This window comes from Pedobacter sp. CFBP9032, from assembly GCF_034045265.1.
Classification (GTDB): domain Bacteria; phylum Bacteroidota; class Bacteroidia; order Sphingobacteriales; family Sphingobacteriaceae; genus Pedobacter.
In genome coordinates this window covers 1-57,671 of sequence record NZ_JAXCWE010000011.1, presented here as the reverse complement: position 1 = coordinate 57,671, position 57,671 = coordinate 1, and the positions used below count along the sequence as shown (strand labels likewise).

The following is a 57,671-nucleotide window of genomic DNA, read 5'->3' as shown; positions in this document are numbered from 1 at the left end:
TCGATCGGAAACCAGTTGAGTTCTACTGCCACAAGTACGGCTACAGAGTTGGTGTTTAATCAGTTTAACAACGTATTATCATCACTAAATTTGAACTTCGTTGATTTAAATGTTCGCTCATTAAACGAAGCCAATGCCTCTTTCAAATTATTTAATAATAGATTGATCGTTAACGCTGGTATAGTCGACAGGAACAGTGTAAATGATTTTAATGTAATTGACTTTTCTAACGATAATGTAGGTAGAGAGGTTGAGGCACTATTTTTAATTAGGAAGGATGGAAGCTTAACTGTAAAAGCAGCTAATAAACCACCAACACAACAAAGTATCTTTTTAAATAGTGGAATTAGTCAAACGGCAAATGTGACGTCTTTTGGTTTGGTATATACGCAACAGTTCGATACTTTTAAAGAGTTTATTCAGAAAATTTCTGGTTCTTACCGTAGAAACCTTAAACGGAAACAAAGCGAAACACCTGTTAAAACGAATAAATCAATTAGCAAGGAAGCGATTATTAATCAAAGTAAGGGTAATCAGAGGAAGTAAAATAGGGGGTTGACGTCATTATTCGTTTAGCATTGTTCGTCTATCGTTATTAACGTAAGGAGAAAATGCTTTGTTGGGCATTTTGAAGAGCTCTAGACATCGAATCGCAACGAGATACTACAATCAGATTTACTGAACATTTACTCCACAAAAAAGCCAGTAGCGAAACTACTGGCTGTATATTTTTTATCATTTTCAAAAGTCCAATTACCAATCCAACCGTTAACCACAAACTGAAAACTGTTAATTGAAAATTGTTAACTGAAAACTGCTAACTGAACTATCCTTTCATAATCGAATGGCCCATTTTATCACGTTTAGTTTTCAAATAACGCTCATTGTGTACATTACTTTCAATTTCAATTGGAATATTTTCAAACACCTCCAAACCATAGCCAATCAGGCCTGCTCTTTTAGTAGGGTTATTGCTCATTAAACGCATTTTAGTAATACCTTCAGATCTTAATATCTGAGCACCTACGCCATAATCACGTTCATCGCCCTTAAAACCAAGTTTAATATTGGCCTCAACGGTATCGAAACCAGCGTCTTGCAGGTTATAAGAACGAAGTTTATTGATCAGTCCGATACCTCTACCCTCCTGGTTCATATAAACCACAATTCCTTTACCTTCTTTCTGAATCATTTCCAAAGCTTTATGCAACTGAGGTCCGCAATCGCAACGGCATGATCCAAAAATATCACCTGTAACACAAGAGCTGTGTACACGGGCAAGAACCGGTTCATCATCGGCCCATTCGCCTTTTGAAATCGCCAAATGTGTAGCGTTATTATCCAACTGGGTATAGGCTGTCATTTTGAAATCACCCCATTGGGTTGGTAAATCAATGGTTACTTCTTTCTTAATTAAGCTATCAATATTTAACCGATAAGCGATTAAATCTTCAATAGAAATTATCTTCAGCTGGTGCTGTTCTGCAATTTTAAAAAGATCCGGAAGCCTGGCCATTTCACCATCTTCTTTCAATATTTCAACCAGAAGACCAGCGGGTTTCATACCTGCCAAACGGGCCAAGTCTACACCAGCCTCTGTATGACCAGCACGGCGGATTACACCACCATCTTTAGCGATAAGTGGAAAGATATGTCCTGGTCTACCCAATTCTTCAGGTGTAGTTTTAGGATCTACCAAAGCGAGCATGGTTTTAGACCTGTCGCTTGCCGAAATTCCTGTAGTACAGCCGTGGCCAACAAGATCTACAGAAACGGTAAAATTGGTCTCGTAAGCTGCTGTGTTTTTACCCACCATTAAGTCAAGGTTCAATTCTTTACAACGCTCTTCAGTAAGTGGTGCGCATATTAATCCTCTTCCATAGGTAGCCATAAAGTTAATTACCTCGGGCGTTGCATTCTCAGCTGCAGTTAGAAAATCTCCTTCATTCTCCCGGTTTTCATCATCAACTACGATAATTACTTTGCCAGCTTTAATATCAGCTATGGCTTCTTCTATGGTATTAAGTTTTGTTTGCATTTGTTCACGGCATATTTATCTAGCCAAATCATGTTATTATAATTGGCTAAGATAACATGTAACAGCTTTTGCCAACACAAAGGTACAACCTTAATAGACAAAAAAATCTACGAAATATCATTTATAAGTAAAGGATATTGGCTTCTATTTTTGCTTAATGCGGAACAATTTTAAGAAAAACTGTTTGTAATAATTAATATCAAATAAGGCAGAATCTACCGTAGCTTTATAGGTAAGAAATGCCGCCAGCGGCGATAGCACAATCACCGCAATCCACATGGCTACGATTGGATTTGTAGAACCTTCCCTTGCAGATTTTTCAGCTACAGTGGTAATAATGTGATAGATCAAAAAGAAAGATATTGCAATTACTACTGGCAAACCCATTCCACCTTTCCTAATGATTGCCCCAAGTGGCGCACCAATAAAAAACAACAGGATACAAGAGGCTGCTAAAGTAAACTTCCTTTGATACTCTATCCTGGTGAAAATATATTCGCCAACCAAATCGGTATGACGAGGGGCGGTATTCGAAAGATTCTGAATCATACCCGATACAATGTTTGATGCATTATCTAAACTTGCTTTTTTTGATCCATTCGGAATATCTTTTACAATATTATCGCTGATGACTTTTGGTGTAACTTTAAGTTTGGAATATCCTTTTGCTGAATTAAACTGTTTAAAATTCGATGATGCCATCCGGACGGCATACTGCCCTAAAGTATCTAACAGCTTGGATAGCGAGTCTCCTTTTTTACTAATCCCCCTTAAATTGAGCATTGGCGTACTGTTTCCAAAGGCATTAGGATCTGTCCGGTTCATATCGAAAGATTCCAGACTAAACCTGGGTTCCGTTTCTTTGAAGCGCGTTCTGTTTAAAATCTGACGCGGATTATAAGCGCCACTGGTACTCGCCTGTTCTTCATATTGCACGCCATCCTTCAGTTTAAGGAGCAGATATTTACCATCGGAAGTTTTATTCATCTCCCCTTCCCTGGCCATAATTACCTTCGGAATGCCATTTGTACCCCGGTGATCATAAATTAAAATACCACTTAGTTTCCCGTTTTCATCTTTCGAATCTACCCGAATAGAAAAATTTGGAATACTGTTATTAAATACGCCTGGTTTAATTAAAAATGACAGTTTTTTATTCCGGATATCATAAAGCAAAGAACTGAATTTCAGGTTTGCTTTTGGCAGCATGTAGTTAGAGAATAGAAAGGAACTGATGGTAAGCAAAATAATTACCACAAATAAAGGCCTCATGGCTTTCTGAAGAGATATACCAGCAGATTTAATGGCTACCAACTCGTAATTTTCGCCAAGGGTACCAAATGTCATGATAGAGGAAAGCAATACCGAAAGTGGTAATGCCATGGCTACGTTGGCGGCAGAGGCATAGTACATCAATTCTAAAATGGTGTACCATTCAAAACCCTTACCGATTAAATCATCGATCCACTTGAATAAGAAGAACATCAAAAGGATAAACATCACTACAAAAAAGGTAGCAAGGAATGGCTTAATGAATGCTTTTATTAAAAGAAGATGTATTTTTTTCACCCTGCAAAGGTAAGCAATAGGGTTTTAAACTAGGCACCTAAAACGCTAATCAAATAGTCAATTTGATTATCCCAGATTAATTTTTTCTCTGCCAGCAAGTCGTCTGTGGTAAAATCGGTAATAGAAAGTGCCACATCGTTGGTCAGCTCGTCTTGTACAATTTCCATCTCGAAATAACACTGCGGTTCGTCATCCAGCCACTTAAATTTAATCAATTTGTTCTCTTTAATCGAAACCAGCTTCGCTTTTAGCTGTTCATCATCCCAGGTAAATGTATAAACCTGGTCGCGAAAATTCACATCATCGGCAAACCATTGCGATAAGCCATTTGGCTCACTGATAAAGCTATACAATATTCGTGGTGACGATTTAACCTCGTACTCAAGTGTAAATTTTTTCTTTTCTGCCATGTTAATTCATTACCAGAATAAATCCGGAGCTATTTTTTTTTATTTATTTTTCTAAAGAAAGGTAATTTATTCTATATTTGCAACTCCAAAAAATAACCAGCTAAATATTTGATAATATACACAAATATTTCAACCCGGCGGGGTAGCTCAGATGGTTAGAGCGCAGGATTCATAACCCTGAGGTCGGCAGTTCGATCCTGCTCCCCGCTACTGATTAAAAGCTCATCGAAAGATGGGCTTTTTTTGTTTAAGGAGCGGTATTATGCACACGCGGCACGCGTGCGCCAGCGAGGGAACGAATTTCTGATAATTGGCCAAAAGAAATAGATAAATCAGGCTATAACAAAACAACAATTTATCATTTAAATCAATATCATCAGCTGGATAATATTAAATAAATCAGGCAATAATGAGAAAATATGTAGAAAATCAGTGATTTAAAGCATACTGAGGAGAGCTGCTATCTCTGAGCTAAGTCTGAGATGTGGGTTTTTAAAAACAGCCCATTAAAAAAACAAGTAAAGAAAAAATGGTAGCTTGGAATAAAAAACCCCTATCAATCTATTGTTTCGAAAAACTCATATTAAAACTTACTTATTGCTTTAGTAATGATATCAGTTAGCGAACCCTTGTCATCAATATACTTATTGCACAAAAACAGCCCACCTAAGCCCGTTGAAGGGTTAAATACAATGAATGAACTAATTCCAGGATCGTCACCATCATGTCCAATGGTGCCATTAGTATAAAGATTCCACAAAATACCTTTGTTTCTTTTCGTTAAATTTATTCCTACGGGTTTATCTAAATTAGAAAATTGGGGTGTAAACATCACGCGAAAAGAATCAGGTTTAAGAATGGCTGATTTACCTGACAAACCATTCATCATATCTATTAAAAATTTACTCAGGTCTATTGCATTAGTTTTCAGACCACCATCGGGGTAAGTAAGTAAGTCATACAAGGGAATTTTTACCTCACTATTAAAATAAAGCTGGGCTTGCTTATTCAAATTAAGCTCTGAAAGAAACCATGCTGAATGATTCATGTGCAAAGGTCTAAATATGTGGATTGAAGTAAACTTTTTGTAAGATACGCCCGACTTGATTTCAATTAAATATGCGATCAAAGTAGTTGCTATGTTACTGTATACAAACGTCCTTCCACCTTTATTATAAACAAAGTTATCGGGGCTGAAATAATTGCCTCCTTGAACTAAATAATTAAATAAGAATTTGCTAATTGACGAGTCTCTAAGCGATTGGCTATAACCAAATGCGTTCATTGGTTTCAAGAACGCTGTATCATATGGTCGTAATTCAAAATTGAAGCGATAAGTATTCATATAAATACTTTGCTTATCAATAATACCTGAAGTATGTGTGGCGAGCTCTCTTATTGTGATAGCATGAGTGGGTTCAAATGGATTAATAACCTTGAACGGAAGTATAGTATTGATATCTGTTTCCAAGGTAAAATAGCCAAGTTCAATCGCTTTCATAAGCGAAACTGCTAATATCATTTTACTAACGGAACCAATTTCTTGAGTCGTTTGTAAGGCATATGGTCTGTTTGCAGACATATCAGCATATCCGAAACATTGCTTGTATATCAGCCGATTTTTGCTGACCATTACAACAGCCATTCCTGGTAAACTATCTCTTATCATTACCTGTTTAAATTCTTTTGTAATTTGCTTTGCATTGTTTTGCGCATCTACCGGATTAACAAAAATGGCCAGGCATAGGAAAATATTAAAATAGGTTAAAATGGAATTGATATTCATTTTTTCTGATTAGATTGAGTTCAAAACTAATAAAATTTGATGCGGTCAAATTGTATAAAAGCGAACAAACTAGCTTTCTAGCGGAAGAATATATTGTTCAACATTAAACTTTAAAGGCATTAAGCATAGCCCAATATAACAATTTTAATTATTCCACTATTTTCAGGTCTGTAGCTATTGAACGGAATGCAGGTGATTATATCAGCCGCTATTCTCACCAAAAAATTAGCCTCCATTTGGCTTCCATTCTTCGAAAATATTTTGTGAATTAGATTTTTGTATCTACATTGCTGATGCAAATCGATAATCAACAAAATTTCTAACATTAACAGAGACGGTATAAGCAAATCATTTTTAACAATATTACTTAGGGGAGCGTTTTAGAAACGCATTTTCAATTGATCTCTGTATGGAGTTGATTGTCGGTTTGCAGCCCCTAAGTATACTTTTTAACAAGTGTTATGCAAACCGACAATTGTAAAAACCCAAACACGCAGCTCCCTGTTCAGGTTGAAGCTGTAAGTGAGTTCCGAAAACTGATCGAAATTTATTTCGAGATGAGAAGTTTATCGGATATTAACCAACTACTTACTGAACTGCTGAGCGCTGCCATCGGGCCAGATCCCCGTTCGGGCAAGCACAAACCTATTGCTATCGCCAATGCGCTTTATCATGTAAACAACATCATCAGTCTGCTCACCGCAACAAAACCTTTGGCTAATGAGGAATCTTTCCAACATCACAACAGAAACCTGGCGTACAAACTGCAGGCGGTTGGCCATTTTGATATTCCGCAGCTAGCGGAGTTATTATATTATGGTTTAAATGCCTACATTTTTCAGGAAGATGGTTATGAAGGCACCACCCTAAACTTTTCTGCCGAAATTACCAACGCCTATAAAATGATTGGTGATTGGCTGGCAGATTGCAATGCCTGGAACACAGCTTTTAAACAAAGGATTCAAATCAATTAATTTGAGTCGCTGTATCACCAACTGATAAGTTATGGCAACCGCTACACCCTTTCTTTTTTAAGGAAGGGTGCCTGTAAAGCGAGTGGTTAATTGGTTACGAGCCCCTATCCGCCTATCGGCACCTTTCCCCGGATGGGAAAGGACGGTTGGAAAAAGTATTCTTCGCAGCTAGCGATTTAAAAGATCAATAAGAATAAAACATAGGACCTGAATCAAGTTCAGGATGACGAGTGTGTTAACCCACCGCTCCTGCACACTTCCTTACGTAGAATAAACCTTATAAATCTAAGTCTGCATCCTGCTATTCCCCCCCTGCTTTCCGGCCTGGGAAATGATGGAAGGACAAAACGTTTAAAGCTTCGACTCTAAACTTTCAAACCACCACAACCCAAGGCAGCGCGTTCTCTCCCGATTCTTCATCGGGTGCTTGTGCTGCCGAAATAAGCTTTAACGAGTTTATCCGACATCAGATCCAAGCCTTGATTTTTTTGTTACTTTTTTGATCAAGCAAAAAAGTAAGAGCCCTTCGGCGGCTAGCCGAGGCAAGCCAGCGCAGCGGCAAAAAACAACCTATACGCCTATTTGCACCTTTCTCCCGGAAGGGGAAAGGACGCTGGAAAAAAGTATTCTTCGCAGCTAGCGACTTAAAAGATCAATAAGAATAAAACATAGGTCCTGAATCAAGTTCAGGATGACGAGTGTGTTAACCCACTGCTCCTGCACAATTCCTTACGTAGAATAAACCTTATAAATCTAAGTCTGCATACTGCTATTACCCCCTGCTTTCCGGCCTAGGAAATGATGGAAGGAGAAAACGTTAAAGCTTCTCCACAATCTTTCAACCCACCACAAGCTAAGGCAGCGCGTCCTCTCCCGATTCTTCATCGGGTGCTTGTGCTGCCGAAATAAAGCTTTAACGAATTTATCCGACATCAGGTCCAAGCCTTGATTTTTGTTTCTTTTCATCAAGGAAAAGAAAATAGCCCTTCGGCGGCCAGCCGAGGCAAGCTAACAAGGCAAGCCAGCGCAGCTTGCAACAACCAAACAAGTTAAAATACAGCTAACTTTTGCCAAAACTGATTAAATCACCACGAACCTTTATTCCTAATTTAGCACCATCAGCATAACTACTGAAACCACCAAAAACCAGATATAATAACGTTTAACATTTACACTAACCAGAAAAAAATTGCACATGCCAATCAGGCAGTACAGCTTTTCTATTTCAGCTTTAAAAGCCAAAGTAGATGCAAAAAGAATAAAGCCCATTCCCCATTAGGAAAGAAATATTAAACCAGAAAACCAGAATCGCTAAATGAAGAAATTAACAGTTGCATTGGTATTAACGGTTGCGGTGGCAACAACCCTTTCTGCACAGCAAAAAGACTACCCTATCCAGCCGGTTGCCTTTACAAAAGTGCATGTACACGATAATTTCTGGCAACCTAAAATGGAGGTAAATGCCAACGTAACCATCCCCTATGTAATTGCACAATGCAAAGCCAATGGCCGGATGGACAACTTTTTACGCGCCGGCAAAAAGCTAAGCGGCGATAAAATGAGTGAGTTCCCGTTCGATGATACAGACGTTTACAAGGCCATTGAGGGTGCATCTTACTCCATTCAAAATAAAGCGAACCCAAAACTAGAAGCGTATATTGATACACTCATCACCATTATTGGTGATGCACAAGAACCCGATGGTTATTTATTTACCTTCAGAACAGTAAACGCTAAACAACCACATGAATGGATCGGATCTAAACGCTGGGAGAAGGAAGAAATTCTGAGCCATGAACTTTATAATGCTGGTCACCTTTACGAGGCCGCGGTTGCCCATTATCAGGCAACAGGCAAAAAATCCTTACTAAATATTGCTATTAAAAATGCAGATCTTTTAGTGAAAACTTTCGGCCCTGGTAAAATAGAAGAATATCCTGGCCACCAGATTGTAGAGATTGGCCTTTCTAAAATGTATCGCGTTACAGCTAATAAAAAATATCTCGACCTCGCAAAGTTTTTTTTAGATGTCCGCGGACCAAAAGGTGATGCTTACAATCAGGCAGATAAGAAAGTAATCGACCAGCATACCGCAGTTGGCCATGCCGTGCGGGCAGCTTATATGTATACGGGAATGGCAGATATTGCTGCGCTCACGGGCGATACCAAATACCTTGCTGCGATTGATGATATCTGGGGAGATGTGGTGAATAAGAAACTTTACATCACAGGAGGCATTGGCGCTACTGGTGCTGGAGAGGCTTTCGGTGAAGCTTACCAACTCCCAAATATGTCTGCCTATGCAGAAACCTGTGCCGCAATTGGAAATGTATACTGGAATGAACGGATGTTTTTACTGCACGGCGATTCGAAATATATTGATGTACTGGAAAGAACTTTATATAATGGCTTATTATCTGGGGTTTCTTTAAGTGGCGATCGTTTTTTCTATCCTAACCCACTGGCCTCCATGTTTCAACATCAGCGCAGTGCCTGGATCAGTTGTGCTTGCTGCATCAGCAACATGGCCAGATTTTTACCTTCCCTACCCGGTTATGTGTACGCCAAGGATAAAAGCAACCTTTACGTAAATTTATTTATGGGTAATACCAGTAAAATTGCGCTCGATGTTACGAATGTAGAAATTACGCAAAGCACCGAATATCCATGGAAAGGTGAAGTAGCCATTGGCATCAATCCAGAGAAAACAGCTGATTTTACTTTAAAAATCCGGATTCCGGGCTGGGCAAATCAGGAAGCTTCTCCAGGCGATTTATATGCTTTTTTAGATAAGAAAACCCTTCCGGTTACGATTTCTATTAATGGAAAAGCCACTACATTCATCACTGATAAGGGTTATGCGGTACTAACCAGAAAATGGAAAAAAGGTGACCTGGTTTCGTTGAGCCTTCCGTTAGAAACGGATAAGGTAATTGCCAATAAAAGTGTAAAAGACGATTTATTCCGTTTTGTTTTGGAACGTGGGCCAATGGTGTATTGCCTGGAAGGGCCTGATAATAAAGATAGCCTGGTGCAAAACATTATGATTGATAAAAATGCCATCGCCACGGCACAATACGATGCTAACCTTTTAAATGGTGTTGGAGTAATCAATATTGCTGGCCAAAGCACTAAAAGACAGTTAAATAGCGATAGCCTTTTAGTGATGGATCAAAATGTGAAAGCCATTCCTTATTATGCATGGGCCAACCGCGGACCAAGTGAAATGACGGTTTGGATTCCTTATGAGCAATCTGCTGCCAGGCCAAAACCCGCAGCAACCATTGCCAGCAAAAGCACCGTATCGGCCTCGTTAAAAAATAAAAGAATGTTCTCTGCCATTAAAGACCAGTATGAACCGGCCGATTCTAAAGACACCAATTTCCCGTACCTGCACTGGTGGCCTGCAAAAGATACCAAAGAATTTATTCAATATGATTTCGATTCGGCACAAACGGTAAGTGAATCTAAAATTTATTGGTATGATGATAGTCCATGGGGTGGATGCCGGATTCCTGTTTCGTACAAATTGTTGTATAAAAAAGGGGATCAGTGGTTACCTGTCGAAGCAACTTCTCCATACGAAATTAGCAAAGACAAATTTAATATTCTGCAATTTAAACCGGTAAATACAACTGCCTTAAAAATGGAAATTCAACTCCCAAAAGAACATGCAACCGGCGTGCATGAATGGGCTGTAAAATAAAAAATCTAAGCTATATTTTCCATTTTAAAAAGCTTCCGTTTCTACACAATGTAAACGGAAGCTTTTTCATTTTAAGCATAAACCCAGCTAAAAAAGAAGACACCCAAAAAAATCAACTTATTAATAATCAAATCACTAATAAAAATCAGTCTAAATTTAACCGATATTATCATAAACTTCAGCTTTAGAATTTAAATCTTCCTCAACATAAAATCTCCAGTCAACTGATTTCGCGATTTTTTATTGTGGATAGGTTAAAAAACGATGCTAATCAGGTAAAATCTTCGTCATTAAAAAGTCATTACAACGGTAAATTTATAAACGTTAACCCAACATTTAAACTAACCGATAAGCTAATGAATTTGAACTTTACTTTGAGGCGAGGTAAGTTACTCGGCATCATGCTCTTTTTTTTGCTGCCCTTTGTTACCCTTGCACAAACCAGAATTACCGGTACGGTAACCGATGGTAAAAATGAGCCCATACCCGGGGCTTCTGTAAAACAAAAGGGCACCACAAACGGCACGTCGTCAGATAATAACGGGGCATTTTCGTTAACGCTTAAAGAAGGATCGCCAGTGCTTACCATCAGCATTGTGGGCTATAAAACCAGAGAAATTTCATCAACAGGGAAAACAAGTATCAAGATCCAGTTAGCAGAAGATGATAATGCTTTAGATGAGGTAGTGGCCATTGGTTACCAGAACATTCAACGGAAAAATACGGCGGGCGCAATCTCATCAGTTAAAGGAAAAGATTTTGAAAACACACCTTATTCCACTTTCGATGCCATGTTACAAGGTCGTGTTGCAGGTTTAACCATTTTGAGCACTTCTGGAGAACCGGGCGGAAAGAATATTGTGAGCATTCGTGGAGCGAGTAATGTGAACTTTAATCAAAGCAGTTCTCCTTTATATGTTATTGATGGAGTAATTTATGATGTAAATGACATTGGCTCTGCATATGGTAGCAGTCCGCTTCAGGCCATTAACCCCAACGATATTGAATCTGTAGACGTGCTGAAAGATGCATCAGCTTCGGCGGTATATGGAGCCCGAGCCGCTAACGGAGTAATTATTGTAAAAACGAAACGGGCTATTGCAGGTGCGCCGCCGCAAATCAGGGTTTCCAGTTATTTCGGAATCGCGAATAAGCCTGCGCTAAAGCCTATTCAAACAGGAGCAGCCGAGAGAAGGTTAAAGATGGATTTGCTTTATGGAGGCAATGCCACAAATGATGGTTTGAAGAACCTGAACATGATGCTTACAGATAGTTTAAACAGTGCTTTTAATAATAATACTGACTGGCAGGGATTGTTCCTTCAAACCGGAAACATCAGTAATGTTGATGCTAGTATTGCCGGTGCAACAGACAAGTATTCTTACCGATTTTCTTTTAACCGCTATTATGAAGAAGGGGTAATGAAGGGTTACGACATTACCAGAATCACCCCCAGCTTATTTTTTCAGGTCAATCCGACTAAAAAATTACTGGTTCAAACCAATTTATTTGTGGGCCTCACCAAGGCAAAACACGGATTGGGTGATCCCAATAGAACGAAATATCCGTTTACCACCTGGGGCTTCCCTTCGTCTTTCTGGAGTATTGGCACAGCTGAGCAGGAGTTATACACTGGAAGATACGATGAACTTCGGGATGATGATAAGAATACCAGTTTAAATGGAAACACCATGGCTCAATACACCATTTTGCCGGGTTTGAACCTAAAAAGTACCATCTCTTATAACATTACGAACAATACCCGCAGCTTTTTTATGCCGAGTGTTTTAAGCGGAAGTGGACAAAATGAGGCCACAGGCTACATTTATCAAACTAACCGTTGGGAATTGGAAAATACATTAAATTACTCCAAATCGCTGAAAAGTGGACATAACTTTAATATGGTTGTGCTTCAGGGAATGGAAAAAAATGTGCTGAATAATACGTACAGCTCAAGTGTAGGGAATGCAGATGCCGTTAAAACAGTAACGGGCATAGCCTCTGGCCCTAATTTATTTGTAAGCAATGAAATTCAGGAGCGTTCACGTTTATCTTGGATGGGCAGTTTTGTTTATGATTATAAGGGAAAATATTTACTACAAGCGGTGTACCGTACGGATGGATCATCCAGATATAGTGCAGATAGCAGATGGGGCTCTTTTCCCTCTATTTCTACGGGATGGAATGCGTCGGAAGAAAGTTTCTTCACACCACTAAAAAATGTAGTTTCTTACCTAAAATTCAGGGCCAGTTATGGGATTACGGGAAATGATCCCGGTGCTTATTATGCACAATATCAATCATTAATTGCCAATGGCAACTATCCAACATCGGTATTGGGTAACGGTCAGCAAGGATCGCAAACCACTTACAATGGCACGCAGGTGTTATATCCCGATTACTACGGCGCTGCTTCTGCTGCTTCCATCAGCTGGGAAAGAAGTCCGCAGTTTAATGCTGGTTTGGACCTCGGCTTATTAAAAGACAGGATTACTTTAACTGCTGATTATTATATCCGCGATTCAAAATCTAAGGTGTTTCAAATTGGTGTACCGTTAACCACAGGCTATTCGCAAACCTCCAATAACTATGTAGATCTACGTAATACCGGGATCGAATTTACTTTAACTACCCGAAATTTAGCACCCACATCAAAATTCCAGTGGACAACCAATTTCAACATTGCTTATAACGATAATTACATTACCAAACTACCCAATGGCGGAAGAGATTTCACCTTTGGTCCACCCTGGCTGCAACAAACGCTAAGTGTAGGCGAGCCGTTGTTCACCTTCAAGGTTTGGGATGTGAACAGGATTTATTCTACTGATGCCGATGTGCCCATAGATCCGAAAACGGGTAAAAGGATTACTCATTTTGGTGGTGCGCAATATGCTGCAGGCGACCCGGCAAGAATGGATCAAAATGGCGATTACAACATCGATTATAACGATTACGTATCCATGGGAAATCCAAATCCAAATATTACCGGCGGGATGTTAAATTCGTTTTCTTATAAAGGATTTTCGCTTGATGTACTGTTAACCTTTATCTCTGGCCGGAGCTTGAGGAATGGTTATTTATCTGATAAATTTCAGGATGCGGGTACTGATAATCCATACTTTTTCTGGGGTCCGCGTTCTGGCCCGGCATCAAATTTCAATGTGGCAGATTTCTGGTCTAAACCCGGTGATATTGCGAAATACCCAGGCCTGATAACCAATAGTGTTGATAAATGGCACATTGGCCAGAGCACTTACATTGAAGATGCAAGTTTCCTGCGTATTAAAAATATCAGATTAGGCTACATGCTGCCCCAAAAATTTACGAAAAAGATTGGATTAAACGTGGTTAGATTTTACGGTGTAATGGACAATGTTAAGGTGTGGTCGAGATCTACCGTACCTGATCCGGAAGCGGTAGATGTAGCGGGCTACTCTGGTGGGAATGATTATCCAATCCCTAAAAAGTACACCTTCGGCTTTGATTTAACTTTTTAATCCTGACTGCAATGAAAAAACTTACGATATATATATGCTGTGCAATCGGAATGAGCATGGCCACCTCGTGTAAAAAATTCTTAGAGGAGGAACCTATTAGCGTTTCTACCGACTTAACTTTCTGGAAAAAGGAAAGCGATGCCGATAAAGCTGTTGCCGGCGGCTATGCGCTATTGAGAAAAACATTAAATAAAGCTGAAGGTCTTGGTTTTTATGCTTATGGAGATTTGCCGACTGACGAATTTTCAGCTATAAATGCCTTCAGATTCGATAACATATTACGATTGGACTTATCTATTCCGGTTGGCAGTGCAGAAGTCAATGATAGAATGATGCAAATGAGAAGGTATGACACCTTCTATAGCGCCATTGATCAGGCGAATCGTTGCATTAAATTTATTCCTGCCATTGGCGATGATAAATTTACGTCGACTACCTCCAAAAATAATCTCCTGGGCGAAGCTTATTTTTTACGGGCCTTTAATTATTTCTACATGACCAGGATTTGGGGAGATGTACCATTGGTAGTAGAATCAGTTAATGTGCTCGATGCCGTAGACGTACCGCGCACCAAGGCAGCAGATGTTTTAGCACAATGCATTCGGGATGCGAATACTGCAATAGAACTATTAAGCTGGGATTATAGTAACGCAAACAATCGTGCAGTCAGGGCAAATAAAGGTGCGGCGCTGGCCCTATTGGCTCATATTTATGCCTGGCAGGGCGATTATCAGAATTGTAGTTTAACTGCAGATAAAATCCTGAGTCAAAACTTTTATCAATATGTAAACCGTGATAATTACCTGAATATTTTCAAAGGTAAATCAAGCGAGGGGATTTTTGAAATTGCGCAGAGCGATGAAAATGAAGGAAACTCATTCAACATTGCTTACTACACCTTAAAAAGCCCTTATTTAACAACCAATACGGGAACTGCACTATTTACGCTTAATGCTAATACCTTAACCACGCTGTTTGATACACCAACTGATAAGCGATTTACAACGGCATTTGCATTAACCAATTCTACCGATCCCATTTGCATTAAATATTCCAACATCAGTTATGTTAACGGGCAAAACGTGGTGAATGCCATATCACGAAACAACATTATCATTTTCAGGCTTGCGGATATTGCGCTGCTCAAAGCCGAAGCACTTGCCGCATTAAATCAGTTTGACCAGGCGAGATCTGCATTAAACGAAGTACGCGCCACCGCAGGCTTAGGCGCCTGGGCAGGTACAAATGCCAATCTGTTTGAAGGAATAATTGATGAGCGTGGAAGAGAACTTTTCTTGGAAGGGCACCGCTATTACGACCTGGTTAGGCTGGGTAAAAAAACAGGGATTTTGAAATTTGGCGCAGATAAAATGAATAAAAGTGATTTCGATGCAGGCAAATACTACTGGCCGCTGGATCCGGCATTAATGAACATTAATAAAAAATTGACTCAAACTCCTTTCTGGAGTTCAAAGATGTAAATGATGAAAAATAAACTCCTGTATTTTATAATAGCTTGCCTGGGGCTGGCCTATTTTACCAGTTGTAAAAAAAGTGAATATTTAACTGACGGTGGCCTGAGCGAGGCGAAAACACCACTCACCACCTACGATTACCTGAAACAACATAAATACCATTTATTTGATACGCTGATTATGGTAATCGATCATTACAACATGAAGGATGAAGTAAATGGTGCGGCCACCTTTTTTGCGCCAACCAATTATTCGATCAATAATTACATCAGATTTAAGCGAGATTCTGTTCGGAAGATTGACGAAAATAATACCTACACCTTAGCAGATATGTATAAAAACATCACTGCAGATTCATTACGGATGTACTTGTCAAAATCGAGAATAGAATTAACTGCTACGCCCCTACAGCCATTAATGGTGGCGAACGCAGCAAATACACAAACGGCTGTTCAAAGGGTTTTACAGCCAAAACCAGCCGAGTCATGGTCTTCGGCACCAATTTATTACCTCTTTTATATCAAAGTAAGGGGCGGGTTGGATCCTCCCAATGCCACTCCTGTACCCAACGATCCTGAAATAGATTTAAGGGCTCAATGCCAAACCACGGGGATTGAACCCTCTTCGGGTGGAATGCTCCATGTGCTAAACAACAACCATACATTCATCAGATTCTAACCAGGAGAAACATCATGAAAAAAAGATTTATCATTTCATCTCTATCTGCATTGGCTCTGGTGGGCATCTTTTTTAGCTGCAAAAAAGTGACTCCAGGCTTTATCAGTGATTACATGTACTACAGTCCTAATCCGCTGATCGCCACTCAGGGCAACGTGATTAACTCGAAAGCCCTCGAGCTGGATGGCACTACAGGCCCGGTGAAGGTTAAGCTATTGGCTGTCCGGAATTCAGATACCGGCCAGCCCGCACCAGACATGCTCAAAGAATTTACCATCAAGCAGTTTTTAGGGCAAATTACCACAGCTGATTCTACCGTGGCACTGGTGAATCAAAAAATTGTATTAAAACCCGCAGCCCCGTTGGAGGTAAGTGAGATAGGCGGTCGGATAACCCTTTCACAAGCTACAGCAAATGTAGCTACTGGTAATTATGTAATCGACGTTCAGGTAACCAATGTTAAAGGTACCCGCGACATCTTAAACGCCTGTAAAATTCAATTGCTTCCTAAAGCGAATTTCGCTTTAGATTCTGGTCCTTTTTTCACCACTTCTGATCCTGATGCAGAAACCGGTTTCAGTGGGCAAGCGCCGCTTCCTGTTACCGTCACTTACGATAGCAAAGGACCAAATAAAATCAGATTTGTTTTTTTAGATAAAAACGGAACGGCCTTCAATCCATCCGCTGGACAGGTAATAACCAGAGGTGACCGTGGTAATTTCTCACAAATGAATCCTTACTTCCCCTTGGTTAGAACCACCACTGCCATGGAATGGGATTTTATCGACCTGCCTAACGGTTTCCCCATCAAAGATGGCAATAACGGAACGGGTAATTACTATAGAATTCCGGCAAGGTTTACGGTTGAGAACAGAAACGTGAATCCGGTATTCTTCGGTTTTAAAGCATTATCTGCAGGCACTTACACGGTAACAATTCAAATCCCTGCCATCACCAAAAAGCCATAATAGTTAGTTTAGTTTGAACCCAGATCGGATTATACCGATGCTGGGTTTTTTATTGCCCGACCCACATCTTCAAATACGTTCTTATGATGACTTATTCCGCAGTAAAAAATTTATCTATACGCACAGGCAGTAGGGCAAACCCTTGCTTCAGGTTGGCTGGGCTAATGTTATAGTCAAATGTTTTGTCATGTTTGCCTGCAAGGCGCAGCAAAGTGAAAACACGAAAACAGTCCCGGTGCCTATTGATACGCAACGCTACTTCCCGGAAATATAACTACCCAACAAGGCCAATCCACCGTTCCTTTTTTCTGCTCTTAGACCAGCATCGTCAATTTTTTGGATTGGCACTAACCAAGCCTATCTACTGACTTAGATAAAAAATTGCGAACCGGCAGCGTTGTTTCTTTTGCTGTCAAAAGAAAGAAGCACGTCCGGCCAGGACACGATAAAATCCTTTTAAACCCGAAGCGTAAAAGACATTTTTTTTTGTAGCATTCATCTAGTCGCTGGTGTAACTATCTGCCATAAACTTTTCCCGCTGCGCAGCCTTGCCTCGGCTAGCCGCCGAAGGGCTCTCTTCTTTTTCTTGGCAAAAAGAAGCAAAACCCAAGGCTTGGATCTGATGTCGGATTAGCGCGTCCAAATTTAAATGGCGGTAGCGCAAGGGCTCGATTTGCTTTGTAATGAAGATTTGTTTTAGGAGCCGTTCGCGCTACCTTGGGCTGTGGGGAAATTTGAACGTTGGTGCGAAAATTTCAACGGCTTCTCCTTCCATCATTTCCTAGGCCGGATAGCAAAGTGGCAATAGCGAGTGGATAATTTTTTTGAAAAAAGAACCGAGAAATACGATCGCTATCACTAACCCAGCAAGGCCAAACCACCGTTTCTTCGTTCTGCTCTTAGACCGGCATGGTCAATTTTTTGGATTGGCACTAACCAAGCCTATCTACTGACTTGGATAAAAAAATTGCGAGCCGGCAGTTTTGTTTCTTTTGCTGTCAAAAGAAAAAATGCCTGTCCGGCCAGGACACGATAAAATCCTTTTAAACCCGAAGCGTAAAAGACATTTTTTTGTAGCATTCATCTATCGGCTTGTGTCATCACCTGCTGAAAACTTTTCCCGCTGCGCAGCCTTGCCTCGGCTAGCCGCCGAAGGGCTCTCTTCTTTTTCTTAACAAAAAGAAGCAAAAGTCAAGGCTTGGACCTGATGTCGGATAAACTCGTTAAAGCTTTATTTCGGCAGCACAAGCACCCGATGAAGGATCGGGAGAGGACGCGCTGCCTTGGGTTGTGGTAGGTTGAAAGATTGTGGTTGAAGCTTTAACGTTTTCTCCTTCCATCATTTCCTATGCCGGATAGCAGGGTGGCCATAGCATGAGGAGAAAATTGGATGCAGACTTAGATTTATAATAAGAATGGCGATCGCTATTGCTACCCAACAAGGCCAAACCACCGTTTCTTCGTTCTGCTCTTAGACCGGCATGGTCAATTTTTTGGGATGGCACAGACCCAAGCCCAGCTACTAACTTGGATAAAAAAATGCGAGCCGGCAGTTTTGTTTCTTTTGCTGTCAAAAGAAAAAAGGCCCGTCCGGCCAGGACAAGATAAAATCCTTTTAACCAGAAGTGTAAAAGACATTTTTTTGTAGCATTCATCTATCGGCTGGTGTCATCATCTGCCGTAAACTTTTTCCCGCTGCGCAGCCTTGCCTCGGCTAGCCGCCGAAGGGCTCTCTTCTTTTTCTTAACAAAAAGAAGCAAAAGTCAAGGCTTGGACCTGATGTCGGATAAACTCGTTAAAGCTTTATTTCGGCAGCACAAGCCCCCGATGAAGGATCGGGAGAGGACGCGCTGCCTTAGCTTGTGGTGGGTTAAAAGATTGTGGGGAAGCTTTAACGTTTTCTCCTTCCATCATTCCCTAGGCCGGATAGCATAGTGGCAATAGCGAGTGAATCATTTTTGTTGAAAAAGGAGGAAGAAATATAATTGCTATGGCCACCTGGAAAGGCCAAACCACCATTTCTTCGTTCTGCTCTTTGACCGGCATGGTCAATTTTTTGGGATGGCACAGACCCAGCCCAACTACTGACTTGGATAAAAAAATTGCGAGCCGGCAGTTTTGTTTCTTTTGCTGTCAAAAGAAAAAAGGCCCGTCCGGCCAGGACACGATAAAATCCTTTTAAACCCGAAGCGTAAAAGACATTTTTTTGTAGCATTCATCTATCGGCTGGTGTCATCACCTGCTAAAAACTTTCTCCCACTGCGCTGTCCTGGCTCGCCCAGCCGCAGAAGGGCTTGTTCCTTTTTCTTGATAAAAAGATGGCGGAAAGAAAATAAGCTAATCGGGCAAGGGGCGTGCAAACAATTCCCACTTTTTTATCTTCGCCTCCACCGAAAGCGGTGTTGCTTCTTTGCGAGGCAGGAAGCAATCTTAATTGGTTATAGTTACCTTAATTAATGTTTCACTGTCGGCCCTCCAAAAGAAATATTCTTTCCATAATAAACATCTGCGGGAATATGATGCCCGGCATAAACTTGCGAAAGAATATGGTATAAGGTTGGATCGTATGCCTTTAAGTCGTCAGGGGTTTGAACTTTAACCGTACCATCAATAAATGCATAATTCGACCAAAACCACCACTGACTCCCTTCTGCCCAATATTCAGCAACCGTATTAATCGCATACTGGCCTTTATACATTCCTTTTTGCTTCGCCGCCTGATACGCCACATCAATCTGTTTATAAAGCTCAGAATCAGCCTTCCTTAAGGCCGACATTACATTGTGACTCCACTCATGCACCATAATATTTTCACCATAATATTTGGTTCCCGGGAAGCCTAATAGGTTTTCTTCTGCACAAGAAGTTTGAATCCCACCCATCCCCCGGGCACGCTGATTCCAATAACCTTTATCGGTTAAACTCGCTATCCCGCCAGGTTTATTATAATTTTCCCTCTCCGTTGGCGTAAGGCGCCCGTCAGTAAGCTCTGGCTTTTTCCAGTTGCTGTATTCGGGCAGGTCGGTTTGCATTTCAGACCAAGCCATAATGGATAAACGTGCTTTCATGCTGATCATCGCACTGCGAATATCAGGTCTTTTTACCAGCATATAATTAATGATATCTCGTGCCACCAGCAATGCCGCATCAGAAACCTTGGCCGAAGAAACTACAGGAATCCCAAAGGCATCGGTATATTTTTCATAGAATTTTGGATAACCCAGTGAATCCGGCGGACGGGAAATTAAAAGCTGTTCTAGATTAGTAACCAAAGGTTTTATGACGCTTTTTTGCTCCTGCGCATTGGCGCTTAACGTAAAGAAAAGAGCCGTTATCATGAAAATTGCTTTCGAAAAGCATTGTTGTTTTTTAGGTAGTTGGCCAATCATATTTGCTAATTTAATTCAGGTTGAATGAGAGGGATAACATCGGTTTCCTGTCTTTCTTTAATCCTCGGAGAAACAAAAAGATAGACTATAATGAAGAGACAAAGCAAGCCGATGAAGAACCAGTAGTAATCGGCACCCTTAAACTGAGCGAAAAAACCACCCGTAGAAATGCTTCGGTTCACTAATGCGGTAAAGAGATTTCCCAATGCAGTAGTAAATAACCAAATGGCAATCATGGTACTTTTCATCGATTTACTGGCCTGCGTATAGGCATACTCCAACCCGGTGATGGAAACCAGAACTTCCGCGGCAGCAAGAATGGCATAAGCCAATACCTGCCATCCAATAGCAGGGGTTGCACCGCCGTCGATATTGGTTTGGATCAACGCGATAATAACAAAAGATATGGCGGTAAGTACTAATCCCGCTCCGATTCTACGGAGTGGTGTGGTTTTCAAGCCTCTTTTATCCAGAAAAGGATAGAGCCAGTAATTAAATATCGGAATAAATACAAGCAGGAAAAAAGGGTTTACTGTCTGAATTTGTTCTGGCAACAGGTTAATCCCAAGAATATGGCGATCCATTTTTGTGGCCTGTAATACCCATTCTGATAAATTTTGATCCCAAAGGGCCCAGAAAATTGGAATAAATGCAAACACTGCTAAAACATTGTAAACCGTTTTAACATCTTCCACTTTCTGGTGATCAAATTTTTCTTTCGCAACATCCAGTAGCGACTGCTTTTTCTTTTTCGATCTCCAGTTAAGGAGGGCATAAACAGAAATAAAAACGAAGTTATTTTTATTCACGCCCGATGGCGGAACATTAGTATAAGTTTTCCTCCCCCAAAAAAATATTAACGTAGCTAATGCCATTAAAATTCCCGGAATTCCAAAGGCCCATTTGGCACCATAACGATCATAAACCAATGGAATAAGAATGGTTGATAATACAGAACCTGCGTTTATGCTGAAGTAAAACCAACCATAAACTTTAGACATCAGGTGTTTGTTATCGGGGGTAAACTGATCGCCGAGATTTGCAGATACGCAGGATTTAATCCCTCCGGCACCGATGGCGATTAAAATTAACCCACATTTAAATTTTTCCAGGTCATGATCAAATAAAGCCAGACACAAATGGCCAATGCAATACACAATCGACACATAAATAATCACTTTGTATTTTCCAAAAAACCAATCTGCTACCAGGCCGCCAACAAATGGAAGCGCATAAGCAAGTGATACAAAAAAATGTGTGGTTTCGTTTGCCTTGGCCTCTGCAGTAATCTGCAAAAGAGGATTCATGGTTGGGTTAAAAAAGTGAAACACCAAAAAGGTGGCTAAAATAGAACGCATGCCATAAAAACTAAAGCGTTCAGCTCCTTCGTTGGCAATAATATATCCGATACTTTTGGGGTAGCTGCCTTTTTTAGACTCCGTTTTATCCATACGCTAATTTGGCGTAATTCCCGGCATCAATCTTTACTGATTTTCACCCTATGAGGCATTATCTTATCCTGTTTGAGATTGTGACCAAAATGAGCAGACATTTTTTACCGCTTTTGTTACTTTTGGTCAAAATTTATCATTTATTACAACAAAATAAAGCAAATGTTCCAAACAAATGTATACGTGGAAAGAAGAGCAGCATTGGCTCAGCAGTTAAAATCTGGACTACTTTTTTTCTTTGGCAACGACGAAAGTCCGATGAATTACGCAGACAATACTTACAGTTTCAGACAGGATAGTACATTTTTATATTATTTTGGGATTGCGCACCCGGGCTTAGTGGCCGTGATTGATCTTGATGAAAATCGTGAAATTATTTTTGGAAACGAAATGAGTATCGATGATATCGTTTGGATGGGTAGGCAGCAAACCATCCAGGAAAAAGCAAACTTAGTGGGCATTTCACAGCTTCAACCCTTTAACGAGGTATTTAGTTATGTTAAACAAGCCCTTTCCAAAAACAGAACGGTGCACTATCTACCGCCATACCGTGCAGATAATAAAATAAAGCTCGCTCAGCTTTTAAATATAGGCGTGAACGATTTAAAAGAATCGGCTTCTGTACCTTTTATAAAAGCAGTTGCAGCACAACGTGCCATCAAATCAAACTTGGAAATTGCGGAAATAGAGACAGCCGTTAACCATACCATTGATATGCATTTACTGGCCATGCGTAAAACCAGGCCGGGAATGAAAGAGGAAGAGGTTGCTGCTTTAATTCATGGCGAAGCTCTAAGAACAGGTGGAAATCTGGCTTATCCAATTATTTTAACCATCAACGGGCAGATTTTACATAACCATTTTCACGGAAATGTGATGCAGGAAGGTCAGCTGGTGCTGAACGATTCTGGAATGGAAACCGAACTTGGCTATTGTGGAGATTTAACGAGAACGTTTCCTGTCGGGAAAAAATTTGATAGCAGGCAACGGGAAGTTTATGCGATTGTTCAGTCTGCGCTTCAGCGTGCAGAAGCTGCCTCCACACCAAATGCAAGATATATAGATGTTCATTTTGAGGCATGTAGAGGTTTGGCTGAAGGGATGAAAGCGATGGGTTTGATGAAAGGAGATGTAGAGGAAGCGGTAGCTGCGGGAGCACATGCACTATTTTTTCAATGCGGTACCGGCCACATGATGGGGCTTGATGTGCATGATATGGAAGATCTGGGCGAAAAGTATGTGGGCTATGATGATAACTTAAAGAAAGAAACCGAACTTTTTGGTTTGAAATCTTTAAGACTGGGCAAGGCATTGGAACCTGGTTATGTTTTTACCATTGAGCCAGGAATTTATATGATTCCGGAACTGATAGATTTGTGGAAAGCTGAACGCAGATTTAAATCCTTTATCAATTATGATGCAGTAGAAAAATTCAAAGATTTCAGCGGAATTCGCTTAGAAAATAATTACGCCATGACCAACGAAGGTTTGCAACTATTAGGCAAACCACTCGCGATTGAAATGGATGAAGTGGAAGAAATTAGGAACAGCGCTTATTAAATAATATGACTTACCAGGAAAAATTATCTGCCATCAGGGCAAAAATGATCGCAGCTGGGATTGATGCGTATATTATTCCATCTTCCGATCCGCACATGAGTGAGTATGTACCAGATCGTTATAAGTGCATTCATTTCACATCCGGTTTTACAGGCTCTGCCGGGACTTTGGTGATTACTCAGGATTTTGCAGGCCTTTGGGCTGATTTTCGTTATTTCGAACAGGCAAACCAACAACTTAGCGGAAGTGGGTATGAATTGGTAAAATTAAAGGTTCAATACACACCTGAATATATTGACTGGTTAGATGGGCAATTGCCTGCTGGGTCTGTGGTAGCGTTCGATTTTCAGCTCATGTCGATGGTTTTGGGCGAAGAAATTAAAGGAGCCCTCTCGGTAAAGGACATTGCAATTCAGGATCAGGATTTCGTGACTGATATATGGGAAAACAGACCAGCGTTACCAGGTGATCTGGCAGTGTTGTTGCCCGAAGAAGATTGCGGACAGGATTTTAAAAGTAAGTTAGCTGATCTTCGAAAGGCATTGCAACTGGCTAAAGCTGATGTTCATGTCATTTCCAGTTTAGATGATCTGGCCTGGCTTTTCAACATCCGTGGAAATGATGTGCGTTATAACCCGGTAGTGCTTTGTTACGCTTTAATTACTGATGAAGAGGTAAGATTATACCTTAATGAGGAAAAATTATCTTCAGATGATTTGAACTTACTTGCACAAAGGGGCGTAGTGGTAAAAAACTATCAGTCAATTGCTGCTGATCTTGACGAATTAACGGATTGTACAATCTTATTAGATGGAAAGCGGACTTGCTATCAGTTCTTCACCCGATTATCTCCATCAATTCGCATCATCAAGGAAACCAACCCGGTCGTGTTTCTGAAATCGATTAAAAACGAAATAGAAATACAGCATACCCGGGCGGCAATGGTGAGCGATGGTGTCGCACTCACACGGTTTTTCAAGTGGCTGGAAGAAAATATCGGTAAGATAGAAATTACAGAACTTTCTGCTTCACAAAAAGTGAAGGAATTCCGTGAATTGGGTAAAACATTTGCTGGGATAAGTTTTGCGTCCATCGCAGGCTATGGTCCGCATGCTGCACTTCCACATTATTGTCCTGATGAAGAAAGTAATCTCGAATTACTTCCTAAAGGGCTTTTTCTGCTCGATTCTGGCGGTCATTATTTTTACGGAACAACCGATATTACCCGAACGGTTCCGCTAGGTGAGACTACAGAAGAAGAGAAACTGGATTATACTTTGGTGCTTTCGGCGATGATTTTTGGTTCTGCAGCTAAATTTCCAAAAGGTACCAAAGGTTATCAAATAGATGGGATTGTTCGTCAGCAGCTTTGGCAACGAGGTATTAATTACGGACATGGAACTGGCCACGGCGTGGGATATTACCTGAATGTGCATGAAGGACCGCAAAACATCGGACCATCTAATGCTGCGGTTGCAATAGACCCGGGAATGATTACTTCCATAGAACCTGGTATTTACCGACCAGGGAAACACGGGGTGAGGATCGAAAATTTGGTGTTAACTGTTCCGGCAGCTACGACTTATTTCGGTGAGTTTCTTCAGTTTGAAACGGTTACGTTAGCGTATATTGATACTTCAATAGTGATTGCAGAATGGTTACTCCCTGAACAAATCAGCTGGTTAAATGCTTATAATCAAGTGGTTTATGAGCAATTGAAGCCGGAGTTGAGTGAAGAGGAGGCAGTATGGCTTAAGGAAAAATGTAGGGCGATATAAAAGGTCGTGATGACGAGGTACGAAGCAATCTCTCTTTTATACGAGTTTGCCTCGGCTGGCTACTAAGGGGCTCTTACTTTTTTGCTTGATCAAAAAAGTAACAAAAAAATCAAGGCTTGGACCTGATGTCGGATAAACTCGTTAAAGCTTTTTATCGGCAGCACAAGCACCCGATGAAAAATCGGGAGTGGACGCGCTGCCTTGGTCTTTGAGGGTATGAAAGACTGTGGTTGAAGCTTTAACGTTTTCTCCCTCCATCATTTCCTAGGCCGGATAGCAGGGTGGCAATAGCATGAGGAGAATTAGGATGCAGACTTAGATTTATAACAAGAATGGCGGCCGCTATCACTACCCAACAAGGCCAAACCACCGTTTCTTCGTTCTGCTCTTAGACCGGCATGGTCAATTTTTTGGAATGGCACTGAACTAGCCCAGCTACTGACTTGGATAAAAAAATTGCGAGCCGGCAACTTTGCTTCTTTGGTTGCCCAAAGAAGAGAGCCCGTCCGGCCAGGACAAAATAGAATCTTTTAAACACGAAGCGTAAAAGACATTTAAATTGCACCAGTCATCTATCAGCTGTTGTCATCATCTTGCCGTAAACTTTTTCCCGCTGCGCAGCCTTGCCTCGGCTAGCCGCCGAAGGGCTCTCTTCTTTTTCTTGACAAAAAGAAGCCAACCCGAGCTTTTCTGCGAGCTCATGAATACCTATAAAAACATAAACAACTAATGAATAAACTCAAGGCTTGGACCTGATGTCGGATAAATTCATTAAAGCTTTATTTTGGCAGCACAAGCACCCGATGAAGAATCGGGAGAGGACGCGCTGCCTTGGGTTGTGGAGTATGAAAGATTATGTTCGAAGCTTTAAACGTTTTCTCCTTCCATCATTTCCTAGGCCGGAGAGCAGGGTGGTCATAGCATGATGAGAATTAGGATGCGGACTTAGATTTATAAAAAGAATGGCGATCGCTATTACGACCCAACAAGGCCAACCACCGTTTCTTCGTTCTGCTCTTAGACCGGCATGGTCAATTTTTTGGGATGGCACTGACCTAGCCCAGCTACTGACTTGGATAAAAAATTTGCGAGCCGGCAGTTTTGTTTCTTTTGCTGTCAAAAGAAAAAAGGCCCGTCCGGCCAGGACGCGATAGATACTTTTAAACCCGAAGCGTAAAAAACATTTTAGTTGTCGCAATCATCTATCGGCTGGTTTCATCACCTGCTGAAAACTTTTCCCCGCTGCGCTGCCTTGCCTCGGCTGGCCGCCGAAGGGCTTCTACCTTTTTCTTGATAAAAAGGTAGCCAAAAATCAAGGCTTGGACCTGATGTCGGATAAATTCGTTAAAGCTTTGTTTCGGCAGCACAAGCACCCGATGAAGAATCGGGAGAGGACGCGCTGCCTTGGGTTGTGGTGGGTATGAAAGACTGTGGCAGAAGCTTTAACATTTTCTCCTTCCATCATTTCCTAGGCCGGATAGCAGGGTGGCAATAACAGGATGAGAAAATAGGATACAGACTTAGATTTAGAACAAGAATGGCGATCGCTATCACTACCCAACAAGGCCAAACCACCGTTTCTTCGTTCAGCTTTTAGACCGGCATGGTCAATTTTTCGGGATGGCACTGTCCAAGCCTACTCACTAACTTTAACAGAAAAATTGCGAGCCGGCAGTTTTGTTTCTTTTGCTGTCAAAAGAAAAAAGGCCCGTCCGGCCAGGACACAATAGAATCTCTTTAACCCGAAGCGTAAAAGACATTTTTTTGTAGCATTCATCTATCGGCGGGTGTCATCGCCTGCCATAAACTTTTCCCGCTGCGCAGCCTTGCCTCGGCTAGCCGCCGAAGGGCTATCTTCTTTTTCTTGGCAAAAAGAAGCAAAACCCAAGGCTTGGACCTGATGTCGGATAAATTCGTTAAAGCTTTATTTCGGCAGCACAAGCACCCGATGAAGGATCGGGAGAGAACGCGCTGCCTTGGATTGTAGGGATTGAAAGATTGTGGTTGAAGCTTTAACGTTTTCTCCTTCCATCATTTCCTAGGCCGGATAGCAGGGTGGCAATAGCAGGATTAGAATTAGGATGCGGACTTAGATTGATAACAAGAATGGCGATCGCTATCGCTACCTAGCAAGGCCAAACTACTGTTTCTTCGTTCTGCTCTTAGACCGGCATGGTCAATTTTTTGGGATGGCACTGACTAAGCCTACTCACTAACTTTAACAGAAAAATTGCGAGCCGGCAGTTTTGTTTCTTTTGCTGTCAAAAGAGAAAAGGCCCGTCCGGCCAGGACATGATAAGATCCTTTTAACCCGAAGCGTAAAAGACATTTTAGTTGTAGCATCATGTTATTGATAAACGCAGATAACGATCGCTTAAAAAAAGTTAGATACAAATCGCTATTATTTCTTTTGAAAAACCTTAAAACCTTCAAAAGCACCATACCCAGCAATATCACCATAAGTAGCATGATATACTCCAACTTCCAGAACTCCATTCGCAAGATCATCCCGCTTAACCGGACTTCCCGGAAGGTTTACCCAATTCTTTCCATCATGGCTTCCCCTCAAGAAAAACATATTTCCTGCACGTTGGATTTGTAAATGTCTGTAAAAGTCCCATTTTGATGAATTATTGAACTGAATTCTTCCTTTTGCACTCAAATTGGTTACAATATTACCAACTCCCCAGCCGGGCATGATACCGTTTTGAATTAGATTCTCATTGCTTCCCGGCCATTTTACCATAATACCTGCCTCACTTGCACCATAAGCTTTTTTCTGTGCCAGGCCGAGGAGGTCTGAAAGCATTACTTCAGCTACAAAATCCCCTTTGATATTTTGGTATGCAAAAGGACCTGTTGAAGCCGAGCCATCCCATAATGTGTTGTGATCAATCATTTTCAGTACACCTGATTGCTGAATAAGTGTATCTGCTGTTCCCATAAAACCATCCCAGGAGGTTCCGGCTAATCCGGCTTTTGATGCAGGAATGGATTGAGCCGTTCCACTTTGTCTTTTAATTGTGAATAGCGAGGAATCGGGTTTTGCAGTAAAGGCTGAAGAAGGCTCCGTTACATTGCCAAAATTATCTTTCACTTTCAGTATATACGCATAATTACTTTCTGGCTTAACCGAAAAATCTATAAAATCTGCTGTCTGATTCCACCTTGCACTCTTTGGATCATTTACTTCGGTAAATAAATATTCAAAAGCATTACCAGGCAATGCAGGTTGATGAGCAACCATAGAAACCATGCCCGGTGTTATAGCAGACGGATTCGAAGCAAAGCTTGCTTTCACATTCGTGATACTTTGCGTACGTTTCCAAAAACTAAATTCTTCACCTCGATCAAGCTCATTTAAAGAGATATTATAAATGAGAACAGAAGATATTGCAGTTTGACCACCCGATGTTTCAAGTAAAATCTGTTGATCCTTTTGGGCGTTTGAATTTGATAACTTAGTAGTTAATTTCCCATCTACGAAGACCTGAAACTTCCCGTTTGCATAATTGCAAATTACTTGCTGCCACCTGCCTGTTCCGGCTAAATTTGTACTTTTCCCTTCTCCAAAATAAAAGTTAGTTTTTGAAGCCTTCGCCGTTAAAACAGAAAAAACGGCACTGAAAGGTTTAGTGAAGTTGATTGCTTTAGCAATATCATCCGTTAAAAGAAGCTTTGCTCCATCACTTAATACAACCGAAATTTTACCAGACCTATCAGCAACTGCCACATCACCTTTTATATTCAGTTTACCTAAAGCAGTACCATGGTTTTGCCAGCTTTTTAATTTTCCATATGCCAGATTTTTAGCGTCGGCGTATAAAACTGTATTATTATTTATTCCTTTGGTGTAAGTAGTTGTTATCTCCTCAAAACTTAAAGGCTGATCATAAATTTTCAATGAGGCAAGCGCTCCAGAGAATCCTGTACTTCCATCTTCATTGCCCCCAACCAAAAAGCGGGATAGTTTTTTAACAAACAGCATTCTTCGATCCGCACGATCTAGTTTACCATCTACGTAAATGCGTTCTAATGTTCCATCGAAAACCATCACAATGTGGTGCCATTGGCTTAGCTTCGGAACTTCCTTAAATCCCAAATCTGCCCAACCCAGGTGAACGGCCGCACCAGCACTTTTGCTGGAACCATAACCCACCGAAACATTTGTCAAATTATCACCTCCCCTATTTGTCCACGATACAATGGTTTCTTCCTTATCAATTTCCGGATTAAGTACCCACATAGCCACACTATAGCTACTGTTTCCCATTAAAGATTGCGGTGCCAGATGAGAAGACGACAAACGCTCCTTTCCAGAGAACAATAAAGCTTTTTTCCCCTCAATCATTGCAACGATTGGTTTAGCTGCGCCAGCAGATAAAAATGTGCCTGCCAGTTTCCCTCTATTTGGAATACTTTCAACAGCTGATCCGATACGAAGCTTACTGAAATTCAAATCAACCAATAAACCTTTCGATTCAAAACGTTGCAAAGATTCCCATTTTTTAACTTTGGTATTCATCAGCGGACGATACGTTGCTTGATCAAAAACTTTAATGTTCCAGATGGCCTTATTTAAACCAGGGTATTCGGTGTGCAAAACGGTTGTACGCAAATATCTTGCCTTCACATTTCCAAAATCAATCATCGGACTTCCATGTTGGGTATTGCGACTTTTATCTGCATACAGTTTCCACGTTTTTCCGTCCAGAGAATACTCGATTTTATACTGATAAGACCAGGTGGCGTATTCAAACTGGGTATGGACACTTCGAACATTAATCGCCTTACCTAAATCTACCTGCAACCACGATGAGCCGATATTATTTTTAGGTTTCCACAGTGTTCCGTTGTTATCATCTACTGCGTATTCCGCTTTAAAATCCTGATCATAAACTGAAGAGGGCGTCACCCTTTTACCTAAAGCAAGGTTCGCATGTGGATTTACATTTTTGGCTAGATAACCAACCCCCTCATGAGTCGGCACTAGTTTAAGGATATTCCCCTTCTCATCAAAAATGATTTTATCGGCTGCCACTTGTCTGTGGTAACCCCCATCATTATGTGGATTATTGTGGCGGTGATAGATTAAATAAAAATCATCGCCTTGCTGTAATACCGATTGATGGCCTGGCCCATGCACTGTTCCATCGCTATTGGTTACCAAAATAGGATTTTCAGTGGCGTATTTAAAAGGCCCCATTGGGTTGGTTGCCGTTGCATATTGTACCCGGTAAGTACCATCTTCACAATAACCGGATGAATAAGTGAGGTAATAGATTCCTTTTCTTTTGAATACAAATGGCGCCTCGAAAAAATCTTTAGCATCTGTATTGGGAATTTGAGCCAATTTAGCGAACGATTTCATATCTGCGTTAAGCAAACCAACCCCGCAGCCATGGTTTGGATAAATGCCCCAGGTACCCCAGTACATATAATATTTCCCATCATCATCTTTAAAAGTCTGGCCATCTAACGTTATTACATTTGGCACCAGGAAGTTCGGAACAATTGGTTTACCTGGATCTAATAGGGGTGTCCACGGCCCCACTGGAGTACTAGAAGATGCACCAAAGATTTCTACCGGCTGGCAATAATAAAGGTAATATTTCCCGTCGGGACCTAACGTTGCATCTGGTGCCCAATAATGATGGGTAGTGGGCCAGTTCATATCGCTCATTGTCCAGTTCACAAAATCTTTTGAAGTCCATACCTGCGATGGTCCGAAGCCACCTCCATTCCCATCTGTAGTGGCGTATATATAATAAGTATCTCCAAATTTCTTTACTGTTGGATCTGCAAAGTAACCCGGAATAATAGGATTACCATTACCTTTTTCCAGGTGTTTAGATTGAGCTATTAGGGATTCACAAAAACTACTCAAAACTGAAAAAAGCAAGAAACTAAGCAAAGAATTTTTCATAATTATTGATTTGACCCTGCTTCGGAGCGATGAGATTAGTTCCGGTTCATCCGCAGCAATAGGCATTACTATTTTGTTGGTGATACCAGGTTTACATTGGGTGTTTCGGCATTTAAAAGATGTTTAATAAAGAAATCTCTTTTCCTTCTCCGACCATAAACGCCACCATCACTGTGGCCCATGCCTGGAATACTTAAAATATCAAAATCTTTGTTGGCCTTGATTAAAGCATCAGCCAGGCGATAAGTAGATTCAGGTGGTACGTTTTCATCAGCTTCTCCTACAATCAGAAACAAATTGCCTTGAAGTTTTGCTGCATTAGTAATATTAGATTGTGCCCCGTAATGTTCTCCAACCGGATAACCCATCCATTGTTCGTTCCACCATTGTTTATCGATGCGATTATCATGACAGCCACAGGCAGATACAGCAGCTTTATAAAATTCAGGATGAAAAAGCAGGGCGCCGGTAGAATTTTGGCCGCCGGCAGATGTACCATAAATACCTACTTTATTGATGTCTGCGTTTGGATATTTTTTCGCCATGGCTTTCATCCATAAAATCCGGTCTTCGAAACCTGCATCAGCCAGGTTATGCCAGCAAACATCGTGGAAAGCTTTTGATCGGTTGGCCGTCCCCATGCCATCCATCTGCACTACAATAAAACCCAGTTCTGCCAGGCTTTGCATTTCATTGGCCGGCAAGAAACTTTTGGGCACAAAGCTATCCTGAGGACCGGCATAAATATATTCGATAACCGGATAGGTTATGTTCGGATCCATATTAGAAGGCCTGCAAATGATGCCCCAGATATCAGTTAATCCATCTCTTCCCTTAGTTACGAAAACCTCTGGCAACTTCACCCCTGTTTTCAAAAACGTTGCCGTGTCGCCGTGTTCAATTTCTTGCAAATTTTTAGTGCTTGCAGTGAGTTTTAATTTGGTAACGGGCGCAATGTTTACCTGCGAATAGGTATCAACATAGTATTTCCGGTCTGGCGAAAAGGTAAGGGTATGATTGCCTATCTCGGGCGTTAAGTTCACCAATCCCTTCCCATCAAAACCGATACGGTAATAATGGATAAAATAGGGATCTTCATCTTTGCTCATGCCACTGGCCTTAAACCAAACCTGGCGCTTTACGGCATCCACGCTATCAATATCGCGAACCACCCAATTGCCTTTAGTAATGAGTTGTTGTTTGCCTGAAATGCCATTTACAAGATAAAGATGTTGCCAGCCATCTTGCTCACTGGTATATAGAATTTCATTTGTCTTGGGCAGATAACGGGTATAAATTCTATTTTCGTAAATGAAGGTTTTTGTTTTTTCATCGATGATATTCTTGGTCTTGCCCGTTTGCACATCTACCTCAATTACCCTGAAACGCTGGTGACCGCGATCTGCTTTTTCGTAAGTATAGTATCGGTTATTACGCCAGTGTAATGGTTGCGGACTGAAAAAATCAGTTGCTTCTATATCTACTTTCTTTGAGGTTTTAGTCACCAAATCAAAAATATAAGGCTGGTAAGCGGTAAAATCATCACCTGGCTGCGCATACTCGCGAGATTTCAACTCTCCGCGTGTAGTTCCCGGAACGGAGCTTAAAACGTAATGAACTTTCTTGGTTTCCTTCGGATAAATTTTATAAGCCACCACTGTTTTACCATCCGGCGACCATTCAAAATTTCCATAAGGTTTATCTGCCGATCCATCTTTACTTATTGGCGTTTCAGCTTTCGTTGCCACATCAATTAAGATCAAATTGCCTCCGCGAATCTCCAGTTCATTTTTCCCATCAGGTGATAAACTAACCATTTTGCTTCCCTCCCAGCGTGAGCGTTTTCGCTGCAAAGGCATTTTTGGATTATAGTCAAATATGGTCGTATCGGCTGCTGGTATAATACTATAATCTGCCAGGTTTACCTGATACCATTTGTTTTCAGATTTGAGCTTTACAGTATGCTGATCAGTGAAATAAAGTTCCGCGAATTGTAGCCGCTTAGCAGATTGCTTTTTACCACTTGCTTCTGTTAGTTTCTGCGCAAGTTTTTCCGCATCAAAAGCTGATTTTCTATTGCCACTCGCTACATCAACATAAATGTATTCCCAGTTTTTATCCGGCAGGTTCTTCTTATACCAGAAAGCAGAGCCATCCTTTTTCCAGGATGGAACAATATCGTTATTGGTGGGGATGTTGCGGATAGCAGTATCCAGTTTATTTGCCCGCTGATAGGCCTGAACAATATCTGCAGCACTTGGTGCGTAGGAAGTTTGCTGAGCTAGCGCAGTAAAAGAAGTTATCGTAAAAAAAGAGGCAACAGCGAATTTTTGGATGAGGGAATTCATTTTCATTTTGCAATGTTAAGCTGTAAATATAATTTAACAAGGCCAAAAATTCCCGTTGTATTTTAATGCATAACATGATTATTTTAACCTGATTATCTATTATTTCTTGGCATTAAAGCCTTTGATTAGATAATAAACGGGAATCCCGATCAGGGTAATGATTAACCCCGGCCATGTAAATTTGGGTTTAAAAATAATTAGTAATATACAAAACGCTAAGCCCATTAAAATGTAAATGATGGGTAAAATAGGATAGCCAAAAGCTTTATATGGTCTTGCCGCATCGGGCCTTTTTTTGCGAAGAATGAAAATACCAAAAATGGTGAGCATATAGAAGCCTACTACCACGAAGGAAATCATGTCCAGTAAATCTCCATATTTTCCGCTTAAACACCATAAACAAGCAAAAACACACTGAATCCATAAACCAAAGCCCGGAACAGCATTTTTATTGAGTTGTGCTACCTTTTTAAAGAACAAGCCATCTTTCCCCATCGAATAATAAACCCTTGCACCCGCCATGATTAATCCGTTGTTACAACCAAAAGTAGAAACCATAATCATCACCGCGATGATCATCGTTCCGGCAGTGCCAAAAATGTGGCCAGCTGCAGAAACGGCCACCCGATCTTTATCTGCATAAGCGATATCATGTAAACTTAAAACACCGGTATACATCACGTTGGTTAGGAGGTAAAGTACGGTTACAATGATGGTTCCTAAAGCCAGACTCAACCCAATATTGCGCGCAGGATTTTTAATTTCACCCGCAATGAAAGTTACATTATGCCAGGAATCACTACTGAAGATTGAACCTACCATTGCCGCAGCTATTGCGCCAAAAGCAGCTAAGGTGGTATAGGGAGAGATAATTCCATCCGTATTTAACGAACCTAAATTCCACATGTTTTCCCAGTTGGCTTTCCAGATTCCTTTATCTAGAAAGAACAAACCAAACACAATTAAGCCAAAAAGGCTGAGCAATTTGGCTACCGTAAAGGTGGTTTGAATGGCTTTACCAGCGTTTACCCCACGACTATTGACGTAGGTAAGTAAAATTATTATCCCTATAGCCAGCAACTGTGCCGGTGAAATGGTAAAAAAGCCTAGATCTATCGCAACCAGATCTTCGCTGAAAGATGGCAATAAATACGCGGTAAACTTTGCGAATGCTACGCCCACAGCAGCAATAGTTGCCGTTTGGATGACAGTGAAAAAACTCCAGCCATATAAAAAGCTCACCAATGGATTATAGGCCTCCTTTAAATAAATGTACTGCCCCCCGGCTTTTGGAAACATGGCACTGAGTTCGCCATAACTTAAAGCAGCAGTAAGCGTCATAAAACCCGTTATTAACCACACCACCAATAACCAACCTGCACTGCCTACATTCCTGGTGATATCTGCACTTACGATAAAAATTCCAGAGCCGATCATACTTCCGGCAACCAGCATCGTTGCATCTAATAATTTAAGTGAGGGTTTAAAGTGTTTGGTTTCTTCTTTCATAAATTTAGTATCTTGATTTTGTGGTTCAGAATTGATTAAGGTTTAGATGTTTTGTCGTAGAACTTCCATGTGGTGGTAAAATCTCTTGTAAGTGGCTGATTGATCAAAGTTGCCCTGATCATTTCAACAGGAATAAGATTTTCTTTAATTACAGCATCATGAAATTGTTTGAAACTCATTTTGCCACCATCAACAAGTTCATTCTTTAAAGCAAAAAGCTGCAGGCCTCCGGTAAGGTAAGCCACCTGGTATAGCGGACTATAATTGCCTTGAAACGAACGACGAACTTCACCTTCTGCATTTGCACGTTCGTGCCCAACACGATCAACCAAAAAATCGATACTTTGCTGTGGTGTCCATTTACCTAAATGATAGTTTAGCGAAAACAAGATTCTTGCACATCGGTGCATGCGCCAAAACAACATTCCCATTTTTTCTTCTGGTGTTTTGGCAAAACCTTTATCATATAGCAAAAGTTCCCAATATAAAGACCAACCTTCGATACTAAAAGGCGTTTTAAAAGGATCACGGTAGCTCTTATATCGGTTGTTGATATAATATTCATAATGATGGCCAGGTAAAAGCTCATGCTGAACGGTACCTCTCGAAAAATATGGATTGTTCCCCCTCATACTCATCAGCTTATCCTCTTCTTCCATGGTATTAGTAGGATACGAAATACTAATTTCTCTTCCTCCGGTAAAAAAAGGATTGACCAGTTGTCGTTCTGCAGACATCATAACCATACCCCAGGTCTCTTCGGCCAATGCCGGAATATCAATTAGATCGTTAGCCTTAATAAACTTAAGCGCATCATCTTGTAATTTCACAATTAATTCAGGCTGTTTACCTAATGGCACATAGCTATTTTTTATTTTTTCCTGTGCTTTTTTCCAATCTTTACCAAAGCCCATTTCAACTGATGCTTTTAACAGTTCAGCATCACAAAATTTAAATTCTTTTTCAGCAAGCTCGATGAGTTCGTTTGGGGTATAAGGAATCAGCTCTGCATTTAACTGTCTGATCAATTCATCACGCCCAATTGGAAGGCCTTTAATACCCAGTTTATCATGATTAGCAGCCATCAAACTATCTTGTTTAGCTGAAAATTGTTTAGCATAATTATCTAAAGCCAGATCAACTTTTTCATAAGGTTTAGGTACCCACCAGGTAAAAGTAGGTTCGTAATTCATATAAAACTGATAAAATCCTTTTAATCGATGCTTTAAACTAATGGCAATATCAGCCGCTGTTTTTAGCCGATCTAAACTAAGTTTGGTTGTTTTATTTAAATCTGAAGATGCCGAATCAATCATCTTTACTGTAGCATTCAGTTCGGAAGCTATAAGAGCGCCATCCTTGTAAGTACCTCTTCTTCTAAGAGTTTCCAGGCTATAAATGTTATCTGCAAAAGGAAAGTACTTTACCAGCGACTTATAACTTTTTTCTTCCTGATCAAGCAGAAAAACAGAAGCTTCAATTTGTTTTTTTAAAAGTATATAATCTACTTTTCCGTATATACTAAATGTATTGAAACCTGCAGATTTTAGTTTCAGTAAATAGTCGTTATTAATTTCTTGCAAACGCTTACGCTGAACAGGACTTTTAGCCGTTGTGAGCGGTGCAGCATAGTAGCCGCCTGCCGAATAAGGATAATAAAAATCGTTAATGGCATCCACATCTCTTTGGTAACCTACAATTAGTGTCCCCATTTCGCTGGTTTGTTCGTAAAGGACAGCATTGGGGCTTTGTGCACTCAACTGGGAGGATAAAAATGTGCTAAAAAATATAAAGAAAAGTAGGCCAAGAAGTAGGCGATTACGCATGTGTGAATTGTTTAAATTGAACAATAGCATTTAACTCCGATTAAAAAAATCAGATCATTTTATTAAAAAAAAAGGACTTGTGAACTTTATACCCCCATATAGCTTACCCTGCTTACTGTATTATAGGTATCTACATAAGCCCTCGGCGACTGACCAATAATGCTTTTAAAAACCCGGTTGAAATTAGTAATGCTATTGAAGCCAGCTTTATAGGCTACGCCCGATATGCAGTCCGTTTTCTCTCCGGAAATTAAACTTTTACAAGCATCATTAATTCGTACTTCGTTCAGAAATGACACGAAGGTATGGCCGGTATGTTTTTTGAAATACCTGCAAAAGGCCTGAGGTGTCATAAATGCAACATTAGCTACATCTTCTAGTGTAATCTGACTGTTGTAATTTTCGGTAATGTAACCAATGATTTTACTCAAACGCATGCCTTCATTTTCACTTACATTTGATGAATATAAATCGGAACATAGCGGAATAGTATCATCACCGATAGATTGTAGGGCAACCATTAATTTAACAAATGCAAACAGTAGATCTGTACCAGATGCCTCGTGTACAGCAACCATTTTACCTAAAATTTCTTCTGTATGCATAAATGGCACCTTGAAGCCATGTTTATTTTTCGCTAAAAAAGAAGTGGCCATCTTCATCTCCGGAAGAGAAAACAGCGGCCCTAACGTTCCGTTTGAATTGAAATAAACCGAATATGCCGCAACAGATCGTTCGCTTTTACTTTCAAAATATTCTGGATTGCTTTTAAAAAGGTGGGGAAGCTTTGCGCCGATCACAAATATGTCGCCCTGCCTGAAAGCATGCATATCACTTCCAGCGATTAGCGTCCCCTCTCCCCTTTCGATATAAGTGATCTGCCATTCATCGTGTCTGTGCAGATATTGATAAAAATAAGGCAATTCTACGTGCTCAGAAATGACACTCTTGTCATCAGGCACAAGCATGGTAAATGGCAATACTTTCATATCAAGGTTTGGTTGGTTGTTGGTTGTTGATTATGACTCAATATAAGGATATTAACTATAAAAATTCAAAAAATCCTTTATTAGGTTAAAATCCTGCTACAATACGATAATATTCAACAAAAACCAGCTTAGAAATTTTATCCTTTAGCATTGGAAAGTAAGCCGAAAGCAACTTCAAATCAGTTTATTAAATTGATTGATGAGATTTGAGGTATTACCATTGTCAAGTGAAGTTAGCTGCACTATTAATGAAAGCAAAGGATGAGCCTCATTATTGACACCTTGCTCACTTTCAATGTTTTAAACCTATTTTTTGTTGAGAAAAAGAAGAGAGTCCTTCGGCGGCCATCCGAGGCAAGCCAGCGCAGCGGGAAAAGTTTTCGGCAGATCAGGACCCCAGCCAATATATGATTGGTTCAACTAAAATTTATTTACGCTTCGGGTTAAAAGGATTTTATCGTGTCCTGGCCGGACAGGCTTCTTTTCTTTTGACAGCAAAAGAAACAAAACTGCCGGCTCGCAATTTTTCTGTTAAAGTTAGTGAGTAGGCTTGGATATTGCCACCCCAAAAAATTGACCATGCCGGTCTAAGAGCAGAACGAAGAACAGTGGTTTGGCCTTGCTAGGTAGTGATAGCGATCGCCATACTTGTTATAAATCTAAGTCTGCACCTGCTTTCTCATCATGCTATGGCCACCCTGCTATCCGGCCTAGGAAATGATGGAAGGAGAAGCCGTTGAAATTTTCGCACCAACGTTCAAATTTCCCCACAGCCCAAGGTAGCGCGAACGGCTCCTAAAACAAATCTTCATTATAAAGCAAATCGAGCCCTTGCGCTACCGCCATTTAAATTTCGACGCGCTAATCCAACATCAGATCCAAGCCTTGATTTTTTTGTTACTTTTTTGATCAAGCAAAAAAGTAAGAGCCCTTCGGCGGCTAGCCGAGGCAAGCCAGCGCAGCGGAAAAAGTTTACGGCAAGTGATGAAACCAGCCGATAGATAATTGCTACAAAAAAAATGTCTTTTACGCTTCGGGTTTAAAGGATATTATCGTGTCCTGGCCGGACGGGCCTTCTTTCTTTTGACAGCAAAAGAAACAAAACTGCCGGCTCGCAATTTTTTTATCCAAGTCAGTAGCTGGGCTTGGTCAGTGCCATCCCAAAAAATTGACCATGCCGGTCTAAGAGCAGAACGAAGAAACGGTGGTTTGGCCTTGTTGGGTAGTGATAGCGATAGCACATCAGGTCCAAGCCTTTGTTTATTCATAAGTTGTTTATGTTTTCATAGGTATTCATGAGCTCGCAGAAAAGCTCGGTTTTGCCTCTTTTTGCCAAGAAAAAGAAGAGAGCCCTTCGGCGGCCAGCCGAGGCAAGCCATAGCGATCGCTTTAAGGTCATAGCAAGACACTATGACCAGTATTTTTTACATTAATGCCCTATTCATTTATACTAACGATTCGCCGCGAAAGAATCCACTGCCATTTCCAGGTTTTCCTCCGCAATAATCTGGCTAACTAATAAGCCTGTCGCCGGACCTAAGCTTAGCCCCATCATCCCATGCCCCGTAGCAATAATCAAATTTTTTCTATGCGTACTGCGTCCAATATATGGTAATCCATCAGGTGATGAAGGCCTGAATCCATACCAAATGTTCTTTTCATCAGGCAGCGCAGGATGTAAATCAGGAAAATATTTTGGAACAGATTCTACGATTCCTTTCACCCTTTGCATGTTTACCCTCGTATTAATCTTATCTAATTCCATCGTTCCGCCGTAGCGAATGCCACCATTCATCGGTGTAATAGCCACTCTCGCTTCGCAAAGTAAAGCCGGAATGGTTAAGCGTTGCTCTGGCTCTGGTTCCATAAAAGAATAACCTTTTCCTGGCATCAGGGAGATATTTAAATCAGCCATTTTCGCTACCGCAGGCGACCATGATCCCGTTGCAATTACATATTGATCTGCTTCCCAGGCCGTAGTACCAGTAAACACTTTCGTGATCTTATTCCCTGCTGATTCAATCTTGTCTACCTCTTTCCCACTAACCAACGAAACACCGTTAATTCTTAAATAAGCAAGTAAAGCATTCATCAGTTTGCCCGGATAAAGGTGTGCGTCGCATCTGTAATGAACAGCACCAAGCACATCAAGTTTTAAATTGGGTTGTAGTGCCTTACATTCTGCCGCACTTAAAACAGCCATATCCAACCCAAGTGCTTTGGCTTTATCGGCCAAGTGTGCTTCCTCTTCGCCAGCTTGTTCAGTTTTATAAAAAGCTAGAATGCCATTATTGGTGAGTTCAAAATTGAAGTCTGGTTCTTTTGATAGGTCTTCGTAAAGCTTTTTGCTCAGTAGTGATAAATCCCGAAGTGGTTCTGCAGATTGAGTGACATGCTTTTCTGTGGCATATTTCATAAATTTCAGTCCCCAGCCAATCAGACTTGGATTTAAAGATGGACGAACGTAAAAAGGACTTTTACTATTGAACATCCACCTAATGCCTTTGCTCAGCATTCCAGGCGCAGCCAATGGAATAAAATGACTAGGGACAATCATTCCTGCGTTTCCAAATGAACAGTTATCACTTAAATCGCCCTTATCCAAAACCGTTACTTCAAACCCTTTTTTTTGAAGATAATATGCCGACGTCAGTCCAACAATTCCTCCACCTATAACTAATACTTTCGACATTGTACTTTCCCTAATCTATAAAAACACTTTACTAAATCACCTGAAATCCATAAGCATATGGATCATCTTCAGCATCAATTTTAATTGTATTGTAACCAAAAACTTTTGCCCATCCTTCTACACTAGGAATAATAGCCTTAAAGCCAGCCAACTCGATTTCTTCCTCTACTCTTCCGGTAAATTTACTCCCGATAAAACTCTCATGGATAAAATCTTCTCCTTTGTTAAGTTTTCCTTTTGCATGCCATTGCGCCATCCGGGCTGAAGTTCCGGTACCACATGGTGATCGATCAATGGCTTTGTCACCATAAAAAACAGCATTTCTTGCAGTAGAAGTTGGGTCTAAAGTTGCTCCTGTCCAAAGCACATGGCTGCAACCATTAATAGTGGCATCTTGTGGATGAACAAAAGTATATTTCTCATTAATTCGTTTCCTGATGGTTTGACTCCAGGTAATCAATTGTGAAGCGGTATAATTCTCCAGACCAGGGAAATTGCTTTGCGGATCTACAATGGCATAAAAATTTCCACCATAAGCCACATCAAAAATCAGTGTTCCCAGGTCAGGACATTCTACCTCGAGGTTTTCTGCAGCTAGATAGGAAGCCACATTTTTTAACTTAACGGATTTAACTTTCTTACCTTCCTGCTTATATTCAATCTCAACCAGACCAGCTGGCGCTTCCATTCTGATGATTCCAGGAATTTTCGGCTGGATCAATCCTTCTTCTATAGCGATCGTAATAGTGCCAATGGTGCCATGACCGCACATAGGCAAACATCCACTGGTTTCGATAAAAAGTACAGCTACATCATTTTGAGGATCGTGAGGCGGGTAAAGAATGCTGCCCGACATCATATCATGACCTCTTGGTTCGAACATCAACCCCGTTCTGATCCAATCAAACTCCCTTAAAAAGTGTTGTCGTTTTTCGCTCATATTAGCGCCCACCAGTTGTGGTCCGCCCCCAGCTACCAACCTCACCGGGTTTCCGCAAGTATGTGCATCTACACAAAAAAAGGTTTTACTCATATGTCTTTCGTAAATTGCTGATTAACCATTCTAAAAATACCCGCCGGGTTACCGTCTTTCAATTCATCTGGTAAAAGTTCCTGTTCCCAATCCTGGTAAGCCAGCGGACGAACAAAGCGATAGATCGCTGTTGATCCTACGGAGGTGTATCTGCTATCATTCGTTGCCGGAAATGGTCCACCGTGTTGCATAGCCGCGCAAACTTCAACGCCTGTTGGCACACCATTCAGGATAATTCTACCAGTTTTATCTGTTAGTTTATGAATCAGTGATTGATATTTACTTAATTCATTTTGAGCAGCCATTACCGTAACCGTAAGTTGTCCCTGCAATACCGAAATCACTTCTTCCAATTCCTGCGGGTCCTTTGCCATCACTAATAATGAATACGGACCAAAAATTTCTTCGTGAAGGCTTGGATTTTTAATAAAGCTTGCGGCATCTACCTGTGCTACTTTCGCTTCAGACTGATTTTGCAGTTCGGCATTTTTCACGTCAGAAACTGCAAGTAATTCAACTCCCGCTTCCTCCGTAATATTTCCAGAAAGCTTTGCGTAATTTTTAGCAATTCCTGCGGTAAGCATGGTTGCAGATGGAACCACGGCAATTGCTGCAGATAGCGTTTCTTTAAATTTCTCTAAGCCTGGTGAAGCAATAGCAAGCATTAAACCTGGGTTGGTACAAAACTGACCAGCACCTAAAGTAATGGAAGCTGCATATTTTTTTGCTAATTCTTCTGCTTGATTTTCAATCGCCTCAGGGAGAAATATAATTGGGTTAATACTTCCCATTTCAGCGAAAACAGGAATAGGTTGTTTCCGTTCCTGTCCTAATTTCACCAGAGCCATTCCACCATGATAAGACCCAGTAAAGGTGACAGCTTTCGTTAATGGATGTAAAACTAAATCTGTACCCACGTGGTAAGCATCATCATAAAGCATGGAAAATACGCCTTTAGGCATGCCTGTTTTTTCAACCGCTTTGATAATTGCTCCGCCTACTAAGGCACTTGTTCCATAGTGTGCAGGATGAGCCTTAACCACCACCGGGCATCCCGAAGCAAGCGCAGAAGCAGTGTCTCCACCGGCAACTGAAAAAGCTAAAGGAAAATTACTGGCTCCAAAAACTACCACCGGGCCAATTGGAATCAGCATCCGGCGAATATCTGATCTTGGTAAAGGTTGTCTTTCTGGTAAAGCCGTGTCAATAATGGCATCTACCCAAGATCCTTCTGCAACCAGATTAGCAAAAAGCCTCAATTGGCCTGTAGTTCTCCCCAGTTCACCTTGCAATCTTGGTAAAGGCAAACCACTTTCTGCCGAAGCACGTGCCACTAACTCTTCGCCAATAGCTAAAATTTCATCTGCAATGGCATTTAGAAATGCAGCCTTTTTATCTTTATTGATATTTCTATAAACTTCAAATGCTTCAGTCGCCAAAACCAAAGCCTCATTAATCTCTTTTTCAGTGGCCTTATAAAAATCACCGTCCAGCAGTAAATCCGTTGCCGGGTTTACTGCTTTTAGGTTAATTTCATTACCATCTACATATTCACTGGCAACAATATTTTTTCCGTTCATATTTGGTTTTTATTATTTACCCCAGCTTCCTGCAGGTAATTCCGGACGAACCGCTAAGGCATCGTTTATAATTTTTAAAACTCTCTCTCTTTCTGCGCCTTCGATTGGTAGACGTGGAGCCCTAACGGCCTCTGTTCCTAAACCTGTAGCCACCTCTGCAAGTTTAATGTACTGAACCAATTTCGGGTGAATATCCAATTCCAATACAGGTAAGAACCAACGGTAAATCGTTAATGCTTCAGCAATGCGGTTTTCTTTAATCAAATTAAAAATCGCCACCGTTTCTCTTGGAAAGGCATCTACCAAACCAGCAACCCATCCATCGGCACCCATTACAATACTTTCCATTGCTAACGGATCTACACCCGTAAAGATTTTGAAACGATCACCAAAACGATTAATCAACCTGGTAACGTTAGAAACATCTCTGGTAGATTCTTTAATGGCCTGTACATTCGGATACTTTGTAAGTGCTTCAAACATATCCAGTGTTACTTCAATTTTATAATCAACCGGATTATTATAAATCATAATCGGTAACGCTGTAGCTTCTGCAATGGCTCCAAAAAAGGCTAAAGTTTCATCTGGTGATGCATAATAACGCATCGGTGGCAATAACATCAATCCTTGGGCACCTAACGATTCTGCCTTCTTAGCAACTTCAATTCCTTTTTTAGTGGTAGACTCTGAGATGTTTAATAAAACAGGCACACGACCATTAACCACTTCTAAAGTGTGAGATAATAATCCGAATTTTTCATCATCTGTAAGTACACTCGCCTCTCCTAAAGAGCCACCCAGAATGATACCATTTGCACCAGCTTCCAATTGTGCCTCGATATTTAAATCAAAAGCTGGAAAATCTAATTCATCATTTGCTGTAAATTTTGTAGTTACAGCCGGGAAAACCCCTGTCCATTTTATTGCCATTTTATATCTAATTTATATATTTTATTTTGATTGTTATCTAAATACATTTACATCACTTAAAGTTATAAACCACATCAGTGTATTTAGATGTTCGCTATTTTTATCCAAAGTTACGGCATAGCTTCAGCGTACAATTGTTGGATTTTAACCGATACCAACTATAAATACACCATTTGAGTTTGAGTTTATTTCTTGGTTTTTATGTCCAGGTAATACATCGATTCTATTGCTACTTCCGTTAATAAAGCATTTTGCCCGGATGATAATTTTGAATGCTTCCATTCTTCCGAAGGAATGATTTTCAATGTTTTAACACCTGCTTTATTAAATACTAAAGGCAGGTCAAATCCGGTTACACAATTCGTATAGCGATAGAATACTTCACCATTTTTAATGTAATATTCAAATACAGGGACTTGTGTGGTTCTTAAATATTGATCAAAAACTTTTGCATAGTTATAACCTGCCTTTTTTGAAAAGTAATTTTCTATTTGTGCAGTGGTTACCGTTTGATGATAGAAAGTTTTATTTAAACCTCTTAATATAGATCTGAAAAGTTCATCATTATTCATACTATGCCTGATGGTATGCAACATATTCCCACCTTTTGGGTACATATCTCCACTACCCTGCGCATTTACACCGTATGCAGGTATAATCGGACGATCATTCCGAATGCCTTTTCTGATGCCGTAGTTATATTCGTTCCCGGCTTGCTTACCAAAAATATAATCCACAAAAAGGGTTTCACTGTAATTGGTAAAACCTTCGTGCACCCACATATCTGCCAGGTCTTTTGTAGTAATGTTATTGCCAAACCATTCATGCCCACTTTCGTGTATGATGATAAAGTCCCATTTGATTCCCCATCCGTTACCAGACATATCTCTTCCCAAATAGCCAAACTTGTATTTGTTGCCATAAGAAACTGCCGATTGATGTTCCATTCCGGTATGCGAAGCATCAATTAACTGATAACCATCTTCATAGAATGGATATGGACCAAACCAGTGCTCAAAACTTTTCAGCATTTTATGTACCTGGTCTGGCATATAAGTTTTAGCCTTATTTAAATTATAATCCAACACCCAGTAATTGATATCAAGCTTTCCTTTTTCGCCAGGATATTCTTCCTTAAAGTTGACATATTTACCGATGTAGGGAATAATGCAATAGTTGCTGATGGCGTTTTGTACATTGTACTTATAGGTAACAGTACCATCATTATTATGATTCTTAAAAACAAGTCTTCCATTTGCAACGCCTACCAGCGTATCTGGAATAGTCATCGTTAAAGAGGCGCCTAAATCTGGCTCATCGCTTTGATGGTCTTTGTTGGGGTACCAAACTGAAGCACCTAAACCCTGGCAGGCAACCGTCATCCATGGCCGGGATAAGGAATCGGTGGTGAAGATGAAACCACCATCCCAGGGCGCACGTTTCGCCTGGTGTACGGCACCATGATAAAATATTTTCACCCGGTTTACTTCCGCATTATTCTGAGCAGGAACCTGTGCATACCATACACTTCCAACATGCTCAAAAGTTAACTTTGATTTTTCGTTAAACCAGATACTGTCGATAAGAAGTGGTTCCTGAAGATCGATTTGCATCCTTGTTTTCCCATCATTGGCTTTTACCACCTTGTACAAAATTTCGTTTGATCCTGATATGGTTTTATTGATATAATCTGCCTTAAAGGCCAGCTCATACCGCTGAACATCCCACCATGTCCGTTCTGAATTGAGGCTTCCCCTAAGCGTATCTGCCAGGGTGTAAACTGGCGTTTTAACCTGAGCAAAAACAGCTAGGTTGCAGAAGAGAATAACCAGGACAAGAACTTTACGTATCAAAATTTTCATTATGGTGGAATTAAATAAGTACGATGATGGGCTTTAGAAATACGAAGATGACCAAAGCAGAGTTTAATAAATAATTTTTGGATCAATCGGATAAAATACGAGAAGTATCAGCCAATTAGTGGCAACTGCTATGGTACTAAAATCACTTCAATTTAGTCAATTTTCAAAATTTCGGGTTAAAATACGCACAACAATTGCAAATTATAGTCATTTATAGCTCCCATCTTTTTCTTAGTTTAGTAAGCAATAAATTCTACCAAATATCAATACAGCGGAAAAATTAATCCTTCCACATTTATTTTGAACCACACATGAATAAAAAACTTTTTGCCTTTATTTTCAGCATCTGCATTTTTGGAGCTGCATTTGGAAAAGACCTTCAAATTAGTTCTCCCAATCGAAAAATAAAAATTAACATTAGTTTAGGCCAGAAAATTACCTGGAGTATTAAGTACGGTACGGGAACAATTTTGCAACCGAGTCAGCTGGCCATGCTTCTTAAAAATAACCTGCAACTGGGCGTTAATCCGATTTTACTCCACCAAAAACAAAGCACACACCAGGAGGCATTAACCGCTGAAATTCCGGTAAAAAGCAAAAAGATAAACAATATTTACAATGAATTGAAACTAGATTTTAAAGGAAACTATAGTGTTTATTTCAGGGTATATGATGACGGTGTTGCCTATCGCTTTGAAACAACACTTGGCAAGCAAACTATAGAAGTTGAAAATGAAATTGCAGATTTTGATTTTGGATCAAACAACCGGGTGTTCTGGCCTTTGGAAAGTGATCCAAACTTTCTTTCACATTTCGAAAGTTTGTATAAAGATTCTACCTTAAACGCCTTCAGCAGTCAGCAACATGCAGCTTTACCCATGCTGGTTTATTCTCAGTCTGGAATCAAAATGTTAGTTAGCGAAGCTGATCTTTATGATTATCCCAATATGTTTTTATTTGGTACCGGAACCGGAAAACTTACGGCTGCACATCCTAAAAACATTGCTACAAGTACTCCAGTCAGAGATCGAGATATCAAAATCACTAAATTAGAAAGTCATATAGCAAAAACTACAGGTCAGCGTAAATTCCCATGGAGAAGTATTGCCATTTGTGCAGAAGATAAGGATTTACTCGTAACCAATCTCACTTATAAGCTGTCAAGTTCATCCATTATCGACGATCCAAAATGGATAAAACCAGGTAAAGTAGCCTGGGATTGGTGGAATGATAATAATATTTATGGTGTCGACTTCAAATCCGGTATCAATACCAAAACCTATAAATATTACATTGATTTTGCTGCTCAATTCGGTCTGGAATATATTATGCTGGATGAAGGCTGGACGAAAACAACTACTGATTTGACACATACCGCATCAGATATCGATTTACAGGAAATCATCGACTATGGAAAGTCAAAAAATGTGGGCGTTTGGCTTTGGACTTTATGGGGGCCGCTGGATAAGGATATGGATAACATCTTATCAAAATATAAAAAGTGGGGAGCGGCAGGGATTAAAGTTGATTTTATGGCGAGAGCAGATCAATATATGGTAAACTTTTATGAGCGCGTAGCAGCAACTGCGGCGAAATATCAGTTAATGGTTGATTTGCACGGTGCTTACAAACCGGTGGGATTGAATCATAAATATCCGAATGTTTTGAGTTATGAAGGTGTACGCGGAGCTGAAAATAACAAGTGGAGTGCAGAGATTACGCCCACCCATAATGTAACTTTACCCTTTATCAGAATGGCTGCCGGCCCAATGGATTATACGCCAGGAGCTATGATTAATGCAACTAAAAAGAACTTCAATATTGTTTTTAGCGAGCCTATGAGCATGGGAACCCGGGCACATCAGGCGGCAATGTGTGTGATGTATGAAAGTCCGTTACAAATGCTGGCTGACAATCCTTCCAATTATTTAAAAGACACTTTATTCATAGCCTTTATTTCTAAAATTCCAACCGTATGGGATGAAACTATTGCACTTGATGGTAAGGTTGGCGAATATGCTTTGATTGCCAGAAAGAAAGACAACAAATGGTACGTCTCCGGAATGACCGATTGGAATTCAAGAACCTTGACTCCAAAACTTTCTTTTCTTGATGGCAAGTCTTATCAGATGGAGATTTTAAGTGATGGCATAAATGCCGATAAACATGCCGCTGATTATAAAATCACCTCATCGAAGGTGACCAAAGCAGACAAAATTGATATCCAAATGGAAAAAGGCGGTGGTTGGTGCGCCATCTTAACGCCAATCAACTAATTGAATTAGGGTTTACGCTGTAAATCTATCGAAACAATCAGCAGCCAATATCAAATTGCATAAAAATAGGTCTTAGCGAAATGCTAAGACCTATTTTGAATTCATCTACGTCTATCTATCAGTTGTATGACCCCACCGACCGAAATAATGAATGCCTCATTTTTGTTATTTTATTGCTGAATCAATACTTCAGTGGTTCCTGTTTTAGAAAGATTAATCAGCGTCGCACCTCTTTCTTTTTTACCCGTTGTCTTAATTTCATAAGTGGCCACATTCGGTAGTTTTGCAGGCTGCGCAATTCTAATCACCGCGGCTGCCGTGTATTGATCTGCTTTTTCCAACTTCAAACGTACTTCACCCGTAGAAATATTATAGCTTAGAGATTCTATTTTACCAGCGTCTAAGGAAATCCAAAGCCCGATTGGCGCCAGATAAACGGATGATTTTGCCGCCGTTGTGATAGCCACTGTTACGGTGTTGTTCTCTTTGATCAGGTTTCCACCGAAAGCCAGCCATCCAAATTCGGGATGATTCAGAATATAAGATGAAGTATTTACCGCATAGCCAAAAAATCCGGAGCCATAATCACCCGTAATGCCGTCGTTTTTAAGCGTGGAAGGATAAGCATGGAAAGCAGCTGGTGCAAATCCATCATGGGTAATATTAGAAATAGAACCCAGCAACCCACCATAACCTGCACGCAAGAGATAAAAGTCGTTTGGATTTTTGCGATAATCCATTAATACCGGAATTGAATTTAAGGCAGAGCCGTAATGATGGATCATTCTTTCAATGCGTTGAAGTTTGCCTCCATATAGAAAATCCCAGTAACGGCGGGCATTTCCATTGTAAGCCCAATGCGGCATCACCGGCATATAAGCTAAAATAGCATCAAGTGTTACCTTGGCTTTATCTTCGTAACCAAAATAATTCGACCATACATAAACTTCCTCTTGCCCGGTAGAATCCCAAGGCATTTCGCTGCCAAAAGGATATTCAAGCGATCGCCAGTGATCAGCACGTTTTTTCATCGCATCAGAAAGTTTATTGGCTTCATCAGTCAAACCTTCATTTTTAAGATCGGTTAAAATCAGGTAGAATATAGTTCCCTCCATCTGTCCGAACTGTGCATAGTAAGGCGCTATATTTACCATTGCCATTCCAGTTTCTGCAGCATCAATTAAATGTTGTTTCCAACTATCCTTTGCGACTAAGCCCGTGTAATTTCGGGCCAAACGATACATTATCCAATGTGCAGCCGCCACATGAGGGTAATTATATGATCTCCCTAAATTATTAGCTTCCTTACTTGGCCATGCAGACCAGGTTTTGAAATTAATGTCTTTTGCATAAGTATTCTTCGGCATCGAATCTGGTTCATAGAAAAACAGACTTTTTTTCACTCCATATTTCTGTGGTCCTTTTTTCAACTGGATATTGCCGAACATTACTGTATCTACGAATTTTTGTAATTTATCTATTTCAGTCTTATCAGGATTTACAAGCTGTTTCATAATGGCACCCAGCCACGATCCCGCTCCGCCCTCATCACTTAAACCTGCAATCCATGCCCTGTTATCCTGCACTACTTGTTGCTGCTTTTCATTATCATAAGTAATTACAGATGGCGAACGTTTAAAAACATCATCAGGTTGATCAAACCACTGTTTGGTCGTTAAGAAATTTCCGTAACTGGCGATGACCTCACTTTCCGGCTCTATAACTTTATAATTTATGGTTTGTTCCAGGCCATCTTCGTAAACGATTGTGAGTCTGGCTCTACCCCAGGTTTGGCCTTTAACCGAATAGCTCTTCCATCCATTCTTTGTCGTTCCTAAAGTGCTTATTGCTAAAGCCTCGTGAGGAAATGAAGTGATTGACTTTATTTTTTTCGTATAGTTGATGTATAACTTCGCATCTACATCTTTAGGTAATACATAACCTGGGATTGAAACTGCAACAGGGCGTTTATTTTCAATTAACTTGCTTTCAATATCTTTTGCACTGCCAGAGAGGATAAATTGAAGTGCATAAGTTTTAGTCTCATTTGGTTTTAAAATGATGGATGTAGGTACATTCCATTGATCTGCACTTTTCCACTCATTTTCTGCATAAGCTTTACTATAAACCATCCACTCGTAAAAACCCTCGAAGGCAATTCCACGTGGCGTACGGTCATCATTTAATGGATTGTAAGCTTCAAATGGTGTCTTACCAACAGGCGCAACAATTAATGATGGCGCTTGTCCGCTTAATCTCGTTACCTGGAGATAACCGGCATCTTTACCAATATAAGGATCGTAAAAGACGTTCTTGGCATGGGTTTGCTCCAACGTTCTCCCTTCCAGTATATTATCAAAAATCATCGGAATTCCCAATGCACCGATTTCTACATCGCCAGCTGTTTTATTTTTAATTTCGAATTTCAAAGTCAGTTTACCCTCATTCATTTCCCAGCTACGGATAATCTGCAATGGAATATCTGCTGGTAAGGTGGAGGCCAAATCTGCTGATGCAAGTACTTTACCTTTAACATTAATGGCTTTTACAGGCATGCGTTTAGCTGCCGTACTAAAACTTTTCCAGCTTTGATCAGCTCCTGATTTAATTCTCAGGTTGATATCACCTAAATGGTACAAACCATCCGAACTTCTAACTTTTAAACTATCACTAGGCGTAAAATCGAAATCTTTTATATTTTTTGGTAGAAGCCCAGCTACGGTTTGAGATGACCTAACCAGTTTTAAATCAAATGCACCAGCATCATACACTTTATAGCCATTTTCTAAGCCCAATGTAGATGGCTTTTTAGCTAAATTAATCCATGGCGATTGTGCTGCTGCAATTGCTGAAAGGAATGAAAATAGAATGGTAAGGATTAATAAGGATAATTTGTTATTGCTAAATGGAAATTTAGGCGTGCTGTACATGGCTATTAATTTAAAAACGATAACGATTGGTGTAAATCAAAAATAGTCTTTAAAAAATTAAGGGATAAGCATCGCTACCCATTTAGATAAAATTGGTAAAGGATTGGCTTAATTATGGTATAAAAAACACAGAAGATTAGAATCTGAAATACAGTTCTACTTCATAAGGTTAGCCGGAAATACAGATGAAATTAGAAAAGTTTCCTAAAAAGAAGATTAAAAAACCATTGATACAAATTTTTATCTTTTAATTGGCTAGAGCTTTTAACAGTTTGCGGGCAATATTTCGCTGCTTTTTGAATATCAATAAATGTTTTCTTACCAGAAACCGCATGACTTTCAACTTCAAATACACCAAAATGAGATATTACACAGTTTTCCATAGCTTATTTATAGTAAATCACGCCGAAAAGTTGAACAAAAAAGAACTTTAAACTTAATTAAACCTAAAACGACTTATATATCAACTATTAAATTTGAAGATACTCATTAAAGACGACAATGTTTCAAAAATTAAATCTGTATCGGATATTTTACGCCATAAGTCGCTCAATTTTTAATAAAATATCTTCGCCTCGAAAATATCGTACATTCAATTTTATTCCTCAGAGTTGCTTATGCACTCTATATCTCAGCCAACGAATCACTAATTTATTTATATTTGCCGAACTAATTATATGAGCCTCGCAAATCAATCCCTCTTTCCGAAGATTATTACAATCTTGAGGAAAAAACAGGTCATTTTCGCTGTATATATCCTTTTGGCTATCATCGCGAGCAGCAAGCAATATTTACATCATTCATACAACAATTACCTGATTTTCAAATATGTTTATTGGCACACTGTCGATCTGCAAAATTTGTATAGTAATTACGCAGCGTACAATGACAGTAACCATTACGGAATAGTTTTTTCTTTACTCATTGCGCCTTTTGCGTTGTTGCCCGACGGATTGGCGATGTTTTTATGGAACATAGTTAATGTGTTGGTTTTACTTTGGGGAATTTATAGCTTACCCATTTCTTTGCATAAACGGACGATTGTAGCCTGGATTTGTGCCCACGAAACTCTCACGGCGCTCTTTAGCTTTCAATTCAACATCGCGCTTACGGGGTTGATGTTACTGAGTTTCTCTTACCTGATCAAAAAAGAGGAAATTAAATCAGCATTTTTTATCGCACTAGGTACGTTGATTAAGTTATATGGGATTGTTGGTTTGGCATTTTTCTTCTTTACAAGGCAAAAACTTAGATTCATTCTAGCTGGTTTGGGGGCATTTTTAATTCTCTTTCTATTGCCGATGACCATCTCGTCGCCATCCTTTGTAATCCAATCTTACGCAGACTGGTACCAATCCCTTGTTCATAAGAATACTGCCAATGCATCACTTACTTCATTTCAGGATATTTCCATTATGGGTATGTGCAGAAGGATTAGCGGTAATATCAATATTCCGAACGGCCCATTTCTTTTATCTGGCTTAGTACTATTTGCGCTTCCTTATTTTCGAATCAAACAGTATAAATACCTGGCTTTTCGGCTAATGTTATTGGCTTCTACATTAATTTTCACGGTTATCTTTAGCAGTGGCTCAGAGTCGCCTACTTACATTATCGCTTTTGCAGGTGTAGCCATTTGGTTTATTGTACAGCAAGATCCAAAAAGAACCTGGATAATTGCACTATTTATATTTGCTTTTGTACTCACCAGCTTATCACCAACTGATATTTTACCTAGGGCGGTAAAAGATTTTATTCGCCTATATTCACTCAAAGCACTACCTTGTGTCATCATTTGGATAACGATTGTTTATCAAATGCTAAAAGAAAATTTTGAGTCTTATCCGATGACCGAAGAATGAAAAGATTAGTTTCAATCGTGATCCCAGCATACAACGAGGCTGATAATATTTTTGTGATTTGTGAAAGCCTTAAAAACGTTTTCGCTGAAATTAATTTCAATTACGAAGTCATCCTGGTTGATGATGGTAGTTCAGATCACACCTTAAAAAAAATTCAGGATTATGTAGCAATGGCTGATAATATTTTCTTTTTGGAATTCTCCAGAAACTTTGGTCACCAGGTGGCCGTGAAAGCTGGTATGGACCATGCCTTTGGCGATTGTGTTATTTCAATGGACTGCGATATGCAACATCCGCCAACGCTGATTCCGGAAATGCTAAAAAAATGGGAAGAAGGTTATGAAGTAGTTTATACGATAAGAGAGGAAGATAAAAGCCTTTCTAAAGGAAAACGAAGTTCATCAAACCTTTTTTATAAAACCCTTAATTTATTGTCAGATATAGAACTGGAACCAGGTGCGGCCGATTTCCGTTTGTTAGATCAAAAGGTTATTAACGTATTCAGAAATTTTAACGAAAATGAACCCTTCCTGCGTGGACTGGTTAAATGGCTTGGGTTTAAGCAATATGCTATAAAATACAATCCTGCTGCCCGTTTTTCAGGCAAAAGTAAATATACTATCAAAAAAATGTTCCGGCTCGCGCTGCACGGTGTTACCTCATTTAGTATTAAACCGCTCTATTCAGCGGTTTACTTAGGTTTCATATTCTCATTTGCGTCAGTACTATATATTCCATATGTTATTTATGCTTTTGTAAACAATGTGGAAGTTTCTGGCTGGGCATCGATGCTGATGACGATTGTTTTCTTTGGAGGGCTTCAGTTGATCATTTTGGGCATTATTGGAATCTACGTGGGTAAAATGTTTATGCAAACTAAAAACCGACCTAATTATATTATTCGTTCAACCAATATACAGCAGCATTAATGGTTCTTTTAAGTTTTGATATTGAAGAGTTCGACATGCCTTTTGAGTATGGGAAAGAGATTTCTTTTGCTGACCAGATTTCAATCTCCAGAGCAGGAACAATCGCTATTTTAGATCTTTTAGATAAGCACAAAATTAAAGCAACTTTTTTTTGTACCGTTACTTTTGCCGAAAATGTACCTGATTTAATCGAACGAATTACAAAAACTGGTCATGAATTAGCTTCACATGGCTATTATCATTCCGATTTTAAACCAGAACATCTTTTAAAATCTAAGGTAAGGCTACAGGAATTATCCGGGCAAGAAATAAGTGGTTATCGCATGGCCAGGATGATGCCTGTTGATGAGCAAGAAATAGAAAAAGCAGGGTATTTATACAATACGTCTATTAACCCTACTTACTTACCAGGGCGATATAATAATTTTAATGTTTCCAGAACGCATTTCAGGAAGCAAAATGTATTACAAATCCCGGCTTCCGTAAGTCCGGTGATCAGATTTCCTTTATTTTGGCTTTCTTTCCATAACCTTCCGCTGAGTATTTATAAATCTCTGACAAAATGGACTTATAAAAAAGATCAATACCTAAATATTTACTTCCATCCATGGGAATTTACAGACCTGGACGATTTTGAACGATTTGGCTTTCCAGGATATGTAAGGAAAAATACAGGGTCGAAAATGATCAATAGAATGGACAACCTGATCAGTTGGATGAAATCAAACAGATATCCCTTTGGAACCTTTCAGGAGTTTATCGGTGAGTTAGAAAATATGCCTGTCTAGTAAGTCTCTGCGAGCTTCAAGGCATTATATGCGTTCACAATACCACCACTTATACAAATTTCGCTAAATAAAGCCCTTGTATTCTCACCCTTTTCATTTTTATATTTAACCTTATGATTTACTTTGGTAACAGATTTTATAATGATCTCCCTAACCTGAGCCGGGTTTAGTTTCGGATAATAACTCAAAATTAGTGCTGCTAAACCAGAAACAACTGGCGACGCCATACTCGTTCCATCCAAATCTTCATACTTACCATCCGGAACTGTAGCGTTAATTAAAAAACCGGGCGCAAAAACATCAACAGTATATTTTCCATAATTAGAGAAATCTGCTTTTAGAGTTTCATCATCTTTATAAGCACTTGCACCAACTTCTATCCAGTTACTTGCACTTGGAAGTTTAAACTTTGCCGAATCTACCGGAGCAGTCTTAATAATAGCACTATTCATTGGAGGCCTCATGCCCATGCTATTTTGTCCCATCGGTTTTGGTGGGGTAAAATCAGGTTTAGCAGGTTTACGATGTGCTACTTTATAGGCTTCAGCCTCTGGACTTTCAAAGTATTTATTTGGGAAGTTTTCTTCTATATCATTATTTTGATTATCGTTACCAGCAGCATGAACCAATAATACACCTTTTAATTCTGCATATTTTACCGCCTCATCAACTACTTTTTTGTCCCATTTATAAGCTTTTCCGAAACTCATGTTTATCACACGTGCACCATTATCTACCGCATACCTGATTCCGTTGGCTACATCCTTGTCACGTTCATCACCTGTTGGCACAACCCTGATGGCCATAATACGCACATTATTGGCTACGCCTGAAATTCCGAGGTTATTCGTCCTGTCCGCTCCAATAATTCCGCTAACATGAGTTCCGTGCATGGCATCCGGCCCTTTAACATCAGCATTACCATATTTACGTTCATTACTATTTGAATAATCATCTCCAACGAGCTCAGCCCTCATATCATACTTTGGATTAAGATTATACTTCAACATGGCATCATATTGTTTGTAGCCATCTTTAATACTTTTATAGAATTTCTCAAAGCTCCCGTCTTCCTTGGAACCTTTGCGAATAATGGTCTTAACTTGTTCTTCAACGTCATCATCAGCCTTATACCTTTCAACATCTTCATATGTTGGCACTTGTTTGTTGCTTCCTTTAGCGGCAGAATCAAGAACTTTATTAATGGCTACTAACACAGAAAAGGTATTGCTGGCATCTTCATATTTTTTACCGAAGTCGCCAACCATTTTTTTATACAACCGAAATTCTTCCTTTTGATTGCTATCCAGTGGAGTTAGGTTTGTTGTTGACTGATATTTAGGCGTATAAATTCTAAGCAATCGAATAAGTTCTAAATTATCAAATTCCAGATTACCTTTTTTAGAACCGATAAAGTTCCAGCCATGAATATCATCTATATAGCCATTACCATCATCATCTATACCATTGCCTGGAATTTCCTTGGCATTTGTCCATAGAACGGATGTTAAATCAGGATGAGAAATGTCTACACCCCCATCAATAACAGCAACAATAATCTGCTCCTTAGGCTGCTTATCTTTTAGGATCTCCCGGTAAGCTTTCTCTGTGCTGATACCAAAGTATCTATTGTCTATTAGATCCAGGTTGAACCAGTTAGCAGGAAGTTTTACATTTTTACTTTGTGCGAAAACACCAATTTGTATGCAGAGGAAAAAAGCAATTAAGAATACTTTTGTATGGTTGATTTTGATCATGTCAAGATGTACGTAATAGTACAATAATACGGTTTTATTGCTTTGACGCTTGAAGAATTTACATTTTTTAACATAGAAAATAAATGGAGATATAGGTAAAGAATATTTTGCAATCCTTTTTCATTGCTCATTTTGGTTTTTTGATTCATCTGTAAAAAGATCCTGAATCAATTTCAGGAGGACATACGACGGATGATGCGAAGAATAGGCTTTTAACTTTCTGCTTTGACCTTTAGTCTTTACTCTTTGTTCCTTGCTCCTTAGTCATCTGTAAAAAGATCCTGAATCAACTTCAGGAGGACGTACCGAGAACTATGCGAAGAATCGGCTTTGGCTTTCTGCTTTCATCTTTACTCTTCGTTCCTTGCTACTTAGTCATCTGTAAAAAAGATCCTGAATCAAGTTCAGGAGGACGTACCGAGAACTATGCGAAGAATCTACTTTTAGCCTTCTGCTTTGACCTCTAGTCTTTACTCTTTAGTCCTTGCTCTTTAGTCATCTGTAAAAAAAGATCCTTAATCAAGTTTAGGAGGACGTACCGTGAACTATACGAAGAATCAGCTTTTGGCTTTCTGCTTTGACCTTTAGCCTTTATTCTTTGTTCCTTGCTCCTTAATCATCTGTAAAAAGATTCTGAATCAAGTTCAGCAGGACGTGCGACGGATTATGCTAATGTTCTACTTTTAGTTTTCTGCTTTGACCTTTAGTCTTTCAGCTTTGATCTTTACTCCTTGCTCTTTGTTCCTTCTTCTTACAAACGCAGAAACCCCTGCAGTTGTTACTGCAAGGGTTCTTTGTTAAATGCCTTTTTGAGGCTTTTAAGATTTGGCACCGACCTACTCTCCCACGTGTTACCGCAGTACCATCGGCTCTGGTGGGCTTAACTTCTCTGTTCGGAATGGGAAGAGGTGGACACCACCGATATAGGCACCTAAATACTTTTATTTGAGCTGAAAGGACAAAGCTCAAAGCTTAAAGCTACTGTATTTCGCTTTACTCTTTAGTCTTTTAGCTTTCCGCTTAAATGACATATTATTGAAAGAAGTTATTTTCGAAGAACAAACAACAAGTCTGTTTTGCTTTGAAAGCTTCGGATGATTAGTACTACTCGACTGTGCTGTCGCCAACTTTACATCTGTAGCCTATCAACGT

33 protein-coding genes, 1 tRNA gene and 1 rRNA gene (1 of these 35 running past the window's edge) are annotated in these 57,671 nt (G+C 40.0%); 14 read left to right on the top strand and 21 right to left on the bottom strand.

Going from position 1 to position 57,671, the window contains the following annotated elements:
• Positions 1 to 546 carry the 3' end of a translocation/assembly module TamB domain-containing protein gene (locus SOM16_RS18290; protein ID WP_320465444.1) on the top strand. It extends 3,807 nt beyond the left edge of the window, so 546 of the gene's 4,353 nt are visible here — the last part of the coding sequence; its start codon lies beyond the left edge, outside the window; the stop codon is at positions 544 to 546.
• A 280-nt stretch (positions 547 to 826) separates the two neighbouring features.
• Here the strand turns inward: SOM16_RS18290 and SOM16_RS18285 are convergent, their stop codons facing one another.
• The 3 genes from SOM16_RS18285 to SOM16_RS18275 form a co-directional block, all read right to left on the bottom strand.
• On the bottom strand, positions 827 to 2,038 hold the full coding sequence (locus SOM16_RS18285; protein WP_320465443.1) for a bifunctional 3,4-dihydroxy-2-butanone-4-phosphate synthase/GTP cyclohydrolase II: 1,212 nt from the start codon (positions 2,036 to 2,038) through the stop codon (positions 827 to 829).
• A gap of 144 nt (positions 2,039 to 2,182) precedes the next feature.
• On the bottom strand, positions 2,183 to 3,607 hold the full coding sequence (locus tag SOM16_RS18280) for an LptF/LptG family permease (protein ID WP_320465442.1): 1,425 nt from the start codon (positions 3,605 to 3,607) through the stop codon (positions 2,183 to 2,185).
• 29 nt (positions 3,608 to 3,636) lie between these two features.
• Positions 3,637 to 4,017, bottom strand: coding sequence for an START-like domain-containing protein (locus SOM16_RS18275; RefSeq protein WP_320465441.1), 381 nt, complete (start codon positions 4,015 to 4,017; stop codon positions 3,637 to 3,639).
• Positions 4,018 to 4,153: 136 nt separating this feature from the next.
• Here SOM16_RS18275 and SOM16_RS18270 point away from each other — a divergent pair.
• Positions 4,154 to 4,227: transfer RNA gene (locus SOM16_RS18270), tRNA-Met, on the top strand.
• A gap of 373 nt (positions 4,228 to 4,600) precedes the next feature.
• Here SOM16_RS18270 and SOM16_RS18265 read toward each other — a convergent pair.
• Complete coding sequence (locus SOM16_RS18265; protein WP_320465440.1) at positions 4,601 to 5,803, bottom strand: serine hydrolase domain-containing protein; 1,203 nt, start codon at positions 5,801 to 5,803, stop codon at positions 4,601 to 4,603.
• Between the two features lie 461 nt (positions 5,804 to 6,264).
• On the opposite strand from SOM16_RS18265, the gene SOM16_RS18260 reads away from it, so the two are divergent.
• The 6 genes from SOM16_RS18260 (at position 6,265) to SOM16_RS18235 (ending at position 17,104) form a co-directional block, all read left to right on the top strand.
• The gene (locus SOM16_RS18260) at positions 6,265 to 6,777 is read left to right on the top strand and encodes a hypothetical protein (protein WP_320465439.1); all 513 of its coding nucleotides are present in this window, start codon (positions 6,265 to 6,267) and stop codon (positions 6,775 to 6,777) included.
• 1,315 nt (positions 6,778 to 8,092) lie between these two features.
• On the top strand, positions 8,093 to 10,483 hold the full coding sequence (locus tag SOM16_RS18255; protein WP_320465438.1) for a glycoside hydrolase family 127 protein: 2,391 nt from the start codon (positions 8,093 to 8,095) through the stop codon (positions 10,481 to 10,483).
• A 356-nt stretch (positions 10,484 to 10,839) separates the two neighbouring features.
• Complete coding sequence (locus tag SOM16_RS18250; protein WP_320465437.1) at positions 10,840 to 13,983, top strand: SusC/RagA family TonB-linked outer membrane protein; 3,144 nt, start codon at positions 10,840 to 10,842, stop codon at positions 13,981 to 13,983.
• A gap of 11 nt (positions 13,984 to 13,994) precedes the next feature.
• Positions 13,995 to 15,464: a RagB/SusD family nutrient uptake outer membrane protein gene (locus tag SOM16_RS18245; protein WP_320465436.1), complete on the top strand. Its 1,470-nt coding sequence runs from the start codon at positions 13,995 to 13,997 to the stop codon at positions 15,462 to 15,464.
• Complete coding sequence (locus tag SOM16_RS18240; protein WP_320465435.1) at positions 15,465 to 16,136, top strand: hypothetical protein; 672 nt, start codon at positions 15,465 to 15,467, stop codon at positions 16,134 to 16,136.
• 14 nt (positions 16,137 to 16,150) lie between these two features.
• Positions 16,151 to 17,104 carry a hypothetical protein gene (locus SOM16_RS18235; RefSeq protein WP_320465434.1) on the top strand — a complete coding sequence of 318 codons (954 nt, stop codon included), beginning with the start codon at positions 16,151 to 16,153 and terminating at the stop codon, positions 17,102 to 17,104.
• A 1,891-nt stretch (positions 17,105 to 18,995) separates the two neighbouring features.
• On the opposite strand, the gene SOM16_RS18230 is transcribed toward SOM16_RS18235, so the two are convergent.
• The 3 genes from SOM16_RS18230 to SOM16_RS18220 all read right to left on the bottom strand — a co-directional run bounded on the left by SOM16_RS18230 (position 18,996) and on the right by SOM16_RS18220 (position 21,944).
• Positions 18,996 to 19,319, bottom strand: coding sequence for a hypothetical protein (locus SOM16_RS18230; protein WP_320465433.1), 324 nt, complete (start codon positions 19,317 to 19,319; stop codon positions 18,996 to 18,998).
• A gap of 238 nt (positions 19,320 to 19,557) precedes the next feature.
• Positions 19,558 to 20,493 (bottom strand): glycoside hydrolase, encoded by a 936-nt coding sequence (locus tag SOM16_RS18225; RefSeq protein WP_320465432.1) that lies wholly within the window; start codon positions 20,491 to 20,493, stop codon positions 19,558 to 19,560.
• Between the two features lie 5 nt (positions 20,494 to 20,498).
• Entirely contained in the window at positions 20,499 to 21,944 is a 1,446-nt protein-coding gene (locus SOM16_RS18220) for a POT family MFS transporter (RefSeq protein WP_320465431.1), read from the bottom strand.
• A gap of 162 nt (positions 21,945 to 22,106) precedes the next feature.
• Between SOM16_RS18220 and SOM16_RS18215 the strand changes: the two genes are divergently transcribed.
• A complete protein-coding gene (locus SOM16_RS18215) occupies positions 22,107 to 23,504 on the top strand; it encodes a Xaa-Pro aminopeptidase (RefSeq protein WP_320465430.1) in 1,398 nt (465 codons plus the stop codon).
• A gap of 5 nt (positions 23,505 to 23,509) precedes the next feature.
• On the top strand, positions 23,510 to 25,282 hold the full coding sequence (locus SOM16_RS18210) for an aminopeptidase P family protein (protein WP_320465429.1): 1,773 nt from the start codon (positions 23,510 to 23,512) through the stop codon (positions 25,280 to 25,282).
• Between the two features lie 2,401 nt (positions 25,283 to 27,683).
• Here the strand turns inward: SOM16_RS18210 and SOM16_RS18205 are convergent.
• The 10 genes from SOM16_RS18205 to SOM16_RS18160 all read right to left on the bottom strand — a co-directional run bounded on the left by SOM16_RS18205 (position 27,684) and on the right by SOM16_RS18160 (position 45,977).
• Positions 27,684 to 31,208, bottom strand: coding sequence for a family 43 glycosylhydrolase (locus SOM16_RS18205; protein ID WP_320465428.1), 3,525 nt, complete (start codon positions 31,206 to 31,208; stop codon positions 27,684 to 27,686).
• A 68-nt stretch (positions 31,209 to 31,276) separates the two neighbouring features.
• Complete coding sequence (locus SOM16_RS18200) at positions 31,277 to 33,556, bottom strand: S9 family peptidase (RefSeq protein ID WP_320465427.1); 2,280 nt, start codon at positions 33,554 to 33,556, stop codon at positions 31,277 to 31,279.
• A gap of 99 nt (positions 33,557 to 33,655) precedes the next feature.
• Complete coding sequence (locus SOM16_RS18195) at positions 33,656 to 35,065, bottom strand: APC family permease (RefSeq protein ID WP_320465426.1); 1,410 nt, start codon at positions 35,063 to 35,065, stop codon at positions 33,656 to 33,658.
• Positions 35,066 to 35,100: 35 nt separating this feature from the next.
• Positions 35,101 to 36,891, bottom strand: a complete 1,791-nt coding sequence (locus tag SOM16_RS18190) for a DUF885 family protein (protein ID WP_320465425.1) — start codon at positions 36,889 to 36,891, stop codon at positions 35,101 to 35,103.
• Positions 36,892 to 36,977: 86 nt separating this feature from the next.
• Positions 36,978 to 37,880, bottom strand: coding sequence for an AraC family transcriptional regulator (locus SOM16_RS18185; protein ID WP_320465424.1), 903 nt, complete (start codon positions 37,878 to 37,880; stop codon positions 36,978 to 36,980).
• A 1,450-nt stretch (positions 37,881 to 39,330) separates the two neighbouring features.
• Entirely contained in the window at positions 39,331 to 40,572 is a 1,242-nt protein-coding gene (locus SOM16_RS18180) for an NAD(P)/FAD-dependent oxidoreductase (RefSeq protein WP_320465423.1), read from the bottom strand.
• Between the two features lie 31 nt (positions 40,573 to 40,603).
• Complete coding sequence (locus tag SOM16_RS18175; RefSeq protein WP_320465422.1) at positions 40,604 to 41,605, bottom strand: 4-hydroxyproline epimerase; 1,002 nt, start codon at positions 41,603 to 41,605, stop codon at positions 40,604 to 40,606.
• Positions 41,602 to 43,185 (bottom strand): aldehyde dehydrogenase (NADP(+)), encoded by a 1,584-nt coding sequence (locus SOM16_RS18170; RefSeq protein WP_320465421.1) that lies wholly within the window; start codon positions 43,183 to 43,185, stop codon positions 41,602 to 41,604. Before SOM16_RS18170 ends, SOM16_RS18175 begins: the two co-directional genes overlap by 4 nt.
• A 12-nt stretch (positions 43,186 to 43,197) precedes the next feature.
• Positions 43,198 to 44,115, bottom strand: coding sequence for a dihydrodipicolinate synthase family protein (locus SOM16_RS18165; RefSeq protein ID WP_320465420.1), 918 nt, complete (start codon positions 44,113 to 44,115; stop codon positions 43,198 to 43,200).
• Positions 44,116 to 44,300: 185 nt separating this feature from the next.
• The gene (locus SOM16_RS18160; protein WP_320465419.1) at positions 44,301 to 45,977 is read right to left on the bottom strand and encodes a M1 family metallopeptidase; all 1,677 of its coding nucleotides are present in this window, start codon (positions 45,975 to 45,977) and stop codon (positions 44,301 to 44,303) included.
• Between the two features lie 311 nt (positions 45,978 to 46,288).
• Between SOM16_RS18160 and SOM16_RS18155 the strand changes: the two genes are divergently transcribed.
• Positions 46,289 to 48,253, top strand: coding sequence for a glycoside hydrolase family 97 protein (locus SOM16_RS18155; protein WP_320465418.1), 1,965 nt, complete (start codon positions 46,289 to 46,291; stop codon positions 48,251 to 48,253).
• 170 nt (positions 48,254 to 48,423) lie between these two features.
• Here SOM16_RS18155 and SOM16_RS18150 read toward each other — a convergent pair whose 3' ends face one another.
• Both SOM16_RS18150 and SOM16_RS18145 read right to left on the bottom strand, forming a co-directional pair.
• Positions 48,424 to 51,183 (bottom strand): DUF5695 domain-containing protein, encoded by a 2,760-nt coding sequence (locus SOM16_RS18150; protein WP_320465417.1) that lies wholly within the window; start codon positions 51,181 to 51,183, stop codon positions 48,424 to 48,426.
• Positions 51,184 to 51,374: 191 nt separating this feature from the next.
• Positions 51,375 to 51,566 (bottom strand): hypothetical protein, encoded by a 192-nt coding sequence (locus SOM16_RS18145; RefSeq protein ID WP_320465416.1) that lies wholly within the window; start codon positions 51,564 to 51,566, stop codon positions 51,375 to 51,377.
• A 294-nt stretch (positions 51,567 to 51,860) separates the two neighbouring features.
• Between SOM16_RS18145 and SOM16_RS18140 the strand changes: the two genes are divergently transcribed.
• Genes SOM16_RS18140 through SOM16_RS18130 form a run of 3 tightly spaced genes read left to right on the top strand, consistent with a single transcriptional unit; the run spans position 51,861 to position 54,762 of the window.
• Positions 51,861 to 53,045, top strand: a complete 1,185-nt coding sequence (locus SOM16_RS18140) for a glycosyltransferase family 87 protein (RefSeq protein WP_320465415.1) — start codon at positions 51,861 to 51,863, stop codon at positions 53,043 to 53,045.
• Complete coding sequence (locus SOM16_RS18135) at positions 53,042 to 53,974, top strand: glycosyltransferase family 2 protein (RefSeq protein ID WP_320465414.1); 933 nt, start codon at positions 53,042 to 53,044, stop codon at positions 53,972 to 53,974. Before SOM16_RS18140 ends, SOM16_RS18135 begins: the two co-directional genes overlap by 4 nt.
• Positions 53,974 to 54,762 (top strand): polysaccharide deacetylase family protein, encoded by a 789-nt coding sequence (locus SOM16_RS18130; RefSeq protein ID WP_320465413.1) that lies wholly within the window; start codon positions 53,974 to 53,976, stop codon positions 54,760 to 54,762. The genes SOM16_RS18135 and SOM16_RS18130 overlap by 1 nt, the downstream gene beginning before the upstream one ends.
• Here the strand turns inward: SOM16_RS18130 and SOM16_RS18125 are convergent.
• Complete coding sequence (locus SOM16_RS18125) at positions 54,759 to 56,519, bottom strand: S8 family peptidase (protein ID WP_320465412.1); 1,761 nt, start codon at positions 56,517 to 56,519, stop codon at positions 54,759 to 54,761. The two genes, SOM16_RS18130 and SOM16_RS18125, sit on opposite strands and share 4 nt — an antisense overlap.
• 823 nt (positions 56,520 to 57,342) lie before the next feature.
• Positions 57,343 to 57,454 (bottom strand): 5S ribosomal RNA (gene rrf / locus SOM16_RS18120).
• Positions 57,455 to 57,671: the final 217 nt, after the last annotated feature.

Bases quoted from the DNA above. Each gene is read 5' to 3' on its own strand.
- SOM16_RS18285 (WP_320465443.1), bottom strand. From the start codon at position 2,038: ATGCAAACAAAACTTAATACCATAGAAGAAGCCATAGCTGATATTAAA.
- SOM16_RS18275 (WP_320465441.1), bottom strand. From the start codon at position 4,017: ATGGCAGAAAAGAAAAAATTTACACTTGAGTACGAGGTTAAATCGTCA.
- SOM16_RS18265 (WP_320465440.1), bottom strand. From the start codon at position 5,803: ATGAATATCAATTCCATTTTAACCTATTTTAATATTTTCCTATGCCTG.
- SOM16_RS18260 (WP_320465439.1), top strand. From the start codon at position 6,265: ATGCAAACCGACAATTGTAAAAACCCAAACACGCAGCTCCCTGTTCAG.
- SOM16_RS18255 (WP_320465438.1), top strand. From the start codon at position 8,093: ATGAAGAAATTAACAGTTGCATTGGTATTAACGGTTGCGGTGGCAACA.
- SOM16_RS18250 (WP_320465437.1), top strand. From the start codon at position 10,840: ATGAATTTGAACTTTACTTTGAGGCGAGGTAAGTTACTCGGCATCATG.
- SOM16_RS18245 (WP_320465436.1), top strand. From the start codon at position 13,995: ATGAAAAAACTTACGATATATATATGCTGTGCAATCGGAATGAGCATG.
- SOM16_RS18240 (WP_320465435.1), top strand. From the start codon at position 15,465: ATGATGAAAAATAAACTCCTGTATTTTATAATAGCTTGCCTGGGGCTG.
- SOM16_RS18235 (WP_320465434.1), top strand. From the start codon at position 16,151: ATGAAAAAAAGATTTATCATTTCATCTCTATCTGCATTGGCTCTGGTG.
- SOM16_RS18230 (WP_320465433.1), bottom strand. From the start codon at position 19,319: ATGCTACAAAAAAATGTCTTTTACGCTTCGGGTTTAAAAGGATTTTAT.
- SOM16_RS18225 (WP_320465432.1), bottom strand. From the start codon at position 20,493: ATGATTGGCCAACTACCTAAAAAACAACAATGCTTTTCGAAAGCAATT.
- SOM16_RS18220 (WP_320465431.1), bottom strand. From the start codon at position 21,944: ATGGATAAAACGGAGTCTAAAAAAGGCAGCTACCCCAAAAGTATCGGA.
- SOM16_RS18215 (WP_320465430.1), top strand. From the start codon at position 22,107: ATGTTCCAAACAAATGTATACGTGGAAAGAAGAGCAGCATTGGCTCAG.
- SOM16_RS18210 (WP_320465429.1), top strand. From the start codon at position 23,510: ATGACTTACCAGGAAAAATTATCTGCCATCAGGGCAAAAATGATCGCA.
- SOM16_RS18205 (WP_320465428.1), bottom strand. From the start codon at position 31,208: ATGAAAAATTCTTTGCTTAGTTTCTTGCTTTTTTCAGTTTTGAGTAGT.
- SOM16_RS18200 (WP_320465427.1), bottom strand. From the start codon at position 33,556: ATGAATTCCCTCATCCAAAAATTCGCTGTTGCCTCTTTTTTTACGATA.
- SOM16_RS18195 (WP_320465426.1), bottom strand. From the start codon at position 35,065: ATGAAAGAAGAAACCAAACACTTTAAACCCTCACTTAAATTATTAGAT.
- SOM16_RS18190 (WP_320465425.1), bottom strand. From the start codon at position 36,891: ATGCGTAATCGCCTACTTCTTGGCCTACTTTTCTTTATATTTTTTAGC.
- SOM16_RS18185 (WP_320465424.1), bottom strand. From the start codon at position 37,880: ATGAAAGTATTGCCATTTACCATGCTTGTGCCTGATGACAAGAGTGTC.
- SOM16_RS18180 (WP_320465423.1), bottom strand. From the start codon at position 40,572: ATGTCGAAAGTATTAGTTATAGGTGGAGGAATTGTTGGACTGACGTCG.
- SOM16_RS18175 (WP_320465422.1), bottom strand. From the start codon at position 41,605: ATGAGTAAAACCTTTTTTTGTGTAGATGCACATACTTGCGGAAACCCG.
- SOM16_RS18170 (WP_320465421.1), bottom strand. From the start codon at position 43,185: ATGAACGGAAAAAATATTGTTGCCAGTGAATATGTAGATGGTAATGAA.
- SOM16_RS18165 (WP_320465420.1), bottom strand. From the start codon at position 44,115: ATGGCAATAAAATGGACAGGGGTTTTCCCGGCTGTAACTACAAAATTT.
- SOM16_RS18160 (WP_320465419.1), bottom strand. From the start codon at position 45,977: ATGAAAATTTTGATACGTAAAGTTCTTGTCCTGGTTATTCTCTTCTGC.
- SOM16_RS18155 (WP_320465418.1), top strand. From the start codon at position 46,289: ATGAATAAAAAACTTTTTGCCTTTATTTTCAGCATCTGCATTTTTGGA.
- SOM16_RS18150 (WP_320465417.1), bottom strand. From the start codon at position 51,183: ATGTACAGCACGCCTAAATTTCCATTTAGCAATAACAAATTATCCTTA.
- SOM16_RS18145 (WP_320465416.1), bottom strand. From the start codon at position 51,566: ATGGAAAACTGTGTAATATCTCATTTTGGTGTATTTGAAGTTGAAAGT.
- SOM16_RS18140 (WP_320465415.1), top strand. From the start codon at position 51,861: ATGAGCCTCGCAAATCAATCCCTCTTTCCGAAGATTATTACAATCTTG.
- SOM16_RS18135 (WP_320465414.1), top strand. From the start codon at position 53,042: ATGAAAAGATTAGTTTCAATCGTGATCCCAGCATACAACGAGGCTGAT.
- SOM16_RS18130 (WP_320465413.1), top strand. From the start codon at position 53,974: ATGGTTCTTTTAAGTTTTGATATTGAAGAGTTCGACATGCCTTTTGAG.
- SOM16_RS18125 (WP_320465412.1), bottom strand. From the start codon at position 56,519: ATGATCAAAATCAACCATACAAAAGTATTCTTAATTGCTTTTTTCCTC.